53 protein-coding genes and 1 tRNA gene (2 of these 54 only partly in view) are annotated in these 57,671 nt (G+C 48.7%); 26 read left to right on the top strand and 28 right to left on the bottom strand.

The genetic code is table 11. The features are described from left to right. A protein-coding gene (rpoB, locus tag V4534_01585) for a DNA-directed RNA polymerase subunit beta (GenBank protein ID MES2503547.1) crosses the window boundary here: on the bottom strand, positions 1 to 3,959 show its 5' portion. Its footprint begins 166 nt before the window's first position; only the first 3,959 of its 4,125 coding nucleotides appear in the window; it begins with the start codon at positions 3,957 to 3,959; its stop codon lies off the left edge, out of view. 190 nt (positions 3,960 to 4,149) lie between these two features. Further along, on the bottom strand, positions 4,150 to 5,049 hold the full coding sequence (truB, locus tag V4534_01590; GenBank protein ID MES2503548.1) for a tRNA pseudouridine(55) synthase TruB: 900 nt from the start codon (positions 5,047 to 5,049) through the stop codon (positions 4,150 to 4,152). A 39-nt stretch (positions 5,050 to 5,088) separates the two neighbouring features. On the opposite strand from truB, the gene recR reads away from it, so the two are divergent. From recR to V4534_01655, 13 genes are all read left to right on the top strand, one after another. Further along, entirely contained in the window at positions 5,089 to 5,685 is a 597-nt protein-coding gene (gene recR, locus V4534_01595) for a recombination mediator RecR (GenBank protein MES2503549.1), read from the top strand. Positions 5,686 to 5,739: 54 nt separating this feature from the next. Beyond that, positions 5,740 to 6,675 carry a hypothetical protein gene (locus V4534_01600; protein ID MES2503550.1) on the top strand — a complete coding sequence of 312 codons (936 nt, stop codon included), beginning with the start codon at positions 5,740 to 5,742 and terminating at the stop codon, positions 6,673 to 6,675. Next, the gene (locus V4534_01605; protein MES2503551.1) at positions 6,672 to 8,531 is read left to right on the top strand and encodes a tetratricopeptide repeat protein; all 1,860 of its coding nucleotides are present in this window, start codon (positions 6,672 to 6,674) and stop codon (positions 8,529 to 8,531) included. Before V4534_01600 ends, V4534_01605 begins: the two co-directional genes overlap by 4 nt. Next, on the top strand, positions 8,528 to 11,968 hold the full coding sequence (locus tag V4534_01610) for a tetratricopeptide repeat protein (GenBank protein MES2503552.1): 3,441 nt from the start codon (positions 8,528 to 8,530) through the stop codon (positions 11,966 to 11,968). Before V4534_01605 ends, V4534_01610 begins: the two co-directional genes overlap by 4 nt. Next, on the top strand, positions 11,961 to 12,221 hold the full coding sequence (locus tag V4534_01615; protein ID MES2503553.1) for a hypothetical protein: 261 nt from the start codon (positions 11,961 to 11,963) through the stop codon (positions 12,219 to 12,221). The genes V4534_01610 and V4534_01615 overlap by 8 nt, the downstream gene beginning before the upstream one ends. A gap of 19 nt (positions 12,222 to 12,240) precedes the next feature. Continuing rightward, positions 12,241 to 12,873, top strand: coding sequence for a MotA/TolQ/ExbB proton channel family protein (locus V4534_01620; GenBank protein MES2503554.1), 633 nt, complete (start codon positions 12,241 to 12,243; stop codon positions 12,871 to 12,873). Further along, positions 12,870 to 13,370: a biopolymer transporter ExbD gene (locus V4534_01625; protein MES2503555.1), complete on the top strand. Its 501-nt coding sequence runs from the start codon at positions 12,870 to 12,872 to the stop codon at positions 13,368 to 13,370. Before V4534_01620 ends, V4534_01625 begins: the two co-directional genes overlap by 4 nt. Then, entirely contained in the window at positions 13,367 to 13,924 is a 558-nt protein-coding gene (locus tag V4534_01630) for a biopolymer transporter ExbD (protein ID MES2503556.1), read from the top strand. Before V4534_01625 ends, V4534_01630 begins: the two co-directional genes overlap by 4 nt. Before the next feature lie 3 nt (positions 13,925 to 13,927). Further along, positions 13,928 to 14,932: an AgmX/PglI C-terminal domain-containing protein gene (locus tag V4534_01635; GenBank protein ID MES2503557.1), complete on the top strand. Its 1,005-nt coding sequence runs from the start codon at positions 13,928 to 13,930 to the stop codon at positions 14,930 to 14,932. Continuing rightward, positions 14,919 to 16,028: a DNA polymerase A family protein gene (locus tag V4534_01640; GenBank protein ID MES2503558.1), complete on the top strand. Its 1,110-nt coding sequence runs from the start codon at positions 14,919 to 14,921 to the stop codon at positions 16,026 to 16,028. Before V4534_01635 ends, V4534_01640 begins: the two co-directional genes overlap by 14 nt. Before the next feature lie 55 nt (positions 16,029 to 16,083). Next, positions 16,084 to 16,881, top strand: a complete 798-nt coding sequence (locus V4534_01645) for a dual specificity protein phosphatase family protein (protein ID MES2503559.1) — start codon at positions 16,084 to 16,086, stop codon at positions 16,879 to 16,881. 35 nt (positions 16,882 to 16,916) lie between these two features. Further along, positions 16,917 to 17,285 (top strand): hypothetical protein, encoded by a 369-nt coding sequence (locus V4534_01650; protein ID MES2503560.1) that lies wholly within the window; start codon positions 16,917 to 16,919, stop codon positions 17,283 to 17,285. A gap of 84 nt (positions 17,286 to 17,369) precedes the next feature. Beyond that, positions 17,370 to 18,389, top strand: coding sequence for a hypothetical protein (locus V4534_01655; protein ID MES2503561.1), 1,020 nt, complete (start codon positions 17,370 to 17,372; stop codon positions 18,387 to 18,389). On the opposite strand, the gene sufT is transcribed toward V4534_01655, so the two are convergent. From sufT to sufB, 6 genes are read right to left on the bottom strand one after another with little or no spacing between them, the layout of a single operon-like run. After that, positions 18,364 to 18,900, bottom strand: a complete 537-nt coding sequence (sufT, locus tag V4534_01660; protein ID MES2503562.1) for a putative Fe-S cluster assembly protein SufT — start codon at positions 18,898 to 18,900, stop codon at positions 18,364 to 18,366. The two genes, V4534_01655 and sufT, sit on opposite strands and share 26 nt — an antisense overlap. Before the next feature lie 11 nt (positions 18,901 to 18,911). Next, entirely contained in the window at positions 18,912 to 19,322 is a 411-nt protein-coding gene (locus V4534_01665) for an SUF system NifU family Fe-S cluster assembly protein (GenBank protein ID MES2503563.1), read from the bottom strand. Then, positions 19,316 to 20,503, bottom strand: coding sequence for a SufS family cysteine desulfurase (locus V4534_01670; protein ID MES2503564.1), 1,188 nt, complete (start codon positions 20,501 to 20,503; stop codon positions 19,316 to 19,318). The genes V4534_01665 and V4534_01670 overlap by 7 nt, the downstream gene beginning before the upstream one ends. Beyond that, a complete protein-coding gene (locus tag V4534_01675) occupies positions 20,494 to 21,126 on the bottom strand; it encodes a SufD family Fe-S cluster assembly protein (GenBank protein ID MES2503565.1) in 633 nt (210 codons plus the stop codon). The genes V4534_01670 and V4534_01675 overlap by 10 nt, the downstream gene beginning before the upstream one ends. Continuing rightward, complete coding sequence (gene sufC / locus V4534_01680) at positions 21,110 to 21,847, bottom strand: Fe-S cluster assembly ATPase SufC (protein MES2503566.1); 738 nt, start codon at positions 21,845 to 21,847, stop codon at positions 21,110 to 21,112. The genes V4534_01675 and sufC overlap by 17 nt, the downstream gene beginning before the upstream one ends. 2 nt (positions 21,848 to 21,849) lie before the next feature. Further along, positions 21,850 to 23,280 carry a Fe-S cluster assembly protein SufB gene (gene sufB, locus V4534_01685; GenBank protein ID MES2503567.1) on the bottom strand — a complete coding sequence of 477 codons (1,431 nt, stop codon included), beginning with the start codon at positions 23,278 to 23,280 and terminating at the stop codon, positions 21,850 to 21,852. A gap of 1,653 nt (positions 23,281 to 24,933) precedes the next feature. On the opposite strand from sufB, the gene V4534_01690 reads away from it, so the two are divergent. Then, entirely contained in the window at positions 24,934 to 33,576 is an 8,643-nt protein-coding gene (locus V4534_01690; protein ID MES2503568.1) for a hypothetical protein, read from the top strand. A gap of 204 nt (positions 33,577 to 33,780) precedes the next feature. After that, positions 33,781 to 34,851 carry a hypothetical protein gene (locus V4534_01695; protein MES2503569.1) on the top strand — a complete coding sequence of 357 codons (1,071 nt, stop codon included), beginning with the start codon at positions 33,781 to 33,783 and terminating at the stop codon, positions 34,849 to 34,851. A 45-nt stretch (positions 34,852 to 34,896) separates the two neighbouring features. On the opposite strand, the gene V4534_01700 is transcribed toward V4534_01695, so the two are convergent. The 7 genes from V4534_01700 to V4534_01730 are packed head-to-tail and all read right to left on the bottom strand — an operon-like array spanning position 34,897 to position 39,377. Continuing rightward, positions 34,897 to 35,112, bottom strand: a complete 216-nt coding sequence (locus V4534_01700) for an AtpZ/AtpI family protein (GenBank protein ID MES2503570.1) — start codon at positions 35,110 to 35,112, stop codon at positions 34,897 to 34,899. After that, positions 35,109 to 35,558, bottom strand: coding sequence for a thioesterase family protein (locus V4534_01705; protein MES2503571.1), 450 nt, complete (start codon positions 35,556 to 35,558; stop codon positions 35,109 to 35,111). Before V4534_01705 ends, V4534_01700 begins: the two co-directional genes overlap by 4 nt. Then, positions 35,512 to 36,384 (bottom strand): ATP synthase F1 subunit gamma, encoded by an 873-nt coding sequence (gene atpG, locus V4534_01710; GenBank protein MES2503572.1) that lies wholly within the window; start codon positions 36,382 to 36,384, stop codon positions 35,512 to 35,514. Before atpG ends, V4534_01705 begins: the two co-directional genes overlap by 47 nt. A gap of 3 nt (positions 36,385 to 36,387) precedes the next feature. Further along, a complete protein-coding gene (gene atpA / locus V4534_01715; protein ID MES2503573.1) occupies positions 36,388 to 37,926 on the bottom strand; it encodes a F0F1 ATP synthase subunit alpha in 1,539 nt (512 codons plus the stop codon). Then, positions 37,917 to 38,420 carry an ATP synthase F1 subunit delta gene (gene atpH, locus V4534_01720; protein MES2503574.1) on the bottom strand — a complete coding sequence of 168 codons (504 nt, stop codon included), beginning with the start codon at positions 38,418 to 38,420 and terminating at the stop codon, positions 37,917 to 37,919. Before atpH ends, atpA begins: the two co-directional genes overlap by 10 nt. After that, positions 38,417 to 38,932 (bottom strand): ATP synthase F0 subunit B, encoded by a 516-nt coding sequence (locus tag V4534_01725; protein ID MES2503575.1) that lies wholly within the window; start codon positions 38,930 to 38,932, stop codon positions 38,417 to 38,419. Before V4534_01725 ends, atpH begins: the two co-directional genes overlap by 4 nt. Beyond that, positions 38,925 to 39,377 carry an ATP synthase F0 subunit B gene (locus V4534_01730; protein MES2503576.1) on the bottom strand — a complete coding sequence of 151 codons (453 nt, stop codon included), beginning with the start codon at positions 39,375 to 39,377 and terminating at the stop codon, positions 38,925 to 38,927. Before V4534_01730 ends, V4534_01725 begins: the two co-directional genes overlap by 8 nt. A gap of 57 nt (positions 39,378 to 39,434) precedes the next feature. On the opposite strand from V4534_01730, the gene menB reads away from it, so the two are divergent. The 3 genes from menB (at position 39,435) to V4534_01745 (ending at position 40,784) form a co-directional block, all read left to right on the top strand. Further along, positions 39,435 to 40,232: a 1,4-dihydroxy-2-naphthoyl-CoA synthase gene (gene menB / locus V4534_01735; protein ID MES2503577.1), complete on the top strand. Its 798-nt coding sequence runs from the start codon at positions 39,435 to 39,437 to the stop codon at positions 40,230 to 40,232. Beyond that, entirely contained in the window at positions 40,232 to 40,717 is a 486-nt protein-coding gene (gene tsaE / locus V4534_01740) for a tRNA (adenosine(37)-N6)-threonylcarbamoyltransferase complex ATPase subunit type 1 TsaE (protein MES2503578.1), read from the top strand. The genes menB and tsaE overlap by 1 nt, the downstream gene beginning before the upstream one ends. Further along, positions 40,708 to 40,784 (top strand) — tRNA-Met (locus tag V4534_01745). The genes tsaE and V4534_01745 overlap by 10 nt, the downstream gene beginning before the upstream one ends. Before the next feature lie 8 nt (positions 40,785 to 40,792). On the opposite strand, the gene V4534_01750 is transcribed toward V4534_01745, so the two are convergent. Continuing rightward, a complete protein-coding gene (locus tag V4534_01750) occupies positions 40,793 to 41,257 on the bottom strand; it encodes an SRPBCC family protein (protein ID MES2503579.1) in 465 nt (154 codons plus the stop codon). An 88-nt stretch (positions 41,258 to 41,345) separates the two neighbouring features. Here V4534_01750 and V4534_01755 point away from each other — a divergent pair, with 88 nt between their 5' ends. Both V4534_01755 and V4534_01760 read left to right on the top strand, forming a co-directional pair. After that, positions 41,346 to 41,729 carry a hypothetical protein gene (locus V4534_01755; GenBank protein ID MES2503580.1) on the top strand — a complete coding sequence of 128 codons (384 nt, stop codon included), beginning with the start codon at positions 41,346 to 41,348 and terminating at the stop codon, positions 41,727 to 41,729. Further along, entirely contained in the window at positions 41,726 to 41,992 is a 267-nt protein-coding gene (locus V4534_01760; protein MES2503581.1) for a hypothetical protein, read from the top strand. Before V4534_01755 ends, V4534_01760 begins: the two co-directional genes overlap by 4 nt. Here the strand turns inward: V4534_01760 and V4534_01765 are convergent. The 6 genes from V4534_01765 to prmC form a co-directional block, all read right to left on the bottom strand. After that, positions 41,989 to 42,375 (bottom strand): iron-sulfur cluster assembly accessory protein, encoded by a 387-nt coding sequence (locus V4534_01765; protein ID MES2503582.1) that lies wholly within the window; start codon positions 42,373 to 42,375, stop codon positions 41,989 to 41,991. The genes V4534_01760 and V4534_01765 overlap by 4 nt on opposite strands. A 2-nt stretch (positions 42,376 to 42,377) precedes the next feature. Next, positions 42,378 to 42,758, bottom strand: a complete 381-nt coding sequence (gene atpC, locus V4534_01770) for an ATP synthase F1 subunit epsilon (GenBank protein MES2503583.1) — start codon at positions 42,756 to 42,758, stop codon at positions 42,378 to 42,380. Then, a complete protein-coding gene (gene atpD, locus V4534_01775; GenBank protein MES2503584.1) occupies positions 42,755 to 44,191 on the bottom strand; it encodes a F0F1 ATP synthase subunit beta in 1,437 nt (478 codons plus the stop codon). The genes atpC and atpD overlap by 4 nt, the downstream gene beginning before the upstream one ends. Before the next feature lie 67 nt (positions 44,192 to 44,258). After that, positions 44,259 to 45,650, bottom strand: coding sequence for a class II fumarate hydratase (fumC, locus tag V4534_01780; protein MES2503585.1), 1,392 nt, complete (start codon positions 45,648 to 45,650; stop codon positions 44,259 to 44,261). A gap of 32 nt (positions 45,651 to 45,682) precedes the next feature. Next, positions 45,683 to 46,942 carry a UDP-N-acetylglucosamine 1-carboxyvinyltransferase gene (gene murA, locus V4534_01785; protein MES2503586.1) on the bottom strand — a complete coding sequence of 420 codons (1,260 nt, stop codon included), beginning with the start codon at positions 46,940 to 46,942 and terminating at the stop codon, positions 45,683 to 45,685. Then, positions 46,935 to 47,735 (bottom strand): peptide chain release factor N(5)-glutamine methyltransferase, encoded by an 801-nt coding sequence (gene prmC / locus V4534_01790; GenBank protein MES2503587.1) that lies wholly within the window; start codon positions 47,733 to 47,735, stop codon positions 46,935 to 46,937. Before prmC ends, murA begins: the two co-directional genes overlap by 8 nt. Here prmC and V4534_01795 point away from each other — a divergent pair. Further along, complete coding sequence (locus V4534_01795) at positions 47,722 to 47,874, top strand: twin-arginine translocase TatA/TatE family subunit (protein MES2503588.1); 153 nt, start codon at positions 47,722 to 47,724, stop codon at positions 47,872 to 47,874. The two genes, prmC and V4534_01795, sit on opposite strands and share 14 nt — an antisense overlap. Here the strand turns inward: V4534_01795 and V4534_01800 are convergent. After that, on the bottom strand, positions 47,840 to 48,337 hold the full coding sequence (locus V4534_01800) for a hypothetical protein (protein ID MES2503589.1): 498 nt from the start codon (positions 48,335 to 48,337) through the stop codon (positions 47,840 to 47,842). The two genes, V4534_01795 and V4534_01800, sit on opposite strands and share 35 nt — an antisense overlap. Beyond that, on the bottom strand, positions 48,294 to 48,782 hold the full coding sequence (locus tag V4534_01805) for a CarD family transcriptional regulator (protein ID MES2503590.1): 489 nt from the start codon (positions 48,780 to 48,782) through the stop codon (positions 48,294 to 48,296). Before V4534_01805 ends, V4534_01800 begins: the two co-directional genes overlap by 44 nt. Positions 48,783 to 48,913: 131 nt before the next feature. Between V4534_01805 and V4534_01810 the strand changes: the two genes are divergently transcribed. Both V4534_01810 and V4534_01815 read left to right on the top strand, forming a co-directional pair. Next, the gene (locus V4534_01810; protein MES2503591.1) at positions 48,914 to 50,791 is read left to right on the top strand and encodes a M3 family metallopeptidase; all 1,878 of its coding nucleotides are present in this window, start codon (positions 48,914 to 48,916) and stop codon (positions 50,789 to 50,791) included. A 13-nt stretch (positions 50,792 to 50,804) separates the two neighbouring features. Further along, the gene (locus tag V4534_01815) at positions 50,805 to 51,221 is read left to right on the top strand and encodes a hypothetical protein (protein MES2503592.1); all 417 of its coding nucleotides are present in this window, start codon (positions 50,805 to 50,807) and stop codon (positions 51,219 to 51,221) included. Between the two features lie 64 nt (positions 51,222 to 51,285). Here V4534_01815 and V4534_01820 read toward each other — a convergent pair whose 3' ends face one another. Genes V4534_01820 through V4534_01835 form a run of 4 tightly spaced genes read right to left on the bottom strand, consistent with a single transcriptional unit; the run spans position 51,286 to position 55,088 of the window. Further along, entirely contained in the window at positions 51,286 to 52,257 is a 972-nt protein-coding gene (locus V4534_01820) for a hypothetical protein (protein ID MES2503593.1), read from the bottom strand. 2 nt (positions 52,258 to 52,259) lie between these two features. Then, entirely contained in the window at positions 52,260 to 52,598 is a 339-nt protein-coding gene (locus tag V4534_01825) for a hypothetical protein (protein ID MES2503594.1), read from the bottom strand. Positions 52,599 to 52,629: 31 nt separating this feature from the next. Continuing rightward, positions 52,630 to 54,390 (bottom strand): ABC transporter ATP-binding protein, encoded by a 1,761-nt coding sequence (locus tag V4534_01830; protein ID MES2503595.1) that lies wholly within the window; start codon positions 54,388 to 54,390, stop codon positions 52,630 to 52,632. Further along, on the bottom strand, positions 54,387 to 55,088 hold the full coding sequence (locus V4534_01835) for an RsmE family RNA methyltransferase (GenBank protein ID MES2503596.1): 702 nt from the start codon (positions 55,086 to 55,088) through the stop codon (positions 54,387 to 54,389). Before V4534_01835 ends, V4534_01830 begins: the two co-directional genes overlap by 4 nt. 41 nt (positions 55,089 to 55,129) lie before the next feature. On the opposite strand from V4534_01835, the gene V4534_01840 reads away from it, so the two are divergent. The 3 genes in view from V4534_01840 to V4534_01850 are tightly spaced (each overlapping or abutting the next) and all read left to right on the top strand, a layout consistent with a single transcriptional unit that may run on beyond the window. Next, positions 55,130 to 56,728 (top strand): CTP synthase, encoded by a 1,599-nt coding sequence (locus tag V4534_01840; GenBank protein MES2503597.1) that lies wholly within the window; start codon positions 55,130 to 55,132, stop codon positions 56,726 to 56,728. Continuing rightward, the gene (locus V4534_01845; protein ID MES2503598.1) at positions 56,725 to 57,513 is read left to right on the top strand and encodes an RluA family pseudouridine synthase; all 789 of its coding nucleotides are present in this window, start codon (positions 56,725 to 56,727) and stop codon (positions 57,511 to 57,513) included. The genes V4534_01840 and V4534_01845 overlap by 4 nt, the downstream gene beginning before the upstream one ends. Then, positions 57,510 to 57,671: the 5' end (the start) of an AmpG family muropeptide MFS transporter gene (locus V4534_01850; protein MES2503599.1), read on the top strand. The gene runs 1,101 nt beyond the window's last position; only the first 162 of its 1,263 coding nucleotides appear in the window; the start codon lies at positions 57,510 to 57,512; its stop codon lies off the right edge, out of view. Before V4534_01845 ends, V4534_01850 begins: the two co-directional genes overlap by 4 nt.

Genomic DNA, 57,671 nt, shown 5'->3' on the forward strand with positions numbered 1-57,671 from the left:
TTGACTGTTAAGAATTCCTGAAGCGAATATGCCGCTCCATAAGCTTCCATCGCCCAGACTTCCATTTCCCCGAGTCTCTGACCACCGAATTGAGCTTTACCGCCCAATGGTTGCTGAGTGACCAAAGAATAAGGCCCAATAGAACGAGCGTGAATCTTATCATCAACCAAGTGATGCAACTTCAGCATGTACATCACGCCAACAGTTACGTCTTGATCGAACGGCTCACCCGTACGTCCATCAAACAAGATGGTCTGTCCGGTAATGTTCCTATCGCCCATCTCCAAAAGTGTTCCGATTTGAGACTCAAGCGCACCATCGAATACCGGAGTAGCCATGGAAACACCACGAGCAAGCTTCTTGACCAATTTCGGAATCTCTTTATCAGACAGGTCAGCTACCAAATCATCGTGTTTCTTATCCGCGAAGATTTGTTTGATTTCTGTCCGAACTTCAGAGACAGCGCGATGTTCGTCGAGCATGCGGTTCAGCTTTTGGCCCAGACCTTTAGCAGCCCAACCGAGGTGAGTCTCAAGAATCTGACCCACGTTCATACGGCTTGGCACACCTAAAGGATTCAGCACAAAGTCAACCGGCGTTCCATCTGGCAAGTACGGCATGTCTTCTTCAGGCAGCACGCGTGAGATAACACCTTTGTTACCGTGACGTCCGGCCATCTTATCGCCCGGCTGAAGCTTACGCTTCACGGCAACATAGACCTTAGCCATCTTGATAACGCCCGGTGGCAACTCATCGCCTTCTTTGAGGCGCTTAATACGCTCACCAAAGGCAGTGCGAACTTGCTCGGTTTGCTCCAGCACGTTTTTGACCATCTTTTGGATGCGGTCAGAAACCGGTGCGTCTGACAAAGCGATGTCACCAAAGTACTTCCAATCCACTTCGGAGAGGAGTGCCGGGGTAAGCTCATCGCCTTTCTTGATCAAAACTTTACCTTTTTCATCCACCAACTTGTTGAGCGTGACGCGGCCGGTTAACAGCTCGATCATGCGCTCCACAGAGGAGTTTCTGATGATTCGGATTTCATCGTTTTGGTCTTTGAGCAATTGCGCTTCGGACTCTTCTTCGTTGGCTCTGGCTCTGGAGTCTTTATCGATGCCTTTGCGAGTGAACACTTTGGCATCGATTACGGTTCCATTGGTACCTGGAGGCATGCGAAGACTGGTGTCGCGAACGTCACCTGCTTTTTCACCGAAGATGGCTCTTAAAAGCTTTTCTTCAGGAGATAGCTGAGACTCACCTTTTGGTGTAATCTTACCAACTAAGATATCGCCAGCTTTAACTTCAGCGCCGATGCGAACAATGCCCGCTTCGTCCAAGTCATGAAGGCTTTCTTCGCCAGCATTCGGGATATCTCTGGTGATTTCCTCAGGCCCAAGTTTGGTGTCTCGTGCAATACATTCATATTCTTCAATATGAATGGAAGTGTACAAGTCTTCTTTGAGCAAGCGTTCGGAAATCAAGATAGAATCTTCGAAGTTGTACCCATGCCATGGCATGAATGCGACCACCACGTTTCTACCCAAAGCCAATTCACCGCAGTCTGTTGAAGGACCGTCAGCAATCACGTCGCCAGCTTTAATCTTATCACCGAACGAAACGATCGGCTTTTGATTGAAGCAAGTGCTGTGGTTAGACCGTTGGAATTTGCTGAGCTTGTAGATATCGACTTGAGAGCCGGAATCATCCATTTCATTGGAATCAACCCGGACCACAATACGAGACGAGTCAACATAGTCGACAATACCGCCGCGTCTAGCAACTCTGCAAACACCGGAGTCCCGAGCAACCACGCCTTCCATGCCTGTTCCCACGAGTGGGGATTCAGAGCGAAGAAGCGGCACGGCCTGACGCTGCATGTTAGAACCCATCAAGGCTCTGTTCGCATCATCGTGCTCCAAGAATGGAATCAAACCTGCAGCGACCGACACCAGCTGATTTGGTGAAACGTCCATCAAGGTGATTTCTTCTGGTTTTTCAAGGGTCGTTTCGCCTGCCTTACGGACCTGCACGAAGGTATCCAAGAACGCACCAGACTTAGGATCAAGGCGCGAGTTAGCCTGAGCGATGATTTCGTTTTCTTCCTGCAAAGCAGATAGATAAACAATCTCATCAGATACATGGCCGTCTTTGACTTTTCGGTAAGGTGTTTCAACGAAACCGTAATCGTTCACGCGGGCATAAGTTGATAGAGACGCAATCAAACCAATGTTTTGGCCTTCAGGCGTTTCAATCGGACAGATACGACCGTAGTGAGTTGGATGCACGTCTCGAACTTCGAAACCTGCGCGCTCACGAGTCAAACCACCAGGTCCAAGGGCTGACAAACGACGCTTATGCGTGATTTCAGACAATGGGTTGGTTTGATCCATAAACTGCGAAAGCTGCGATGAACCAAAGAATTCTTTGATAACCGCTGCTACAGGCTTATTGTTCACCAAATCATGCGGCATGAGGGTTTCAACTTCTTGAACACTCATACGCTCTTTAATGGCGCGTTCCATACGAACCAGACCGATTCGATATTGGTTTTCAATCAATTCGCCTACAGCACGAACACGTCTGTTACCCAAGTGATCGATATCATCGAGCGAGCCATTGCCATTTCGAAGTTCGATTAAGTATTTAACCACTTCCAAGATGTCGCGTTTGGTCAACACACGGTTGGTCAAAGGCTCATCCAAAGTGAACTTATGATTAAACTTCAAACGACCGACTTCAGACAAGTCGTAGCGTTCTGGGTTGAAGAACAAGTTGTTAAACAAGTTTTCAGCCGTTTCCAATGTTGGTGGATCACCTGGACGCATGCGGCGATAAAGCTCTAAGAGAGCTTCTTCGCGGTTGGTCACTTTGTCACCAGCAATGGTATCGCGCAGGTAAGAACCGACGTTTAGGCCATCGATGAACAAGACTTCGATCTGCTTAAAGCCAGCTTCTTGCAAAGCTTCGAGCTTTTTCAAGGTCAAAACTTCGTTGCATTCAGCCAAAACTTCGCCAGAGTTGGTATTGATAACGTCTTTAGCCGAAATCAAACCAGCAACTTCTTCATCTTCCAGGTGCAAAGTCTTAATGCCGACTTCTTGCATCTTTTGGATGGAAAGCTTGGTGAATTTACGGTTTTTACGAACCAAAACTTCTTCTGTCTTAGGATTAACGATGTCTCTGGTAGCACGTTGACCCAGCAATAGTTCATAGTCCGCGACTTTAGAAAAGCCGTTCTTATGATCCAGCAAGAGCGTTTCTGTCTTATAGAAATAAGCCAGCAACTCCTCGGTCGAGTAACCCAAAGCTTTAAGCAAAATGGTCGCCAAGAACTTACGGCGGCGATCGATTCTGCAATAAATCAAGTCTTTATGGTCGAATTCGAAATCGAGCCATGATCCGCGGTATGGAATAATCCGCGCGCTGTACAAAAGCTTGCCAGAAGAGTGTGTTCGACCGCGATCGCTGTCAAAGAACACACCTGGGCTTCTGTGCAACTGAGAGACTACAACACGCTCAGTGCCGTTCACGATAAAAGTACCGAAGTCGGTCATCAACGGGATTTCACCGAAATAGACTTCTTGTTCTTTTACGTCACGAATCGACTGAGTGCCTAAAGCCTCATCCTTATCCCAAATCACCAATCGAACGATGACCCGGATAGGTGCAGCGAAAGTCATTCCTCTGGAGCGACATTCATCGACATCATATTTAGGATGGTCAAGATGATAGCCTACAAACTCCAACGAGGCAGTTTCGTTATAATCTTTAATAGGGAAAACAGATTGGAATACAGCTTGCAAACCGGTGTTTTCGCGTGCAGCCCAAGGAATATCTGCCTGCAGGAACTTTTCATAGCTCTTGCGTTGGATATCAATCAGACTTGGGATCTGTAACTTGGTATGGATTTTTGCGAAATTTTTACGGGTTGCGAAGTTTTGTTGAATTTCAGTCGCCATTGGGCCTCTTAATACTCCGCTTGTTTATTGCCAAAAACCAGACAAGAACCCCTGCTCCAAGCTAGGGGGGGCAAAGCTAAAAGCCCGGGATTCTTGTATAGTCCCCTGCCACCTATGTTGATCTAGGTGACCTGTCAAGGCAGGTTCGGGAAAAAAGTCTTTATCTATAATAGGTAAGCGTGGTGGTAAGCTAAAATCCACGAATTGTCACTAGGTGACCTTCTTCGATTTTGGCTATAGCAACAGGTTCGTTTTGCACATGCGCCAGTAAGGGGGATTGGTCTGCCAGGCCGGCTAACATTGGGCGTTTGCCTTGTTTTAAGGCTTCTGCGCTGGCAGTGTCTATTTCTAATAGAGGAATGCCGCGAATGGCGCTTAGGCCTGTTAATAAATCGCCGTTGACTTCAGAGACATCATAAGAGCCCGATTGGGTCCGCCTTAGGTTGGTTAGGTGGGCGGGGACGCCTAGTTTTGCGCCTAAATCTCTGGCGATGGCGCGGATATAGGTGCCTTTTGAGACTCGGAGGCGGATGTTGAGGGACCTCACCCCTAACCCCTCTCCACTAAGTGGAGAGGGGGAAAAGGCCGATTCAAGTCCCTCTCCAGATTCTGGAGAGGGATTTAGGGTGAGGTCATAAACCATCACCGGCCGGGGCTCATAGGCGACTTCTTCCCCTCGCCTGGCTTTTTTGTAGGCTCGTTCACCATTGATGGAGATGGCTGAATACTGCGGTGGAATTTGCATTTGCGCGCCCAAGAAGCTTTGCAGAGCTGCGTCTATAGCTTCAGATGTCAGATGCGATGCATCGGCCTGTGCTATAACCTGCCCTTCGCAGTCGTCTGTGTCTGTGCCTATGCCTAAACAAACTTCGGCTTCGTAGGTTTTGTCTTGGGAAGTTAGATAGGGGCTAAGTCTGGTATATCTACCTAATAGTAGGACCAAAAGCCCGGTGGCGAACGGGTCTAGCGTGCCAGTGTGGCCCACGGACTTCGTTTGAAAGAGGCGCCTGGTTTGGGCGACACAGTCAAAAGAGGTCAGGCCTTTGGGTTTGTCTACTAATAATATTCCGTCAGATATAGGTTTTGCCAAGATACAGCGGAAGTGCCATAAGCTAGGCCAGAGAGCAATATGTTTGATGCACCTATTCAAAACGCTGTAGAGCAACTCGCCAGGTTGCCTGGGATTGGACAACGAACCGCTATGCGGTTGGTGTTGCACCTCGTTGCCCAGGACCGTGCGTTGATGCCCGCGCTATCAGAGGCTTTGTCTGAACTTGAAAGCAAAGTTCGTGAATGTGAACGATGCCACATGATTACGGCTGAAGAAGCGACGTGTGCTATTTGCCGCTCTCGTAGCAGAGATGAGCGCGTTTTGTGTGTGGTGGCACGGGTGCAGGACTTGATGGCGCTGGAAGCCACTCACGAATTTACTGGTTATTACCATGTTTTGCATGGCGTGCTGGCGCCTATGGAAGGCATCGGGCCGAGTGAGCTTCGAATTCCAAGCTTGATGGTCAGACTTAAGGAAAGTGGCATCGAAGAGATTATCTTAGCTACGCCTCCTACAGTAGAAGGCGAAGCAACTGCGCTGTATTTATCTCAAGAATTGCACGGCATGAATGTTCGCATTACGCGCATTGCCTCAGGTGTCCCCGTGGGCGGGGATTTGCAGTTTGCGGACCGCTTGTCTCTGTCTAGAGCCATGGCTTTAAGAAGAAAATTTTAGTGATTATTGTTGGATTTTGAGACTGATAACTAATAGCCTATAGGTATGAATGCGATGAAGTGTCTTTTTTTGGTGATGTTTGCAAGCCTTTCTTTATTTGCAGATGACCCGCTCCTGATTCCCTCCAACCGAACCATTGTTTTGGACCGCATTCAAAGTCTAGAAGCAGAGCAAGCCGATTTGGTTAAGAAAATTGAAACGCAGCGAGCTCAATTGAAGTTGCTCAAAGACAGCGTGACTGGCAACTTTGATACGGACGCTAGACTGATAATCAATAATATTAATGATGTTTCCGGAAATTTCGCTTTGCAAGAGGCGCGTTATTTCATCGATGGCAAAGAAATCGCGCTACTTACGGATGATAAAACGAAAAAGCCGATTTTTGATGATTTCTACCCAGAAGGCAAACATCGCATTAAAATCGAAAAAAAATACCTGCCTAACTATAAAATCTTCACCTATATGAATGCTCAAGTCTATACGCTGACAGGGACTGTCGAGGCTGTTTTAAGACCGGGCAATACAACCTACGTCGATGTCACTTCTTTCGAAAGCAAAAAGAAAGATCCGCTGGATTTGAAATATGAAGTTAAGATTATTCCGAACGGACAATCGGGGCGTTCTATTTTGCCGGTGTCCGATATGCCTCATTTGGTGCCAGGCTCGCGTTCGGCCGAAACCAGTTTAACAGTGTATTTAAGCAAAGAACTAGACGCCAATTTTTCGATTTCGACCCAGGAGCTGCATTTGGATGGCAAAAAACTCAAAGCATCGAAGGCCGGAACTGAGGGAAGGCTCGGATGGGTATTGTTTGAAGGCTCCGTAACGCCAGGAAGCCATGAACTGGTGGCTAATATCGCTTTTAAAGGGACAGGGAAACCTAGCTTTACGTCTAAGTTTAAAAAGAAGTTTAACGTCCAGCCAGGATTTAAAACTTCGTTGGTGTTGAGCAATAACCAGAAAGTGAAGGTTGACCAAGAGAGTCTATGAGTATCTTTTTGTTTAGACACCGCCAATTTGCATGCTTGCTAGCCGCAGCACTCGCCGGCTTGCCCGCCTACGCTTATAACTTGGATCCGTTGGAGGCTCGTCTAAACAGTTTGGAAAAGCAGGTGAAAGACTTATCTTTGCCCTACTCGGAGCGAAGTTTAGAAGGCCGTTTAAACCAGGCTCGTTTCTGGTTTGAGCGCCATGAATACGGTAAGACTTTGGCCATCTTGCAGCCTATTTTGAGGGGAAACGCGAAGCTCTCCCCCGTCCAACAGCAAGATATTTTTGCCATGACCGCTCATAGTAGTTTTGAGCTGGGAAGTTATCTGGAAGCACGCGGTGGCTTTCTAAAGTTAAACGATAAAACCAGCGCCATTCGATTGGTTCAGATTGCCGACCAACTGGGTGATTTAAACGGCCTAAAAGCCGCTTACAGCAAGATTAACGAGCCACCTGAATTCGTTCGCTATATCTATGCCAGACGTCTGTTTATCAACCACCAAGATCTAGAGGCCCGCTTAGAGTTAGAAAAGCTTGAAAACTCGGCTGAGTATGCTGATAGAGCGAAGTTTATTTTGGGCGCATCGTGGGCACGTTCAGGTAATCTGCCCAAAGCGCGGGCGCTGTTTTCAGATTTACTCAAAAGCACCAACTTGAAAATTGCTAGCTTAGCCAAACTGGCACTAGCGCGTACTTTGTATGAAGAAGACAAACCAAAGCAGGCGATTGAAATCTACGAAGAAGTCCATGCACCTGATGAGTTGGCGCTTGCGCAAATGCGCGCCGGCGATTTGTCGCGTGATTTGAACGAGGCCCAGAAATATTACCGTCAAGCTGAAAAAAGCGCCGTGGATCAAAAGATTTTGGGCCAGGTGCTGACGAGGCAGGACGATACTCAGAATTCGAGAAAAATTACGGCCGCCTTGCTCGCCAATGTTACCGATATGAAGAAGATGATTGCGGCGGGTGATACTTATGTTTTGGAAACGCCGTGGATGCAAACTAAGCCGGAAATCCAGCGCCTAGCGAAGATTCACGTACAACTTAAAAACATGGAAGGCGAAATCGCCGCCCTGCAGACGGCTTATGACGCTTTCGATGTAGACAGCGTTGACCAGCTTAAATCTGAATCTGCCTTACTGGAAAGATTGACCAGTGAACTTGCGCCCATCCGGGAAGAACTTACCCGCTATGCCGGCAGCGAGATGGCCATCAAGTTTGAGTCAAACAAACAAGCGAATTATACGGTGAAAAGCATAAGCTACGAGCTGGACGGTGAAACGCTGCCGAACTTAGACTTGCGCCAAATCGATGTGGGTGAGCATCAGTTAAAAGTGGCTCTCGTATATAGACACGCTGGGGGAGACGCCCCTTCGATGGTGGACTATCGGTTGAATCATACTTACACCGTCCAGGCCGGCGTTGGCGAAGTGATTGAGCTAACCTTAAGTTTTGGCCCTGAACTCTCGCTCAAGACCAAAGTTGTCGGAACCAATTTGGCGCAGTTGCGAAAGCTTGAAGAAGAAGCATCTTTGCTGAGTTCTCAGCTTATCCTAAGACGGGCGGAAGAGCCCTTTAAGTTAAAAGACGCCTTAGTTGAAGCTGCCGGCGAAGTGGAAAGCCTTCGATCCTCGCTCATCCGCCAGAGCGCCAGATATGAAGAAGTTCGCACAAAACTGCTTACCGATAATGCCGCGGTCTGGACGGCCGAGTTAGACGAGCGAATCCGAGATAGTGATGAAAGTTTGGTGCACAGTGGCATTCAAAAACGTCAAAGCTTGCAAAACCGTTTGTCGCAAATTGAGCAGACTAAAGCCGCCGAGTTAAAACGCTCGAGCGATGGTGAAAGCCAATGAAAGTTCTTTTAACAGCCACCATGCTCGGATTTGCGCTTTCTGCTTTGGCCAGTGAAGACTACCTTGTCTTAAAGCAGCGAACTCGTGCTTATCAAAATGAGCTGTTTTCAATCGAAGAAGCCATTCGGGCCATCAAGAAAGACTTAAACGATGAGCGAAAAAACAGCATCGAGCGATACTACGACCGAGCACTTGACCCGCTGAAGAAGGAAGAAGCTCAGGAGCGTGAATCCGCCATTCGCAGCCTAGAGCTATTCCTCAAGGAACACCCGCAATCTCGCCAACGCGCAACGGTCATGCTGACATTGGCAGACCTATATTTTGATGTCGATTTGGGCAAAACTGTCGCTGTTTTAACAAGCTTTACCCGGGAGTTCCCGGATAATCCTCACCTAGATGCCGCCTACTATCTCCAGGGCTTATGCTACTTTTTTGAAAGCGAAAGTGAAAAAGCCAAGAACTCGTTTCAGTATTTTGTAAAGCATTTTGACCATAGCGCATACTTAGACGAAGTTCGATTTCGTCTAGGCGAAATCTATTTTGACGAGCGCCAGTATGCCACCGCTCTGGCCTACTTCAAGGAAATCGTTGCCAATAAAAGCAGCTCGTTTTACAGCAAGGCATTGTATAAAATGTCCTGGATCTCCTATTTGGAGAATAATTATTCGGAAGCGATTAAACTTTATACTGTGCTGCTTAATTCAGAGATGGGAACCAGCGAAATCTTAAATCGCGAAGCTTCCAGATATATCGCCATTTCGTTCGCGGATGGATATCCCAATCCCGTTCAGGCGGCTGAAGGCTATTTTGCGACATTGACGCGAAAGCCTTGGGAAGCCGAAGTTTGGGTGCATATGGGCAATGTGCTGGCGAAGGCGGAAAAGAACGCTTTAGCTGCCAAAGCCCTGCAAAAAGCGGTCGATTTAAGGCCAGGTAGCGCGGACAATCAGCAACTCGAGCTTCGAATCCTTGATTTGTCCCCGAGTGATGAAGTCAAAAGTCGGTTGATCGCGCAGTATATTGAAAATCCCGTAGATAGCGCCATTGTCAAACCCATATTGCTGGATTGGGCGCTCGAAACCCATAATGCGGCCAAGAAAGCTAAAAACCCTGCACTATATGAAACGGCGGCCAAGTATTACGCTCAGTTTATTAGGCATTTCCAAGACGATGACACGCTGGACCAAACCATTTTCTATTATGCGGAAGCCTGTTTCGATGCGGAGCGCTTTGAATATGCCGTGCATGGTTTTGAACAGGTAAGAGATTGGCCTTGGGGAACGCAGTTTAGGCCTAAGGCCGCCTTAAATACCGTCTACGCGTATGCACAGGAAGTTGCCAAGGCGATGCCTGAGTATAACTTGACCGAAATTAACGCAGAGAAAAAAGGCCAATTTAAGGGCAAAATGCCTGTGGTACTGGCGAGCTATATCCAAGCGGTCGATGTGCTTTCGGCGAGGTTTCCCGAAACGCCTGAGCTGCAGTCATTTTTGCTTCAAGCGGCTGGTGCTGAGCTCGCATATGGTGAAATGGATAAAGCGAAGAGCCGACTGGAATTAATCGTAGAGCGCTATCCGAAGCAAGAAGTGGCCCGCTCTGCCGCTAATATTCTGTTGAGTGACTCGCTCGCTTCAGAGAACTGGCTGCAAGCGGCTGACGATGCTTCTAGATTTAAGCATTTAGGCCCTGAGTTTGCTGGCCTGGAAAGAGACTCGCGCTTTAAATATGCGAACAATCAGTTTGCTCAGGCAAAAACTCCGGCTGAATTTCATGAAGTCGCGGAGCTCTATTTGGGCATTCTCAAAAATCACCCGAACAGTGACATAGGCGACAAGATTCTGTTCAACGCTGGCATGTCACTGGAAAGAGCCCAGCGTTATACGGAAGCCGAGCATCTATTTGACTTAATGGCCAAAGCGCACCCAAATAGTCCACTCGTTCAAGAAGCAACGGCGCAGCGCGCGAACTATTTTGAACAACGGCTGCTTTTTGACAAAGCCGCGTCTTTGTATTTGAGCATGGCTAAAAACCCCAACGCCGTGTTAAGCGCTGCCTTGGATTTAGAGGCGGGCCAAAAACCGGCGCAGGCTGCTTTATTGTTCGAGAGATTTATTCGTGAAAACCCCGAAGCGCCTCAAGTGACCGATGCTTATGCCAGGGCTGCAGCTGCCTATGCGGCGGCGGGACGGCAAAGTGACTACCGCCGCGTGATGGCGGATTTTGAAAAGCGGTATAAAGGCAAGCTGGCCCGGGCAGATTTCTACGCCCTGTCAGGTGCATTTGAAAGCTACAAGGCGCTTCGAATCAACAGCGATTCCAGTAAAAAGCAAGAACACCAGTTAATCGAAAAGACTAAAAAACTGGCTGAGCTGCAAAAGCTCTATGAACAAATTGTTAAAGAGTACGAGCTATCATCTTGGACTTTGGCATCACTGAACCGCATTGGTGAGCTTTATGAAGACCTGTTTCAGGCCATGGTGAAAGCACCCTGCCCTAAAAATGTCTCTAAGATTGATGAAGGTGCTTGTGATGAGTACGCGAGCTTACTGGAAGACCAGGCGTTCGTACTGGAAAAGAAAGCCATTGATGCATACCAGCTGGCTATCGATAAATCCCAAAATGTTCCAGGCGGCAGCGAGTGGACCCTGAAGTCTAAGGGCGCTTTGTATCGGATGAAGCCAAGCGATTATTTGCCTGCAGAAGCGCTGCTACAAGAGCCGATTATTGGTCTTAACTATACTTACTCGGACTCTGAGGAATCAAACGCTGAGTATCAGTTGCTGGTGGGCAAGATCAAAGAAGCTGAAGCGTTGGCCATGAGCAGTTTGGGCCTGAATCCTTTTAATATGCAGGCAAGGCTACAAATGGCGCGCATTTTCTACGCGAAGCATAATTTTGCTGCGGCAGAGCTGGTCTTGGAAGACTCCATTCAGCACGATGCTACTTCGGCCATGTCGCATTTATGGTTAGGACATGTCTACGGGGCCAAAGGTGAAATCTCCAAAGCGATTGCGTCTTTCGAAAAGGCAGCTGAATTGCAGCCGGACTTGGCTGAGGCATTTGATAATTTAGGTCTGGCTTATTTGGAACAAGGTGATTTGCAAAACGCCCAGAAAAATCTTGTTAAAGCAGGACAGCTGTTGCCTGGGTACGCGCCCGTGGAGCTGCATTTAGCTAATTACTATGTCATGGCAAAAGAGCCTGAGAATGCACAAAAGGCTTATGACGCGGCGCTCAAACTCGATCCGAAACTGTGGGCAGTTAAGCTGAATGAAGGCCTGCTCGCGCTTTCGCAAAAGAACTTTTTAAAAGCTGAGCAAGATTTCAAAACTTATTTGGCGCAGGCTAAGCCCGATGCGGCATTAAGAAGCAGAGTGGAGAGCTATCTGAAACTGGCTAGCCAAAAAGTTCAACTGGAGAAGCAACGCCATGAATAGCGCTATCTTAAGATTTGTGCAGTTATGCTTGGTGGCTAACATAGGGCTTGCCCAATCAGCACCCAAAGCACCTCCTAAAGTGATATCGCTGGGTGAAATCCGCATCCAGGGTGATGTCGATAGACCGACGATAAACTTTTTGATCCCAAGGGCCAAATTCGATTTTTTAGATATGAGTGACTTTTTGGTAAAAGAAAACCTGGTACAAAAGATTTCGGAAGCTGTTAATGAAGACGTTTTTGTCGTAAAGTAATTTTACGTGAGGAGAATATATGGAAGGGATAGCGCGCTTTTTTGTTGAAGGTGGGATTTGGATGGCGCCCATCGCATTTTGTTCAATGCTGGTCGTAGCCGTTGTGATTGAACGCTGTTACAGCTTAATGGTTGTTCACAAAATGGACGCCGCTGATTTTTTTCTTAAAATCAAAAAATTGGTTTTGGCTGGCGAAGTGGACAAAGCGGTTAAGCTCACCGAACAAAAGCCAAATGCTGGCCTTTCGGTTATGGTAAGACGCGGCCTTCAGCAGGCTGGTGCTTCAGACGATGATATTAAGCTGGGCGTAGAAGAAGGCGTTATGGAAGCCGTTCCTGCGGTTCAAAAACGGGGCCATACGCTTTCCGGTCTCGCGTCGCTTGCGACTTTGCTTGGACTACTTGGAACGGTTATGGGTTTGATTGAAGCGTTTACGGTTGTGGCGGACGCCCCGCCGGATCAAAAATCGGTGCTTTTGACCCGCGCTATTTCGGTGGCTATGAACTGTACGGCTTTTGGTTTGATGGTGGCGATTCCAGCCATGTTTTTCCAACTGTTGCTATCAGGCTCGATTAAGAAGTTAACAGATGACATCGATGTTACTTCGATGAAGCTTGAAAACTTGCTTATTTCCGCTCGAGTTCGAAAATGAGCCGACTTACAAGACGCAGAGAATCAGAGGAGCTTGGAGAACCCGAAATCCTACCCATGATGAACGTCTTGTTCATGTTGGTCATGGTTTTGATGGGAATGTCTGCGTTTTTGCCCATTGGTGTGATTGAAGTTCAGGCCCCTCAGCTCGGTGGTTCGGGCGGTGCTGCCTCAGCAAAACCTGACCTTAATTTGACCATTATGATTTTGAAATCGGGCATTAACTTGTCTGTTGGGGGCGCCATGCTTCGGGGCGAGGCCGGTCCTTTGTTCCCAGCGATTGAAAAAGGCGGCAGGCAGACTTATGATTTTGACGCGTTGGCCGCGAAGCTGGAGCAAATTAAGCTGCAGTACCCTGGCGAAAAACGCGTGATTATCATGGCTGACCCAGACACCATTTATGACGACATCACCCATGTGATGGATGCGGCGCGTATCTCAAGAACTGGACAAATTATGTTTGACGAAGTGGCCTTTGTGCCAGGGATTATGGAATGAGGAAAGCACGATTAAGAAGAGCTGAGGATAAGCCTTATGCCGTTTCTTTAACTTCGCTGATGGATGTTGTGACCAATATCTTGGTGTACACGATTAAAATCTTTGCAGTGAGCCCCATTGTTGTCCAAGACCCTTCAGTGGATCTGCCTCATTCAACCACGCGAGCAAACGCTGAAGAATCGATTGTCGTCATGGTCACCGGCGCCAGACAAGCTGAAGCCAACGACAGCGATGAAGTCAAAATGTTGAAAGAAATTCCTACCATTGTGGTGGATGGCAAAGTCGTTAATAAAATTGACGTCAAAACCTACCGCGTCCCAGAAAACGCTAAAAATAATGGTTTTATAATCCGAAATCTCAAAGCTGAACTTTTAAGCATTAAGAAAAACCAAGTGGAATCAGCTGGCATTATTAAAAATTCAGGTTTTACGGGTCGTGTGGTGATTGTTGCAGATAAATATACACCCTATCGCGTGCTGGTTGATGTTTTGGCGACCTGCGGGGACGCTGGTTTTGGCAGCTTTGAATTTGCTGTTGTGAAACAAGAGGCTTAAATTATGGCGGTAGCAGAAAAAACAAGTAATTCACTGCTCATCTGGGCCCTTGGGTTCTCCCTTTTAGTTCATATAGCCATGGTCATTTCGGTCATGAACATCAAAATACCGGAGCAAAGATCAAGCAGAGAAGATTTCGAGCAATGGGTCAAACAGATTGCACCTCCTAAAAGAGAAGCCATCTTGCTTCCTGAAGCGCCTTTACCTGTCACCAAATCGACCACCGGCCCTAAATCTGACGTTGGCAGCGCCACTGGATCGGGTGAGCCTGCTGCTGCTGCGTCGGAAAAACAAGCGACTCGTGACAGCGGCGGTGGTGGTGCGAGCGAATCTGGTAGCGGTAGCGGCTCTCCGAATGCAGCAAAAGCTGCCCGAACCAAGGCGCTCAGATCCTCCGGCGTTTTAGGCGTAATTGGTGTTGCCTCCAGTGGCGGCGGCGGCAGTGCATTGGCTGATGTATTCTCATCGAATTCAGGCAAAGTCAGCGATAATCTAAACGGCGTGATGGAAGGCAAACAGCGCGTTGAGTTGCCAAACAGCTCCAATATTTCCAGGCAAGCGCTGAAAGGCCCTGGCGGCGGTGGCCCAGGTGGCAAAGGCCCCGCGGATATCGGCGGCATTGCCTCCGAATCTTCAGCCAAAGTCAACGCAGGCTCACGTCAAGGCTCTGACATTCCGATGCCAAGGGTAAGTTCTTCCGCCGGTACTTTGGTGGCAGGTAGCGTTGATGCAAACTCAGTTATCAGCGTTATTTCTCGTAAAAATAGCAGCTTCACCAGATGCTATGAACGGGCGCTTAGAACGAATCCTGATTTAGCCGGTCGTATCGCTTATGAAATCAGCGTCGGCGAAGAAGGCAGCGTGTTGGATGTCAAATTCACCGAAGATACCTTGAGAGCGCGTGATGTGCTGGATTGTATCAAAGGCATCTTGATGCGATTGCAGTTCCCGCAGCCTAAAGGAGGCCCTGCTATTTTCAGCAGTGTGTTGGTCTTTGGAACGACTTGATCTAGACAGTCTCAATGAAGCTGTTTTACCCGTGTTTGCAAGCATGCAGACACGGGGTTTGTACATTGACAGACAGCGCTGGCACCAGACGATTGCCGATATTAAAATAGAGATGGCAAAGGCACGTCAGGTTGCCTTGCAACAGCTATCAGGCCCTGAGCATTTGGACCTATTCGGCGAATCAACGCTGAATTTGGATAGCCCTCTAGAAGTCACCAAGGCCATGAGCCGCGTGCGTGTGCAATCAGAAGCGGAAGTTGCGCTGAAGCACTATCGAGAATGTGCCAAACTTGTGCAAACCTATGGGGATTCGTTTTTAGAAACGATTGACCCAAGCACTTGGCGCATTCATACCACTTTTGAGCCACATGGCACGTCAACTGGCCGTGTTTCGTCTCACAATCCTAATATCCAAAATCTGCCGTCTGATGAGCGCTTTCAAGCCTGTCTGATTGCACCGCCAGGCAAAACCATTGTTCAAGGCGATTACGCTACCTGCGAGCTGCGAATACTGGCTGATTTTTCTCAAGATCCGATTTTTTTAAAAGCCTTTGACGAAGACCAAGATCTGCACGCGCAGGTAGCACGGGAACTCTTTGGCGATGCGTCCCATCGAGACCAAGCGAAGGCCATCAACTTCGGCATTGTTTACGGTATGGGCGCAAAGTCTTTGGCAGCGAAGCTTCATATGTCCGTGCACGAGGCTGAGCAGCTTTTGGCCAAATACTTTCAAAAACATGCCCGCATTGCAGGGTTTTTAAAATATTGCGTCGATTCGGCGTATCAAAAAGGCTACGCCGAAACCAAGCTAGGCCACCGGCTTTATCTAGACCCTAAGCAAGATATCTCCCGAATCGCTAAAAATATGCCTATTCAAGGCACGGCCGCCGAAATTGCGAAATTGGCATTGGTCAAAATCCACGCCCGATTGGCAGAGTTTAAGGACGCCTATTTGGTGAACATGATTCACGATGAGCTTGTAATCGAATGCCTATCGTCAGATGCTGATGCGATTAGAGATCTACTCAAAGTAGAAATGGAGTCGGCTCAAAGGCAAATCACCCCCAGGGTTAAACCCAAAGCGGAAGTATCCTGACGAGTGATATTCGGGTAATTTGACCTCACAAGTTAAAATGCTAAACTTTAAAGCAATGTTTGTTTTGAAACTAATATTTGCTCTAGCGTCCATTCTGCAGGTCTGCTCTGTATATGCCTTGAACATGCCTATTATTTCTAAAGAAAGCCCGGATATTTCGTCGGAATTTTATTTTGTGCAGCCGGAGGATATCTTGCCAGGCTGCGTGCCATCCAAAGCTTATACAGACAACTATGTCGGGACGGTTCAAACGATGAAACATGATGCACCTAGAACGCCCACTGTGACGCAAAAAACCTATTATTCGGTGATATCCACTCTCAATAACTGGCGCGCTCATGACTGGATGCCAGGGCCGCTTCATTTCAACTCCTTCAACACCATTCCCTTGCCGCCCGGGGTTTGGGCCAACGGCTGCAGCTTTCAACTCGGTATGCAGCCTGAAGACTGGTTGGCAAAGAGAATAAATGCCAGTGCGGCTGAAAAAAAACAGGAAGTGTTTGTGGTCAGTGTGCTCGAGCCATTCGAGGCGGTGCATACAAGCAGGAAGCTCAAAAACATCCATCGAGTAGATTCCCAGGATAATCGGCCAATGTCTCCTGATGAGATAGATGTCGGTGTTAAACTCTTGGAGCGTGCTGTCGCAAAGGGCAATCAATACGTCTATGTCCATTGCAAAAGCGGTGCCGGGCGCAGTGCGACGGTGATTGCTGCGTTTTTGGTTAAACACGCAGGCATGACACCTGAGGCTGCTGGGCAATATTTGTATAGCATGCGCAAGGAAACGGTTTTGGCCCGGATACCGGAACATTATCATTTAACAGCGCTCAAAAGCTGGGCTGTTAATCAGTAGGGAATAAGCATAGCCCTGTAAAGTTTAGGGCTATTGTGACAGTGATCAGGTTATTCTTGCTGCTGCATTTGAGCTTTCCTGCATCAACTCAAGGAAACCAAACTGCGGTTATCTACACCAAACCAGTGGGTGGAATATACTCAGCGCTGGAAATTGGTTCCGTATATTTCGCGGTGGGCTTAATCCTAACAGCGCCCGCGTTAACGCTCGCCGGTAGGCACCATGCCGCTGCAAAAGGGGAAACGGCGGCCGCCACCATGGCCGATAATCCCTTCACGCTTGCCATTGCTGCGATGACCACGCCCATGTCGGTTTTTATGTTTAATCAATGGATTGTTAATTGGATTAGCGCCTATTCAGCGTGGCGCTTTGCGCCTCCAGATCTCAAGAGCGTCAAAGTGTAGGGTTTAGATGAAGTGGAATATAGGTCTTTTGGTAGAAATGAAGTTAAGAAAGCAGCTATGATCCTTCCATAGAGAGAATTTTTTATGGATAAGCTAATTCCAAGAACGGTATCAACTCAATCTGAACCTGCATCTGAAAGCGATGAAGCGAAATCGCCAAGGACTTCCGAGGAATATTTCACAGATGCTTTTGAAGGGTCAAGTTCCTCCGAAGAATTGGAACATCAACTTCCACCTTCCATGGAGGCAGGTTTTGAAAGAGTCAGCGCTCTATGGGATAAGGAATTCCCCCAATTTCCAAAGCCAGATCCAGCGCTGGCTCACGCAGGATTAATGAAGGCAGATATAATCTCACCTGGAAAATTTTTGACACCTCCGGAATATGAATACGATGCCGAGTCGAGTTTTAATCATGGCATGGGTCAAGAAGCGGCAGAACTTGCTCACGCACCAATCTTAAAACCAACGCCAGCGGTATTAAAAGCGCGTTTAGATGAGATCGCAAAAACCCGACGTTATCTCGCCTATGCCGCGGAGGGCAATGAATATGTTTTGCATGGTCAGCCCATAGAGGAAGCGTCAAAGGAATGGGGCGCCCACGTTATGGATGATATGTCTGAAGGTTCGCGCCATGGCTATTTGGCACAGGCTGCGCGTGAACGTATCAGTACGAGATATCAAGTATTCGGACATGTCGAAGTTGGAAATGAGACGATAGAGCTTTCCAGTATTGATATGTTACCTGGTGTACTCGATGGCCTTGCGATGCATCATCCATTTAATGCTGATGCTATAAAAATTAAAAATCATGCTTTAGAAATGCTAGCTGCGGCGTTCTGTGTGGAGCCTTGGGATTTAGATCAAATCGCGGCCAGCTATCGTTTGCTATGTCACGGAACACCCTATGTGAATGGAACACCGTCGATTATAGAAACTTTTATCGACGGGATGCTTCGGTCTAGGGGTTGGGCATTGCCGTCCAAAAAATCTGAGCCATTTTGGAATGCAGTGATGCACGATGATGAAGATGGGCCGTATACTTGGCAGCATTTCATGCGCAATTTTGAGAGTCCTGAAACTACATCATCCCCAATTGCAACCTAGCGGCATCGGACATCATTTCGCTGCTCCAGGCAGGATCGAAAACCAAGTCGATGGTGACCGTTTCAATGCCAGGGATGGCCATCATTTTGGTTTCGATGTCGGTTCTCAGCACTTCGCCCATGCCGCAGCCCGGCGCCGTGAGCGTCATTTGGACCTGCAAGTGACTGTCAACCAGCTCGAGCTTATAAATCAGCCCAAGCTCAACGATGTTGACGGGGATTTCTGGGTCGTAGCAGGTTTTCAGCTGCGACCAGGCGGCTTCTTCTAGATTGCTGAACTTAGACCAGTCAGGCTTTTGGCTTTCTTTCGGTATTTCTTGGCCTAAAGCGTCGGCATCCGTGCCGTCAATGCGAACGAGATAGCCCCATTCGGTCTCGACCGTGAACATGCCTCCGAGCACTTGGGTAATATAGACTTCGTGCCCTGCTTCCAGGGTCATCATTTCGCCGTTGGGGATTTGGATGGCTTTACAATCCCGGCTTAGTTTGACGCTTAACCCACCGCCATACATATGCATTTGATTTACTCCAGTGCCGATTTAAAAGTATGCCAGGCCAATGTTGCGCATTTAACGCGGGCGGGAAATTCTCGTACTCCAGAAAAAACCTGCGCCTTGCCGAGCTTCGCGCCTGTTCCTGTCTCGCTGGTTAACAGCTCATGAAAATCCTCGAATAGCACACTCGCTTCATCCAGCGTCTTGCCGATAAGTTCATCGGTCATGATGGATGCCGAAGATTTGGAGATGGCGCAGCCCTGCCCCGTGAAACGAATATCGGCAATGCGGCCCTCTTCAATGCGCAAATAGACATCAAATTCATCGCCGCATAATGGATTGTATCCGTGCGCATGATGCGTGGCCGCTTCGAGCACGCCATAATGATGCGGATGCTGGTTATGATCCAAAATCATTTCTTGGTACAAATCTTCTAGCATTTGAAAACCTGCTTCACGCGTTTAAGCCCAAAAGTCAGGGCATCAATGTCTGCCAGCGTGTTGTAAACCCCAAGCGAAGCACGCGCCAAAGCTGGCACACCCAAAAGCCGCATTAGAGGCTGAGCGCACAAATGCCCTGCCCTGATTGCGATGCCTTCTTGGTCTAAAATCGACGCAATGTCATGCGGGTGAATATCACCCAAGCTGAACGATATAATCGGAATGGGACTATGCAGTTGGCTGCGCACCGAACCCGGAAATACCTTCTCAACTTCCGCAAAACCATAACGCATCAATTCAGATTCATGGGCCTGCATCTTCTCGAAGCCAAGGCTTAAGACAAAATCAATGGCAGCACCAAGGCCAATAACACCGGCAATGTTCGGCGTGCCAGCTTCAAACTTCATCGGCAACTTGGCATAAGTGGTTTTTTCGAAAGCGACATGCTCAATCATGTCGCCGCCTGTTTGATAAGGCGGCATCTTTTCGAGCAGTTCTTCGCGTCCATAGAGCACGCCCGTGCCGGTCGGCCCGTAGAGTTTATGGCCCGAAAACACTAAAAAATCACAATCTAAATCTTTGACGTCAATCGGCAGATGGGTCGCTGCCTGAGCGGCGTCAACGAGCACGGTCATACCTCGCGCTTTAGCGAATGCAGTCCATTCTTTCACCGGGTTAACAACGCCCAACGCATTCGAAGCATAGCTCATCGCCAACAGTTTAGCGCTCGGACCAAATGGCAACGGCCCTTGATGCCCCAGCGGAATCACCTTGAGCACGCAACCAATCTGCTGGCATACCATTTGCCAGGGAACGATATTGGAATGGTGCTCTAAGCTTGAAATCCAGATTTCGTCGCCCGCTTTCAAAAAGTGCTTGGCAAAGCTATTCGCCACCAGATTGATGCCGCCCGTCGTACCGCTGGTAAAGATGATTTCTCTGCCTGAGCGTGCGCCGATAAATTTTTGCACCCGAACACGCACTTGCTCGAACGCGTCCGTGGCTTGCTCACTCAAATAATGCACACCGCGGTGGATGTTGGCGCAGTATTTCAGTTCATAAGCCCGCTCAGCCTCAATGACGCTGAGCGGCTTTAAAGCGGTGGCCGCGCTGTCTAAATAAACCAGCTTTTTGCCGCGAGCGGTCTGCTCCAAAATCGGAAACTGGCTTTTTAGATCCACGCAAACACCTGTTGGGTGAGTTCATCGCGCATGGCAGTGTCGTCAATGCTTTGTAGGACTTCACCAGCAAACGCTTGAATTAACAATCGTTTGGCCATAACTTCGTTTAAGCCTCTCGCTTTCATATAAAACAGCGCGCTGGCGTCTAATTGCCCGATACTTGCGCCATGACGACACTGAACCGCATCGGCGTTGATTTCTAAATGTGGCTCAGCGTGAACCCTGGCATTTGGAGACAGCAATAAACTGCGATGCAACTGACCAGCATCCGTACCCAATGCGCCAAAGGGCACAGCGACATAAGCTTTCAAAAATCCTTGCGCATCGTCTGCGTAAAGACCTTTGTGAAGCTGCCTGCTTTTGCAATTTGGTACGTTGTGAAACACTTCAACACTCGTTCGTAAGTGACCGGATTGTTTAACTAAATCGAGGAAATTTAAATTACAAGAAGCATGCTCGCCAAGAAAAGTAACGCGCCAGTTCTGTGCCTGCTCCCCTTCGCAAAACGTAACCTGAGTCAGCGACAAATGGGCCCGCGCCTCAAGCTCGATTTCAAGTCCCTCTCCAGTTGCTGGAGAGGGATTTAGGGTGAGGCTCTCCCCTGCCTTAACGCGGATTTGCATAGCCACTTTGCTCCAACTCCAGCGCCAACTCTTTACCGCCCGAGCGTGTTATCTGACCATTTTGCAGCACATGCACAAAATCCGGCACGATATAATCGAGCAGCCTTTGATAATGCGTCACCACGATAAAACTTCTGCCAGCGTCCCGAAGCGCGTTAATGCTGTCAGCGACAATGCGCAAAGCATCAATATCAAGCCCCGAATCCGTCTCGTCTAAAATAACCAGCTTCGGCTCAAGCAAAGCAATCTGCAGCGCTTCATTGCGTTTCTTCTCGCCGCCCGAAAAACCTTCGTTGACGCTGCGTTGCAAAAACGCTTCGTCCATTTTCAAAAGCGCCATCTTCTCTTTAATTAGCTTTAGAAAATCAACCGCGTCGACTTCGTCCAGGCCTTGTGATTTGCGTTTGGCATTGAGCGCTGCTTTCAAAAAATAAGTATTATTAACGCCAGGGATTTCCACTGGGTATTGAAACGCCAGAAACAAGCCATTTAACGCCCGCTCTTCCGGAGCATCGTCAAACAGGTTCCTACCGTCGAAATTAACCGTTCCAGACGTCACGGTATAGGCAGGGTTTCCAGCCAAAACGCCAGCGAAAGTGCTCTTGCCAGACCCGTTTGGACCCATGATGGCATGGATTTCACCAGGGCCTACGTTGAGTGAGATACCTTTTAAAATTGGCTTGTCTTGCACTTTAACGTGCAAATTTTCTACATTTAACATGACTAACCTACCGCCCCTTCTAAACTAATTCCTAATAATTTCTGCGCTTCAACCGCAAACTCCATGGGGAGTTTTCTAAAGACGCTTTTACAAAAGCCATTCACAATCATATTCACAGCGTCTTCACTCGAAATGCCACGCTGCTTGCAGTAGAAAAGCTGGTCATCGCTAATCTTGGATGTGGTTGCCTCATGCTCCAGCTGCGCCGTGTTATTGCGTAGGTCCATATAAGGAAAAGTATTGGCTCCGCATTCCTGGCCGAACAACAACGAATCACATTGAGAATAGTTACGCGCTTTGTCTGCGCCCTTTTGGATGCGCACCAGCCCTCGATAAGAGTTTTGCGACTTCCCGGCTGAAATGCCCTTGGAAATAATCGTGCTGCTGGTGTTTTTACCAATGTGAATCATCTTGGTGCCGGTATCAGCCTGTTGATGATGGTTGGTCACGGCCACCGAGTAGAATTCACCAACCGAATCGTCACCCTGCAAAATCACGCTAGGATACTTCCAAGTGATGGCGGAGCCGGTTTCGACTTGAGTCCAAGAAATCTTTGAACGCTTGCCTCTGCAGGCGCCCCGTTTGGTCACAAAGTTATAGACACCGCCCTTGCCATTTTCATCGCCTGGGTACCAGTTTTGAACGGTAGAATACTTAATCTCTGCATTGTCGAGTGCCACCAGCTCAACCACAGCCGCATGCAGCTGATTTTCATCCCGCATAGGCGCCGTGCAGCCTTCCAAATAGCTCACGTAAGCGCCTTCTTCGGCAACAATTAGCGTTCTTTCGAACTGGCCGGTATTAGCAGAGTTGATTCTAAAATAAGTCGACAGCTCCATCGGGCAGCGCACGCCTTTAGGCACGTAGCAGAACGAGCCGTCGCTAAACACCGCTGAGTTCAGCGTTGCAAAGTAGTTATCGCTAATAGGCACCACGGATCCCAAATATTTTTGAACGAGCTCAGGGTGATTTTTAACCGCATCGGAGAACGAGCCGAAAATAACGCCAGCTTTAGACAACCGGTCTTTAAAAGTGGTCGCAACCGATACGCTATCAAAAACCGCATCTACCGCTACATTCGCTAGCTTTTCCTGCTCTCTAATGGGAATGCCAAGCTTTTGGTAAGTTTTTAGAATTTCGGGATCGAGCTCATCTAGGCTTTTAAGCTGCTTTTTCTGCTTAGGCGCCGAATAGTAGATAATGCTCTGATAGTCGATTTTAGGGTAGGAAATATGAGCCCAAGTAGGCTCGTCCTTCAAAGTTAACCAGTGCCGGTAGGCTTTGAGCCGCCACTCTAAAAGCCACTCTGGCTCCTCTTTTTTTGCCGAAATAAAACGAACCACATCTTCGTTTAACCCTGGTGGCAAGGTATCAGACTCAATATCGGTCACGAAGCCGTATTTGTAGCTATTTTCGGTAAATTCTTTAATCATGGCTGCTTTAAGCCGAGCTATATCGGTTCAAAAAGCATCCGACAAGGGATTAGGGAGTGTTCTTTCCCTCGGAAAGGCATGGAATTCTTGAAGAGCTATATACTAATATGGATTCATGAGAGTTTTATGGCTGTCGGCATTTATCACCTTGATTCAGTGCGCCGGAAGTAAACCTGGCGCAGACCAGCCACCTTCGGTCCCCCCCCCACAACCAATTCCAAATACTTCTGTCATTCATTGCGCCCAAGTAACCACGCAGGCGCAATGCAACTATCACGCCTACCCTGCTTCAAATCCGAAAGAATATTGTGCATGGCAAAATAATCAATGCTCGATGGTTCAAACGTGTGCAGAGATTACCCTTCGAGATCTATGTGATAGTAACTGGCCCGCCAGTTTCGGTGGGTGTATTTGGCTGCCAAATAGTGTTGGGGATGGTGGCACGTGCTTTAAAAACACGAGCAACTTATGTTCAGCGCTTACCGCGGAAGGCACTTGTAAAGGCAACCCTTCTTGCCTTTGGACTGTACCAGAAGGAGAGCCTGGCGTTTGCCAACCGTTATGCTTAGCCCTGACTCCAAGCGGACAAGATACTTGCGATGATCAAGGCTTCTGTTATTGGAATGGTCAAGCGTGCACCGAGGTCTCGAGCTGCAACAATATAGACACAAATGATGGCAATAAATGCGACAATTTCAATAATGAATCAGGGTCTTGCTTTTGGCAAACGGACCCTGGCCCCGCTAGTTGCCAGCTAGTAACCCAATGCAGCGATATACCGGCAGATAAAGTAGATGCAGAGTGCAGCCATGCCTTTAACAATCAGGGTGTGACCAGTTATTGTGCGCCAGTAGCTGGTCAGTGCACAGGCTTGGACAAGTGCTCCGCTGCTACCACTTCAGGTACTTGCAGCGCTTTTGAACAGGTTTCGCCCCTCAATTGCCAGTGGGACGTTGCACTCTCAGATTGTGACCCCAAAAATACAACCTGCGGTCAAAACATAACCCAGGCTGAATGCGCCGAACCTGCCAATACTGCCCTAGATTGCTATTGGTCCGCTGATAATTCAAAATGTTTGGTTGAAACAACGTGCTCTCAAAACCCGGATTCAGCTACCTGTGAGCATTCCCAACTTCAATGTGCTTGGAATCCCGTTTCTAGCCCGGCTCAATGCGCGCCCATCAATACACAGTGTGGCCAAAACGCAACTTCCGCAACTTGTACATCAACGAGTTTGCATTCCGAAACCTGCCAATGGGACAGCGCAACAAACCAATGCGTACGCCTCTGCTCGGGTTACATAACCAAATCAACCTGCAATCAATTCCCTACCCTCTGTGGCTGGGATTACGATAACGGCATATGCGAGCCCGCATTTAAATTTTGTGGTCAGAATCCTGATGAGGCAACTTGTGACGCATCCAAGTTAATTTGTCGTTGGAATGGTTCAGGCCCGTGCGTGCAAGATAACCGCAGTTGTCAATTCGTAGAAGGTTATTGCAGCCAATTTAAAGGTGCAGGTTGTTACGATCAGCATGGCGGTATTTGTAAAGGCGGCGCTCTCGGCGTGCCCTGCACTCATACAGATAGTAATCCTTGTTCGCAGCAGTCAAGACAAGACTGTAACCAGCCTTATTGTCAGTGGGAGTAAATATGACGGATAGATTAGGACCAACGCGTGGCTCACCGGTTGCGGATAATTTAGCAGAAATAGACCCCGTCATACGAAGGCTCCCCAGCGAATCTGTTTCTGATAGTTTTACCTTGTCCAATGTTGGGCGCCTGTCTGCTGAACAGTCTATTTCTCTGCTCCAACCACCAGCCCCTGTTTCTTTAGGAAAAAGGCTAATTGGCTATATAAAAAGCAATCTACCTGATTTATCTTTTCGGACGTTGGGCTTGGGTGCTGGGATTGGCGTAGGCGTATCACAGGTATACAGCGCTGTAGCAACGGGTGCCACATTGGCTGGCGGCATGACCAGTATACTTGGGCCCTTGAGCGGTATTCATGCGATTACGGAATCCCTTGCTACCTGGCGCCGACTTTCGACTCTGAAAAACGCGGCTGGCGAACCAATCAAGGTGCCAGTTCGTGAAAAAGTAGCACGTGTATTTTTTGAAAATTTGGCTCCATGCGTAATTGGTGCGGCTGTAACCACCTTAATGCTAGGAGGAGCCATTGTATCGGCTTTTATTACCGGTGGTGCTGCCTCGCCGCTATTGGGTCTAGCCGTTTTAAAGTCGGCTCCTGTTTACCTTGCGACTCAAAGAGTTTGTTCCAAGCTCGGCCAATTTGCTTGCAACAGAATGTTTGAGGCTAGAGAGCCCTCAGTTTTGGAGAGAACATACCAATCTGTTAAACAGAGGATGTTTCCCAAAGTGCGCCCAGAATCCGATATTGGTCTCAATGAAGCTGATACCGATTCGATATCCGTTTCTGATTTGGGCTCCGTTGAAGAAAATGTGCGTTCAGGCGTCAGCAAAGTTTTTGTTGAATCCTTACATCGCCCCGCCGGAATTCCAGATCCGGGCTCGCGTGTTAATAATGCTTGGTATCGCCAAATGCTTGCGGAAGATGAAAAGGGCGATCCGAATTCTAAAGAAGATGGACAAGATGCATTCAGAGCGATGCCTAGTCATGAACCTTTGCAGTTGCCTTCGAGAGGACTGATGTACCGGAATGTGGTGGGTGACGGCAATTGTTGGATCACAGCAGCTAACTACGCATTTTTAAGTCATTTTGTGAACAATGCAGACTATCGCGCTGATTTTTTAAGGGCGCATAGCACCCCAAGCGATCCTAAAGAAATTAGGTTTTTGAATCTTCTGAAAGAAATGGATGCATATGTCGCTAAAATTGGTGACATTTCTGACAATCAACTGATGAGTTTAATTACCTCTCCTGCTTACGTAGGAGTTATTAGAGACTTTACCCGCGACTTGTGCAAGCAACCGCAGCAGGACGCCTATGGAGGTGCAGACGAACTTGAGAAATTCTCGGAATATATAAAATTACAACTGCCACACCTTGTTCTTAAGGCAGATAGGCAAAGAGGAGAGGAAAGAATCCTGCCTCAATTACCTGGAAGTGAACCGCTCGATTGGCCCGTGGCAGAAAAGCAGTTGGTGCTAGTAAGCTCCAGTGGCTCAAACCACCATTATGTCATCTTAGAAACCGAAGAAAACAATGAATCCGAATTTAAATCAGCGTTTTCGGGGCGCTCAGCCACGGCTCGATCTTTGGGATCTGACGAAGACTCTGAATCGGCGGTTTCGGGAAGTTCAGTAACAGCGCGCTCGTCGCAGTCCTCAGGTCGTTTATCCACCTATGACCCAGATGACGACGATGATTCGGAGTCGGCCCTGTCTGAGGGCTTGGAGCCGGAGCATTATATACAGGTAATAGCCGAGCTTGATGAAGATACCTCCAACGAGATGTGGCATGACACCTATATGGGCCTTGTCTCGAGCTTAGCCGCCGAAGATTTAGACCCGCAGACAAAAAGCAAGCTGGCGCAATTGCTTGGTGAATTTAGGGCAAAAAGCGAAAAAATTCATGCCAACAGGGGCAGGAAGCCAATCGTACCGCTGAACGAGTTGTTGGACGGCATCAATAGCTATCGTGAATACCTGGAAAGCGATGCTGGCCAAGCAGAAACTCTAGACACATTGCGTAGAAAACGTAGAGCGATGGCATTTAACCTCGATCAACTTAGACGAGCTCACGCCCAAGTTGAAGGCGTCCATGAAAATGTAGCCGACTTTCAAAAGTTAATCGATTTGCTGAACACCCGAATTGCGGCTCACACGCGGGCTGAAACCATTGGCTTAGAGGCTGATTTGGAAGATCCGCGTGTAAGGCAGCTGCAGGATTCGGTTGAGGTCTTAGGAGCTAAATTGAATGCGGCCAAAGATGAGGCCGCAGCTGCAACGCGTAGAGTTTCAGAAGTTCAAGAAGAGCTTTCTAAACAAGCGGCTGCAAATGTAGACAATATTCAGGCAGGTGCGCTGTTTGCTGCAACGGCAGTTGCAGCACAGTTTGAGGCAGAGCAGGAAAGACAGCAAGGCTTACTGAGAACAGCCAAAGAGGCCGAAAGAAATGCGCTGGCGAAAGCAGCTGATTTAACGAAAGAATTACGTGGCGAGATTGGTGAATTACAACAACAGAATGCCCGGCTGGTTACACACTATAGGTCTCGCCTCTCTCAATTAGAAAATAAAAATCAGCAAATATTAAGCGAGAAGCAAAGACAAGTTGAGCGTTTAAAACGAGAGGTTACGGATTCAAACACACGAGGCGCAAAGGCCAAACGACGCGCCGATGAAGCGCTCACCCAAGCGCAACAGCAGCATCAGCGACTAAATCGTCAAAGCGCACGAGCGGAAGCAGTGTTGCGCCAGCAAATCGAAACGCTCGAAGCCAACAGCAGGGAAGCGACTTCTCGTTACGACGCTGCGATTTTTCAAAGAGACCAGGCATTTAACTTTGCCTCTCAGACGGTGAGCGATTCAGAAACGCGGTTGCGTTATGACATCGGAGGGCAAGAACTGGCAATGAGAGAAATGTTCGCGAAGTTAGAAGTAGGCGCACGAACTGCCATCGAAGCGGATGCGAAAAAAACGCTTTCCGATTTAGCTTCAACAAAGACTGAAATGGAACAGCTGCGTGCCGATTTAGCTAAAGAGCAGCAGAGCATGCAACAGATGGCGGCCGATAAATTCCAGTTAGGCCTTGCGATGGGCGTTACTATAGCGGTTGGCAGCCAAACCAGAAAAACTCCCGAAGAAACGATTGAAAGAAATAAGCGTCTTCAAGCGGCTCATGCCCGAATATCAGAATTGGAGATGCAGATACGTCAATTAAGCGATACAAAGTACATGCCGGCATTGGAAGCGCTTTCTGACGAATACGAAGCGAAGCTGACCACAATGCGAAAACAGCTTCAGAAAGCAGGCGCCGAAATAGATAAAGCAAAAGGACGTGCCGCTGAACAAGCTACGAAATCAACACTGGCGACTTTAAGAGCACAAGCCCAAAAGAGCGAGGCGGAATTTGCCCGTCTTACCCAGGAATCTGAATCCATTCAAAGCTTAATACGGCAGGAAGCAGATACAAAAATTTCCGCCTTGGAAAGCACCATTGACGAACAGTCTCGAACGATAGCCGATTTGCAGCAAGGTTTAGCTGATGCCCAAAAGGCCGCACCAGCCTTATTCGCCGCTGGCCATGCGTCTGGCGCGACCTCTGCGGCGGTGGAATTCAGCCGGACTGCTCAAGCAGATATTGTTAGATCGGTTAATGAAACAGAGCGAGTCGCGCAGAGAATGGCTGCTGCAAGGACACAAGAAATAGAATCCCAGTTGAAAGCGGTGCTGGCTAATCGGGCCGCTGACAGAGCTCAGCTTGAAACGCAATATAGCGCAAAACTAAGCAATTCCCTTGCTCGGCTAGAGGCAGCTAACAAACAGAAATCGGCAGAATTAGCTAATCTTCAAGCGCGCTTAGAACAAGCCCAGAAATCCTCCAATAAAGCAGCATTGAAAGATGCCCAAAATGCGGTTGTAGCCGCTGAAGGTAGGCAGCGTAGCTTGCAGTCGCAAATGCAAAGCGAGATTAATCAGCTTAAGATTAAACTTAGCGATCTGGAAAAACAACGTAATGAAATGGCCGATGCTCTTGAAAAAGCAGGGAACGATTTAATCGCCAGTAAAGCGTTCTTCAAATGGAAAAACGTTGTTGAAAAGAGAAAATTGGAAACCGCAAAAAAAACGCATGAAGCTGAGATCGCGCGATTAAATGCAGAGTTAGCAACGGTTCGTAGCGCTGGATCAAGCCTAGAAACAAACCTTGAGAACCAAATTAGAGAACAACGTGAAGAAACTATGGCGGCCTACGCGTCAGGCTTGGCACACGCTGCCACTTTTGTTGACGGCCTGGAAAATGAAACCAGGCAGACCTTAGAAGTCTTGGAAGCCGAAACCCGATCGGCGCTGGTGGCAACACGAAATCGCGCTTCGCATAACGTCAGAACTCTGGACTTCTATCGAGATAGTATTCGCCTTCTTCGAATTGATCTTGATAGCGGTGAGTCAAGACAGCGTTTAGTCACAAATGAATTTATAGAACGTGAAAAAAGTTTTAGAGCCGCCATTCACGAGTTGGCTGAGCGAATAACCCAACTGGAACTCCAACTGAAAAACAGCACAGGAAACAACAAGGCTCTTAGCGAGCAATTAGCTCAGTCTAAAACGATTGCTGCGGCCGTATTCAGTGAGCTAGAGGGTTTGGCAAGATCGCATGCACAGAGCAGCTTATTCGCAGAGATGGGCGCAAAGCTTGAAGTTGTGCTTAAGGCTACCGAAGGCGCAGCAAGAGATGCCTTGGTTCTGGAAGAACAGACAGCGAGCCAGAGCCTATCAACCCAGGCACAGCTGCTATCAGCCACCGCCTCAGAAGAACGATCCCGTCAGGGTATCGAAAACAGCTTTAACGGGCTGATGATAACGGCCGCTGAAGGATTAGCTAGAGCCCAGAACGTTGAACAAATGACCGCAAGCCTGCAAATGTACGCTGCTCCTCTAGTTCTTCAGTTACAGGAATTAGCAGCTAGACAGAGAGGCACGGCTTCGGAAATGGAAGCATTCAATCAGCTCAAAACAGCTTGGGATATGTCTATGTCCGATGCCCTCGTGAATATGCAATCCCGGGCCGTTGAAGCCGAAGGACCTCAGCGAGCCGAAATCATTGCCGAGGAAATTGCCGTTTTTCAGACCCAGATTGCGGCGGCATTTGAAGAAGGTGCATCGAGGCAGCAGGTTATCGAAAGCCGACAGCAATTCATTAAGCAGAGCATAGTTGAAGCCACCGAGTCTCTTAATCGGGTCAAAACCATGCATGAAGCAGAAAGCGCTCTGAAAAAGTTGGCACAAACAAACCTCCTCCAACTTGGAGAGCAGGAGCGACGGGCCGCAATTGGGAGTGCAGCGCAAGTTAAATTGGACGCCGAATATGCAAACATGCAAGCAGCTATGCAGGCAATGAAATCTAGACTTAATTTGAGCGAACTAGATGCCAATTTAAGAAATCATATGGACAGCTTGAAGGAAGCATTTCTCGAGAGCCACGCAGGTAAGGAGCGAGTCGTGACGGAAGATACGGAAGCTGCTCTGGCGCAACTGCAAAAAATAAAAGAAGAAGCGATCGACCTGGCCATTCAGGAGCTTGCGGATGAAGAAGGAACCAATGCCAGTCATGTGAGCGATGACGAAATGGAGTCCCCCAGGATCGAGGCGCCAAAGGAGGATGACGCCAAGTGGATGCCATATGTGGAAGCCGGTGCGGCTTTGCCTCAGTATTTGTTGGCAGAGGCAAAAGCACGATTTTTAGCTTTGGCAGAAAGAGTTGATATAGATGATACAAAAAAAGCAGAAATCTCAAAGATTGCTGCTGAAAATACTCCCGAATATAGAGATTTGGTTGGTCAGGCTCTGGAAAATCAAATGCTGTTTGCAGCTGCATTGGGTAAGTTAATACTCAGAACACCTTCCGGTCGTAGTGACGAAATTGATACCGCGGGCCAAATTCTTCTTCAAAACTATTTGATGCAACCAAAACTTAAAAAGCCCACTCGAAGGATTGTTATCTCAGCCGCGACTAAACAACTTGAAAGAGTAAGAACGAGCACGTCATCTCCACAACTGATCAATGCACGAATTTCAAAAATGGTGTTGCCAGGCTCAATGTTTGGGATGATGCACTCCCTCGAAACGGTAGATTTGGGAAGAATCCTCAATACTCGCTTTGAAAGAAAGTATAATATTCCAACATATCCAACGCCAGAAGAGGTTCAGTCTGCTCAATCAAGAGTCATCGAGGCGCCTAAGTTAGAAGTTGTAGCAATGGCCCTTCCCGATGTAGTCGCGGCACAAGCTTTACAGCGAAAACTCATGCAAAGCCTAGAGGGCACCAGTCTACCCCCGCTCCCAATCCTGGTGCAAATGTTGGAGGAAGGAAGTCTCGATCCGGCCTATTTCAAGAGATTTGCAGATGGTGGTTTGTCAATTTTACAAAATGCCATCTATCCTTATTATGTTGCCGAGCTAAGAATTAGAAAAGGCGCTGAAACCACCACATTCTTTGACAAACCAGCTACCGCAAACGACCTTACATCCATTTTGCCTGTACATGCGTCTCCGGAGGAGCAAGTTTCATTGATTCTCCGTGCAATTGCTATCATGGGCAGACCCTTAAATAAAAATGGCCTAGGAGGCAGTCCGTTTTCTGAACAACAAATTCAGCAATTCCGCCGAATGTCTTCTGTTGGAATGCAGGCAACGCCGTTTCAGGGAGCAGCGGGTTCTGGAAAAAGTAAGTCCATTGGCTTATATCCTGAACTGACTGGCACAGATTTGCCGTTTATATTACATATCTCGCCTTTCCCTGAGAGAAATACACATAACTGGAGCTTGGCAAACTTACCGACACCAGACACCAAAGGAACACCTGTAATTCACGCGACAATAGATGAACTAACTAGGTGGCTTGGTGTCAATCCAAAAGAAACATTTGGAAATGGGCTGGTGGTACTCGATGAATACGATAGCGCCAGATATATTCCTGTCAGGAAAATGTTGCTGGAGCGCGGAAAGCCTGCTTTTGAAATGTCGGCCACACGCAATAAAAATGATATCGAATCGGTCCGAGCTAGGAATGATTATAAACTACGATTGCTTGATGCCTTACCCGGGCCAACAAGATCTGATTTAGCCGCCCTGACCAACCCCGCAAACCGCGCAGACCCGAATTATTTAAACACATATAAACGGGAAGCCTTCATTAAATGGTTCGATGAAAAGTATAAGGGACAAACTTCAGTTGATGCAAATGTGGCAGTAGAACAGTTTATCACTCAGTTGACGGAAAAACGGAGGGCAAAAGTTGCCAAAGCCAAACTTGCATTGAAGGATTTGAGCGAGATGCAGGACCTCCAATTCAAACGCTCCATGACCATTGAACAAGGTAGTTCCAATCAGCTAATTCAGAAAGCGGTCCAATTTCAGGTTGCCATTCCAGATAAAAATTGTGTTCTCGTAGAGTTACCTGAAGAGGAAACCCCTATTGAGCAGCAAGCTGATAATGCCGCCCTGCGATTAATGGCTGCAATTGAAACGAACCCAGATGAAAAGAACCCAGACTCACCAGTTGGGATCGCTTATCGAGATAGTTCAGGTCGGCTTCTTTATAAAATATGGCGAAATAGAAGTTGGACTACTGTGCCTGAGAAGCAATTTAGTGAAGAACCCTTGGCCAAAGTTTACTGCCTCTACACAAAGGATTCTCGTGGAGGAGACTTTAGGCAGTATAGTCGCGAACGCGTAGGTGGTGTATTTATGCATTACAATTCGGTTCCATTGAGTGATGAGCTGTATCAGAATTTAGGTAGAGACCGAAATAAAGTGACCGTTAGCTCAGCGCCAGTAACCATCTACCTCACAAATCGCAAGATGAACCAAGCAAGCCTCGTATCCGAAGCGAAAGAAGCTCAACAAAGTAGCGATGCAGATGTCATTGAGCTTAGAGCTAAAGAGCGGGTCATCAAAGCAATGAAACAAGACTTGTTAAACAGAGCCGTCAAAATCCTGGGCAAAGATCCGCTCGTAGGCGAAGTTCGTAAGGCCCTAGAGAACTTGAACCTTACCCCTGAAGATTTTGACAAACCGGAAGGACAACCGGCTGCATTGTTGCGCAAAGTATATCAAGATATCGTTCAAAGTAGACAAGCAAAATTGGGCGGAGAATTAATTGGCGGCGCTGCGTTAGATGCTGCGCTCTTAGCGGGACCTCAATATAGCCCAGGCAAAACCATTCGTGAAATGCTTAAGCTAACAAATATACCATTAGATTCTGGCGACATTAATTCGTTAGAGTTGCAAAGAATTGAGCTTGTGCTAAAGAAAACGCCCGCGAATATGGACTTTTTTAAAAAGGACATGCTTGGGCTCCAGCAACTTAGGAATGTTAACCCTGCTGTCTTAATGCGTTTCGAAAAAGGAATTATTGAAACAACCGCTCAATGGGGAGAGCGCGCCGCATACTACGCTGGAGAGATTAAAAAACTCAGAGATCAGGAAGCGAAGAGGAAAGAACAGGAGGCCTCAGCCTTTGCGAGACAAGCTTCGAGAGCCACCTCCCGCGGCCGACCAACAACTCCTGGAGGACGCGGGATGTCCCGAAATAACTCTTTGGCGGGGCAAACAACGTTACCTTCACCCCGAGTAACGCCTCGCAAGCCATGAGAAATCTGAAGAGATTATGAAACTTCGCTGAAGGGAAGCCGCAGCGGCTAGGGTCCAAAAAGAGCAGGCTCGCCAGAGAGCTCATCAAATTGGAGCCCTTGTGAGGCCTTTTATCGGGCTTCTAAGTAGAACTAGTGCATCCTATTGATAAGTTTCGCGCGCCTGTTATAATTGTTGCTAATATTTATTTAAATAGGCGCAATTATGAATACGAATTTAAAAACATTAAGTTTGGCTTTAATGCTGGTAACTTTTATCGTTTCTCCTGCTAGTGCTCTTAGACGTGAAACTGTGGTTGTTGACATAGACCAGGATGACGAGCTTCAATTGGAAACAATGCGGCAAGAAGGCGATATCGCAGGCGCAATGCTGATGGCGAATATGCTCCTTGAGCTCGGGGACCCATGGTACGGCGAATATATCGAACTATTAAACATCTATTCTGCTTACGTCCGAAACTCGGCAAATGGCGAGTTCGGCTTAGCAGCCGCAGATGCGCTTGGCATGGTTGGGCACTTTGAAAGATGGAATTGGAGCGAGCATGTCACTTATTATTCGGACAAAATTAAAATTCTTAAAAAATGGGATGCTTCGAATGAGCTAATTCGAGCTTTAGAACAGGATTTAAGTGCTCCCAATTTTCGCTCTGTAGCATCAAAGGCCGTTAAGAATTTTGTGGCATCACGGGAAGCTCTTAATACACGCTCATATTATAAATCACTCCACCAAGGCTTAGAAGAAGCTTTTTCGGTTGTGGATTGCGCCAAACGGCTGGTGGGATTTTGGAGTGATGCTTCCAGGCATTGTTCGTCTGATACGCGAATTGATGATGCCATTGTTAAAATAAATGGAAAAATAGCTGCTTTTGAGGCCGAAGAGCGTAGGCGGGATATTTTGGTTAACTTCGATAAGAAAGTGGGGCATTTGGTTGACTTTGAGCGAGGTAATCGGGGATCGGTAGTGAAGGCTGAAGCGAAGGCTTTTGCGGATATTCTTGCTCAAGTGCCAAAACCATTGCAAACCCAGAAACCAAATCGACGACCGGCCAAAAAATCGGCAAAGAAGAAAGCTTCAAACGAGAGCGTGCAGGCTTTTGAATTGCGCGTATTGGCTGAAAATCGCGACAATAGGCTGCTCAATCTCGCGGCTGCCTATGAAGAGAGCGAACGCCGTGCTTGGGAAGCTGCACAGGCTGCGGCGCAAAGAAAGAGTGAACGTATTTTGAAGCTGGCTCGGCCTCATGTGGGTGGAGTGGGGACAGTGTCTGTTCAGTAGAGAGCGTGGATTGCCGCGTCGCTTTGCTCCTCGCAATGACGGTGGTCACTGCGGGTTTTCTTTTAGATAGTCTTTTGAAAAGCGATATAAGGTTCGGCCTGCGGCGGCGATGCCTAAGCAGGCGCCTGTGATGAGGCCCCAGGGGGAGATGTCGAAGTAGCGTTCGGCGACGTAGCCCAGGGCGCCGCCTACGATGACGCAGAGGCCTATTTCTAGGCCGATGACGCTCGCTTTGATGTAGGATCGGTAGAAATCGCTCATGATTGGGTCAAGAAGGCGCGCATATTGGCGGGAATGGGCATTGACTTGCCCAGGTCTAGATTCACGCAGACGGTGGTAATTTCAGCTTTGAAAGAAGGGGTTTGGTCATGCTTTCGAATGATTTCAAAGCCTGTTTTTAACGAGCTATTACCCACGTTTAAAATGCGAATGGAAACTTGAGCGATATCGCCGTGTTTTAAGGGGGCCAAATATTCGCCCGAAGCTTTAACAGCGGGAAAGCCCCAACGTTGTTTGTCGATCGCTTCAGGGTAGCCCACCGGGGCCTTTGTGTTGATCCAGTCTTCGAAAGCGTTGTGGCAGTACTCAAAAAATCTCGGGTAGTACAGCCAGCCGGCGGCATCGATATCAGCGAAACGCACCGGGCGTTCGATGGTGAAGTTAGCCTGCAAGTGCTTCTGCTCCGGAGATGATTTCAACCAACTCACTGGTAATCGCAGCTTGTCTGGCCCTGTTGTATTTGAGGGTCAACGAGCTGATGACTTCCTTCGCATTTCTCGTGGCTGAGTCCATGGCACTCATGCGGGCGCCATGTTCGGATGCAACGGATTCTAAAAATGACTGGTAAAGCTGCGTGGCTAAATGCATTGGCAATAGTTGTTCTAAGAGCTCACTCTTGGAGGGCTCGTAAATGTAGTCTACCGGGTCATTGAGCACTTCCACCGGCTGAATGGGCAGCAGGCGCTTGACCACCACCTCTTGAGAAATGGCACTTTTGAACTTGTTGTACACCAAATAGAGGGCGTCTACGTGGTCGGTGACATAGGACTCACTCAGCTCGTCAGCGATCTGAGTCGCTTTCAAATAGCTCGGGTGTTCTAAAACGCCGGCGTAGTTGGTGCGGATGTTGACCCCTTCCCTTTTCATGGCTTCAAAGCCTTTTCGGCCTAAAGTGGAAACACGGATCTCATCGTGGACCTCGCCCATTTCTTTGAGAAAGCGAGACGCCCTTCTGATGACGTTGGAGTTAAAGGCACCGCAGAGGCCTCGCTCTGAGGTTAGTACCAACAGCTCTACCCGTTTGAGGACTGGGTGAACTTCTAATAGAGGGTGTGGCAAAGCACCTTGGTTTTCGAGCCTTTTGGCGATTCGGCCAACGACTTCGTCAACCTCTTGCGCATAAGGCCTGGCATTTTTCACTTCTTCTTGAGCGCGCCTCAGTTTGGATGCCGCCACCATTTTCATGGCTTTGGTGATCTTCTCTGAGCTTTTGACGCTCTTGATGCGGGTGCGGATGTCTCTTAAAGATGCCATCTTTTATGCCTCGAATATTTGTTCAAACGCCAGCAAAGCTTGATTTAAACGTTCTTTGAGCTCTCCCTCGATTTTCTTTTTAGGATTATCGCGGATGCTGCTCAAGATATCGCCATGTTGGGCTCTCATGTAGGCGATCATTTCATCGGCATAACGCGAGATATCTTTAGGCTCGATATGACGAACGAAAGTCGCATTTGAGTCAGCGCCTTTGTTTTGAGTGGCTGCATAAATCTGAACGATTTGCTCTTCCACGGCTAACGGGCTGTATTGCTTTTGCTTTAGCAATTCGAACATTCGTTGCCCTCTGGCAATCTGCTCCGTGGTCGCTTTGTCCAAATCTGAGCCGAACTGGGCGAAGGCCGCAAGTTCGCGGTACTGTGCCAAGTTTAGACGCATGGTACCAGCGAGTTGTTTCATCGAAGCAATTTGTGCTGCCCCGCCCACGCGAGATACAGACAAGCCAACGTTTACCGCAGGGCGCTGACCTGAGAAGAATAAGTCGGACTCTAAGTAAATCTGACCGTCGGTAATCGAAATTACGTTGGTTGGAATGTACGCTGAAACGTCGCCCGCTTGGGTTTCTACGATGGGCAAGGCCGTTAAGCTACCGCCGCCTTTTGCTTTGGACATTTTTGCGGCGCGTTCTAAAAGACGGCTGTGGAGATAAAACACGTCGCCGGGGAACGCTTCACGTCCCGGTGGTCTGCGCAATAGCAAGGACATCTGGCGGTACGCCACAGCTTGTTTGGATAAATCGTCGTAGACAATCAAGGCATGCTGGCCGTTGTCGCGCCAGTATTCACCGATCGCAGCACCCGTGTATGGGGCTAAAAACTGTAGGGGTGCTGGATCTGCTGCAGTTGCCGAGATCACCACGGTGTAGTCCATGGCGCCATGTTTACGCAACTTGTCTACGACCTGAGCAACGGTTGATTGCTTTTGACCGATGGCCACATAGATGCATTTTACGCCAGTGTTCTTCTGGTTCAAAATGGTGTCGAGCGCGATGGCGGTTTTACCAGTCTGGCGATCGCCAATGATAAGCTCGCGTTGTCCCCTGCCCACTGGGATCATGGCATCGATGGCTTTAATGCCAGTCTGCATTGGCTCGGAAACGGGCTCGCGGGCAATAATGCCGGGTGCTTTGGTTTCAATCAAGCGCCGCTCGGTAGCAATAATTGGTCCGCGTTCGTCGATTGGCTCGCCCAAGCCGTTTAATACACGGCCCAAAACGGCATCGCCCACACCAACATCGGCGATATTGCCGGTGCGGCGAACGGTGTCACCTTCACGGATGCCGGCATCGGAGCCCATGATGGCTATACCAACGTTATGCTCTTCAAGGTTTAAAATCAGGCCTTTGACGTTGTTGGCAAACTCGACCAACTCGCCCGCTTTGGCTTTTTCTAGGCCATAAACACGGGCCACGCCGTCGCCTACTTTGAGGACCGTACCGGTTTCAGCCACCTGAGTGCGGGTGTCAAAGTTCTTAATTTGATCTTCGATAACGCGAGATACTTCTTCTGCTCTTAGTTGCATAAAACCCTTCTTAATTGAGAAAGTTGTGTCTCCAAAGTGGAGTCAAATACCAAACCGCCAATTTGTGCTCGAACGCCTCCGAGCACACTGGGGTCGACTTTAGATTCTGGAACGACGGGCCTGCCCAAACGTCCAATCAAACTTTGGGTAATTTCGTCTAACTGATTTGGTGTTAACGCGTGGGCGCTGGTGATTTCAGCGCGCAGGCGGCCGAGCTTCATATCCAATTCACGGCCATAAGCGGTGCGAAGTTCGGGGATAATTTCGGTTCGATTGCTTTCGATGAGCATCTCCAAACAACGCGTCAGGATTGGGCTTAGTTCCAGTTTGTGGACAAGCTGCAGGCGTTCAGTGTTGCTGAATGCTGGGTTTTCCAAAAGCTTTTTAAGGGCTGTGTGCTCATAGCAGTTTGCAAGCGAGTCTAGCTCAAACTCGAGTTCGGTGGATAAGGCGATGAGAGCTCTTGCGTACCGTTTGGCAATGGCTGGATTCATGCGTGTCCCTCCGTCGTATCTCTGACGAAATTGGCGTAGAGTTTTGTGTCTAAGGCTTCACCCAAAGGCAGATTGCTTTCTGCGGCGGTAAGGATTTTGGCAGCGATCTCTTGTTTAAGCTCGTGAAGTGCTCTGGTGACTTCGGCTTTTAGAGTTTGCTGAGAATCTTTTTGAATTTGGAGGGCGATTTGCTCGGCTTCTAGTTTGAGGCGATTGCGCTCCAGTTCACCTTGGGTCAAAAAGTCTGATTTCATGCGGGCGATTTCGTTGTCTAGTTCCAGCAGGCGCCTCTCGCATTCTTGCAATTTGGCTTCGGCATCAAGACGGGCGCGCCTGCCTTCTTCAATGGCTAGGCGGATTTCGTCAGAGCGATTTTGCAAATAGGTAGCCACAGGCTTTTTGGCGAAGTGCCATAGAAAACCTAGGAAGATGAAGAAAGTGACCAGCATCCAACCGATGGCTGGATTGTCTTGATATGCACTGCCGAGTCCCCACCAGTTGATACTATGCATGTGAATGCTCCATCTTCGTGCCTTTGACGGGATTTCCAATCAGTTGATTAATGACCTGTTTAGACAAATCCGCCTGAAGTGGCATGAGCTCGCCTCTGAGGCGATCGATTTGCTCAGCGAGTTCTGCTCGGGCGGTGGCTTGTTGCTTGTGCGCTTCTGCTTTCGCGGCGTCTAGCACTTGGCGGTGAAAGCGAGCGCCTTCAGCTTGAAGTTCAGCAAGAACCTTTTTAGCTTCGCGTTGAGCGGCAGCAATGCGGGTCTCTACTTCCAATAATTTTTCGTGGGCTCTTCTTTGTAATTCAGCCGCTTCAAGCCTTGCGCCGCTGATTCTGCGCTCTCTTTCTTCAAAAAGTTTTAACACCGGAGCGAATAGGAACTTCGACAAGAAGCCTAAAAGGCTTAGGAAAAGTACCAGTTGGATGAGAAGCGTGCCGTTAACTTCCATGACGACGGTCTAGCTACGTTCTTGGCGGGTGTCAATGGACGTGCTACGCGAAAGCGCATGCACACCTACACGGAAATCTTATTTGAGAAGGCAGAAGGCATCGCCACCATCACCATTAATCGGCCCGAAGTTCGAAACGCATTTACGCCGCTTACAGTGCAGGAAATGTCTCATGCGCTGAATGACGCGCGAGATGATGAACGCATTGGCGTCGTGGTGTTAACTGGCGCTGGCGATTTGGCATTCTGCTCAGGTGGAGACCAACGCGTGCGTAAAGATGCAGGTTATGAAGATGACCAAGGGGTTCACCGCCTAAACGTTCTGGATTTTCAGAGACAAATTAGAACCTGCCCTAAACCAGTTATCGCCCGCGTGGCAGGCTATGCGATCGGTGGGGGTCATGTATTACATATGATGTGCGATATCACGATTGCGGCAGATAACGCGATTTTCGGCCAAACCGGCCCTAAGGTAGGCTCCTTCGATGGCGGCTACGGCGCCAGCTATATGGCGCGCATCGTCGGTCAGAAAAAAGCGCGCGAAATCTGGTTCATGTGCCGGCAGTATAACGCCCAACAAGCCCTAGATATGGGCCTGGTCAACACAGTGGTACCCCTCGAACAACTGGACGCCGAAGTCAAAAAATGGGCCAACGAAATGCTGGCCAACTCCCCCATGGCCATCCGCTGCCTAAAAGCCGCCTTAAACGCCGACTGTGACGGCCAAGCAGGCCTCCAGGAGCTGGCAGGTTGCGCTACCATGTTGTTCTATATGTCCGAAGAAGGTCAAGAAGGGAAAAACGCCTATTTGGAAAGGCGTAAACCCAACTTCGATCAATTCCCAAGGCGGCCTTGATGTTAATCATTGTCAGCGACTCGTCAGATCAGACTGAGGCTATCGGAGCTTGTCTGGCTAAGCATTTGGCGGCTCCGGTGGTCATCACTTTGGAAGGCGATTTGGGTGCTGGCAAAACTTGCTTCGTTCGGGGGCTTGTTTGGCATTTCGATCCTAAGGCGCCGGTATCTAGCCCCACTTATGCCTTAGCGCAGACCTATGAAACGCTGCCGCCGGTTCATCATATTGATTTGTATCGGGTGCCTAAGCAAGATTTAGAAGACTTGGGTATCTTGCACATGATCGAGGATCCAGGGGCCATTGTTTGTATTGAGTGGCCGACGAAAATGCTCGATTTGGGCGAGCGACATATTAGCATAAATTTTAGTAGTGACGGCATATCTCAGCGGCAGCTGGATTTTAAATTTTGTGCCGGTTTTTCTAAAGAGTGGCTCTTGACACTGGAGCGTGATCTGCTATCAATAGATGCACGGACCGCGGGGTAGAGCAGTCCGGTAGCTCGTCGGGCTCATAACCCGGAGGTCGTAGGTTCAAATCCTGCCCCCGCAACCAACTTCATCTCATTTGCTTAAATCTTCGTTAACATCTGGTTCTACAACCAGGGCTAACTGAGTCATGCATTCTTGCCAGCCTAAATAACACATCTCTACTGGAATCGCTTCGGGGATATTTTCCTGCGTCAGGTGCATTTCAGTTCCGCAGATGACTTCTTTGAAAGCGACCGTTACAGGCATTTCCCCGGGCAAGCTTGGATCTTCGAACTTATCGGTGTAGCGAATTTTTTGACCGGGCACGAGTTCTTGATAGCTGCCTCCAAAGGCGTGGCTCTTGCCCGTGGAAAAATTGGTGAACGACATGCGATAAGTGCCGCCGACGTTAGGGTCCATTTGATGGACTTTGCAGGTAAAGCCATGGGGCGGGAACCATTTTACAATGGCATCTGGATCCAAAAAGGCCCGATAGACGCGCTCTGGGGGCGCACTGAAGACACGATGCAGGGTTACTGTATTTTTTGGATTGCTCATAAGGGCAATATAATTTAGCTGGAGCGCTAAAATCAACCACTTGACGACGAATTTGATTAATTTACAAGATGTGCTGAGGTGATATGCCATGCGACCCAAAGCGCTTTTTCTGATTCTTGCTCTTTTTTTTCAAACGACACTGGCGCATGCCCCCTCGCCTACGCAGGAAGTATCATCGTCTAGTTCTTATTTTTGGATACCCGCAGGAATTATGGCGGGTTCTGCTGTGGTATTAAGCTATCTTCTGGGAGATAGATTTAAGCGGGGGGCTCAAAATGTGATGCCAGCGCTTTTAGGCTCGAGCATCGGCATCGGGGCCATCGCCATGGGTTTTGTTTTACATAAGTTGCAACAGCCGGCTTTTTCAATGTTGCTGCCTGGGCTCTTGATGGTGTCTGTTCTCGTTTATAAATCCATGGTGGTTTGTCCGCAGAAAGGAACGCAAGGGTGCACTTGCGGGCTTAATCAATGAAAGTCTTTGTTTTAATTGGCGTTATTAGTTTTTCATCGCTTGGATTTACCAATCGGATTGCGCCACTCGATGATAAACCTATCCCCGTGATGGAAATGATCCTGATTTGTTTGACGCCAGCGATTTTGTATAAGGGCTATTTTCCGACCAAAGAATCCCAAGGCGAGCCTTGGGGGCTTGTCAGAAACGCAGCTGTGTTAACTGTGTTTTATGGTGTGTGGACCTTTGTGAACTGGCAGATCGACAGTTATTTTGGCGCTTAGGCGATAGAAAAAGATTCGCCACAAGAGCAGGATTTTTTGAGGTTTTGGCTTTTGATTTTAAAGCCGTTGTCGAAATCGAGCCAGGAGCCGCCGATGACGGCTAAAGACCTTGGGTCAACGCAGACGTTTACACCCATGCTGCTGAAGACGCGGTCGTTTTCGCCAGCTTCTTCTTCGAAAGCAAAAAATGGTTTAAGTCCGGAGCACCCTCCACCCTGCATGCCGACTCTAAGGAGCGAGCCGGGTTTTTCGCCGGCCAGAAGCATGAGCAGTCTGGCAGCCGCTTCACCGCTGATGCCGATTTGATCAGGCGCTAGCTCACCCATCGATGTATCTGGGCGGATGGTTTGTTCTTTTTTGCTTTTGATTGAAAGTAGAGCCATGGTTACACAATCCTAATGCGGGCGGTCACGCTTGCGATTTGCGCTTCCACTGCTTTTAAGGTTTTCTCATCTTCCATGGAAATTTGCAATAACTGGGCTTCGAGCTGCTCCAGCAAGGTGCGTTCTGAAGCCAGATCGATTTCGGATGGCCAGGCGGCGCCTTCGCAGATAACGCTCACGCGAGAGGCGTCAACTTCGGCATAACCCGCTGCGACCATGAGTTTTTGATCACCGTAAGTCAGCGTGCCCGGCTTTAACGCAGCAAGCAAAGGCACGTGGCCCGGTAGAACTTGAAACTCCCCCTGCTCGCCTGGCAAGGTGACCGATTCACATTGCGTCTTCAGCAGAGGCCGTTGAGGGGTTACAACTTCTAGCTCGATCATAGGGTTTTAGCCTTTTCGATAACTTCTTCGATGGTTCCGACCATATAGAAAGCCTGCTCAGGGATATCATCGTGTTTGCCTTCGACGATTTCCTTAAAGCCCCGAACGGTATCTTCGAGCTTGACGTATTTGCCTGGTGTTCCGGTAAAGACTTCAGCCACATGGAACGGCTGAGATAGGAATTTTTGGATCTTACGCGCTCTGGATACCACTTGGCGGTCTTCCTGAGATAATTCGTCCATACCCAAAATGGCAATAATGTCTTGCAAGTCTTTGTAGCGCTGCAAGGTTGACTGCACTTTTCGAGCGACATCGTAGTGCTCAGCACCTAAAGTATCTGGCGATAGAATGCGGCTGGTTGAATCCAAGGGATCCACGGCAGGGTAAATTCCTAAGTCGGCGATGGACCGGCTTAATACCGTGGTCGCGTCCAAATGCGCGAAAGTCGTTGCGGGCGCCGGATCGGTCAAATCGTCTGCTGGCACGTAAATGGCCTGCACAGAGGTAATCGAACCATTTTTCGTGGTCGTAATTCGTTCTTGCAACATACCCATTTCGTTGGCCAGGGTTGGCTGATAACCTACTGCTGAAGGAATACGGCCTAATAGTGCGGAGATTTCAGAGCCTGCTTGAGTGAATCTGAAAATGTTATCAATAAAGAGCAACACGTCTTGGCCGAATTCGTCTCTGAAGTTTTCGGCAACGGTAAGACCTGAAAGCGCCACACGCGCACGAGCGCCTGGTGGCTCGTTCATCTGGCCATAGACCAGGGCCACTTTGCTGTCTGCGCTGTTTACCTTGCCGGTGTGTTCATCTATTTTAATAACGCCGGATTCACACATTTCATTATACAAATCGCGTCCTTCACGGGTTCGCTCACCTACACCAGCAAACACGGAAAGACCACCGTGGCCTTTACCGATGTTGTTGATAAGTTCCATAATCAAAACGGTTTTGCCAACGCCGGCGCCACCGAAAAGTCCAATTTTCCCGCCTCTGGAGTATGGCGCAAGCAAATCGACGACTTTAATACCGGTTTCAAGGACGCTCACTTCGGTGTCTTGTTCTGTAAATCCGGGCGGCTCTCTATGGATGGAGCGATAGGTATCGGTTTGCACCGGGCCTTGCTCGTCTACGGGCTCACCAATAACGTTAAGAATGCGGCCGAGGGTGGCTTTGCCTACCGGCATCATGATGGGTGCACCGCTGTTTCGCACGCGCATGCCCCTAGTCAAGCCGTCGGTTGAATCCATAGCAATGCAGCGCACGGCATTTTCGCCAAGATGCTGCGATACTTCGAGCACCAAGTTGCTGCTATTGTTATCAATAGAAAGGGCGGTAAAAATTTTCGGCAAGGCCTCACTCGGAAACTCGACGTCTACGACGGGACCGATAACCTGCGTGATTCTGCCATCCATCAATGCTTCTGCCATGTGTGTCATTCTCCGAATCTCTCTTACGGGAGGCTATAGGAGAAACACGTCGCGATGGCAACCCTACTCAGACCATTTTCCGAGGGTCAATCAGTCGGTCATAAGTTTCAGATGAGATAAAGCCTAATTTCATGGCCGCATCTTTCAGATTTAAGTCGTTGTCTAAGGCGTAATGCGCAATTTGGGAAGCTTTGTCATAACCAATTTCTGGCGACAACGCTGTGACCAACATCAAGGAACGCTCCAGATAAAAAGCGATCTGTTTGTGGTTGATATCCAGGTCAGCCACCAGAAACTTTTGAAAGTTCGTCATGCTGTCACTTAAGATGCGAATCGACTTCATGACATTCAGGATAATTAGCGGCTTATAGACGTTCATTTCCAAATAGCCGCTGGCGCCACCAAAGCTCACGGCCACATCGTTGGCCATAACTTGAGCTGATACCATTGCCAAAGCTTCGCATTGAGTTGGATTAACTTTACCCGGCATGATGGAAGAGCCTGGCTCATTCGCTGGTATGACAAACTCTGCAAACCCTGCCCTGGGTCCGCACGATAACAGCCGAATGTCATTGGCGATTTTAAATAGAGAAACCGCCAGGGTTTTAACCGACCCATGCAATTGCACCAGCGCATCATGTGCGCCCTGCACGGTAAATTTGTTCGGAGCTGATATAAAAGGCAGCCTAGAAAGTTTAGCAATTTGAGCGGCAGCTTGTTCTGCAAAGCCAGGAGGCGAGTTCAGACCCGTACCAACAGCGGTACCGCCCAGTGCCAGGTGGTATATTTGCTCCATAGATTGCTGGATGCGGCCTTCGTTTGCTTCCAGCATCCCGACGTAGCCGGAAAGTTCTTGTCCAACAGTTAAAGGCGTCGCATCTTGCATGTGAGTTCGGCCGATCTTAATCACGTCTTTCCAGAGGGTCGCTTTTTCGCTAAGCCCTTGTTTTAGGCTTGCAAGTGCAGGTAAGAGCTCCGAAACCACACCCAAGGCAGCCGTTATATACATGGCCGACGGAAAAGAATCGTTGGACGATTGGCACATGTTGACGTGATCGTTCGGATGAACAGGCTTTTTGCTGCCTAAAGCCTCGCCGGCAAGCTGAGCGCAGCGATTTGAAATTACTTCGTTCACATTCATGTTGAACTGCGTGCCGCTGCCCGTCATCCATACATGGAGGGGGAACATGTCTTGATGCTGGCCGGCCAAAATCTCGTCGCATGTCTGGATAATTAGGTCAGCCTTTTGACTGTCCAACCGGCCGCTCTTTTGATTAACCTGCGCCACCGCTTTTTTTAAAATGGCGTAAGCGGGAATCATTTCCCGCGGAATTAGATCGTCGCCGATACTGAAATGCTTTAGAGAGCGCTGAGTTTGAGCGCCCCATAGCTTTTCTGCTGGAACTAATACTTCTCCAAGACTATCTGTCTCGGTTCGAAAGCCAGGCTGGTCGGTCATGTAATCAGCGTAGCACCGCCGAGAGTTCAGATTCAAGCCTGCAATCTTGATACTTTCGCGCCTAAAGACGTCAGTTTCTTCTCAAGTGCCACGTAGCCACGATCTAAGTGGTATATGCGCGAGATTTCACTCTGACCTTCCGCCGCTAAAGCCGCAATAATCAGACTTGCCGAAGCTCTTAAATCAGTCGCCATCACCGGCGCACCGCTGAGCATCTCCACGCCCTTAACCACTGCCACATTGCCGTTCATGGAAATGTCGGCGCCCATACGCATGAGCTCTAGGGTGTGCATGAAGCGGTTTTCCCAAATGTCTTCTTCAATATGACTGCTGCCATTCGCAAGCGCCATGCAGGCCATAAATTGAGCCTGCATATCTGTCGGAAAGCCAGGGTATGGTGCGGTTCTGATATCCACGCTTTGAAGTCTCTGCGGCGCAATCACACGAAGCCCAGGGCCGTCTGTGACAAATTGGCAACCAGCTTGCTTAAAATGAGACAAAACAGAATCCAAATGTTGAATTTGGACATTCTTAATGAACAGCTCGCTTTTGGTGGCGGCTGCAACGGCAATAAATGTGCCAGTTTCAATGCGGTCAGGTCCAACTTTATGCTGCATGCCTTTCATTGCCTGCACGCCTTCGATTTGAATGACGCTTGAGCCCGCACCTGAGATTTTAGCCCCCATTGTGCGCAGAGCAGTGGCAAGTTCTTCGATTTCAGGCTCGCGCGCGGCGTTTTCAAGCACCGTCGTGCCGTTTGCCAAGCAGGCAGCCATCATCAGATTCTCGGTCGCGCCAACGCTTGGAATATCAAAAACGATGCGTGTGCCTTTTAGACCGCCAGCAGGTGCCGTTGCTTCCACATAACCATGTTCAAGCTTAATCTCAGCGCCCATTTGCTCCAGACCGCGCAAATGCATGTCGATGGGCCGTGCACCAATGGCGCAGCCGCCTGGCAAGGAGACGCGCGCTCTACCAAAGCGGGTGAGCAATGGGCCAAGGACCAAGACTGACGCGCGCATTTTGCGAACAATTTCATAGGTTGCTTCAACGCTATGAATGTTGCGGGTATCCAAAATCATTTCGCCGCCGGCTTCAGCCAGCTTGACGCCTAATTTTTCGAAAAGTTCGGTTAAAGTTTTGATGTCGTCCAAATGCGGAACGTTTTCGACCAGGCTTTCGTCAGAAGCCAGCAAAGTAGCAGCTAAGACTGGCAAGGCAGCATTTTTGGAACCGGAAATTTCGACAGAACCTTCTAGAGGGCGTCCACCTTCGACAATAAATTTATACACAATGAATCTCCACGACGCGGTCGTTGCCGGCATCATCTTGATACACAGTGGCACGGCCTATAAACGATGAGCCTTGATCATATCCGATTTCCAGCAAAACAAAAGCACCTGATTTAAGTATATGAGGGGCTTCACGCAAAAGTTCCTCATGAAGGCCAATGCCTTCGTCCCCGATGCCCACCAGAGCAAGCGTGGGTTCAAAGTCCCGCACATCTCGCATGAGCCCCGCTATGTCTGCAGGCTTAATATAAGGCGGATTGGAAACGAGGAGGTCGAACCTCACCCCCGGCCCCTCTCCACCAAGTGGAGAGGGGGGAGAAACCATTGGGGTAAGCAAGTGGCCTATTCTAACTTCTACTCGGTCCTGGACACCATGTCTGGCGATATTGCGCCTGGCGACTTCAGCGGCCGCTGGACTAAGTTCAGTTGCAATTACCCTGATTTTCGGCCGCTCAAGCGCCAGCGTGATCCCAATACATCCAGACCCCGTGCAGGCATCCACCACCCATAGCGCTTCATCTTCCGGCAATCTTTTTAGTGCCAGCTCGATCAACTTTTCCGTATCTGGCCTTGGAATCAGCACATCAGGGGTTACTTCGAAATCTCTTCCATAGAATTCCTTCACGCCTAAAATATAGGCCATAGGCTCGCCGCGCTCTCGTCGCTTGACGAATTTCCTGTAATCTGCGACAGCCAGATGGGCAGTCAATTGGTCGCATCGAAAGGCATGCGCCAGCAAAGGAATATCTATGTTTGGAATTGGTCCTTGGGAACTCATGATGGTATTTGGCATACTCCTTCTCTTATTTGGAGGGAAACGTCTACCAGGGTTGGCGTCTGGTCTGGGTGGTGCCATTAAAAACTTTAAAACGGCTATGAAAGAAACCGAGCCTGAAGTTAAGCTTTTGGACGATTCATCCAAACACTCATAAATAGTACCAGCAGCGACAAAATGAAAAGCAGCGGGTAGCGCCAAAGTTTAAAAGGCTCTTCTCCAACAATCAGCAGCTGCGCATCTGCTGGCAAGTTCATCGCCAAACGTTTTTCAAAGAACTGGCGGATACTTTTGTATTGAGAGCCAAACTTAACCAGCCGGCCTTTGACTTTAATTTCTGTAAAGGCTTCGTACTTCTTTTCGAAAAGATTTTCATCAAAGGCAATGAAATAGGGCTGGCCGAGCATATTTCGGACTTGTGTTGGGCCTAAAATAAAAGTGCCTGGCAAAAAACCGGTAACGGTCCCTGCCCGATTGCCTAGCACACCTTCGATTTGAACGGGCGTACCAGCGAAAAAATAAATGAGTGCGGGGATGCGGTCGGCCCATATCCAGGCCAGGCCTATGGCCAGCAAACTAACAGCGAAAAATCGTCCTAAACTTGCTTTCCACTTCTTCATGAGAGATACCTTTTGACAAGCTTAGCTCGCGAACCAGTAAAGAGCGAGCGGTATCTAGCATCTTGCGCTCACCAAAGCTAAGCTCTTTATCGCCTTTGAGGACGTAGAGATCTCTAAGCACTTTGGCTACTTCAAATACCGAACCCGATTTTATCTTTTCCAGATATTCTCGATGGCGCCGGTTCCAGGTGGTGGACTCGACAATTTTCTCGCGTTTTTTAAGCACTTCAAAAACTTTGTCGGCTTCTTCGCTGGAGACAATCTCCCGCATACCCACCTGATCCACGTTGGCCGTAGGCACCATCACGCGCATTGAGTTTTCCAAAATGCTCAAGACATAAAAAGTTTGGTCGTTGCCGCCGATATTTCGGACCTCAACGCTCATCACTTCCGCCACCCCATGCGCGGGGTAGACCACTTTATCCCCTACATTGAACTTGAACATAAGCAGGAAACCTGACACAAAAAACCAGGTTTGCCTAGGGGCTCCCCAGTTTAAGACCCTATCAGGAGGTGTGTGTGCTGTTTTTGTTGCCCATATTTTTTAGCCTTTCCCTTTTCGCAGGAGATAAAGTCATGTTTGACCGTATTTTAGAGCCATGCAAAGCTGAACTATCAGCTGCGCAAAAGCTTTTGGACCAGATTTTAAAGCCCCAAAAAGTCCGAACCGAGCAGAATACTTTAAAACCCTATAACGAGATGCAGATTCACTTGGATGCCGCCAACTCTCTGGCCGGGCTTATCTCTCAAGTACACCCAGACGCCAACATCCGAGAAGAAGCTGAGCAATGCGAGCAATTGGCACATCACTTCATGACCGACCTGTCTTTAAGCGAGCCGCTTTATAACGCTTTAAAAGGTCTTAATACGAAGAAGCTCTCAAAAGATGCGCAGCGCTTGGTAACTAATTCCCTCAGAGATTTTAAACGCTCTGGGATCGACAAGGATTTGGAGACACGCAATAAAATCAAAGCCTTGGAAGAAAAACTTGTAGTAGTAGGTCAAAGCTTCGGCCGCAATATTAGAGACGATAGACGCTTCGTTGAGATCGATGCCAGCAGCCTCAAAGGCATGCCGGCCGATTACATCGCTTCCCACCCGGTCCAAGAAAACGGCAAAGTCAAAATCTCAACAGACTACCCAGATTTCATTCCGTTCATGAGCTACGCTGATGATGCCAAAGCCCGCAAAGACATTTGGATGCAGTTTAATCAGCGCGGCTACCCCGCCAATGAAGCTGTGCTTAAAGACTTATTAACCAAGCGTTATGAGTTGGCTCAGCTTTTAGGCTATAGCAGCTTCGCTGACTATGTCGTTGAAGACAAGATGGTCAAATCCACGGTCCGCGCCAAGGACTTCATTGATCAAATCGCTGCCATATCCAAAGACGGCGCCAGACAAGAGTATGCCGTTATCCTGGCTGAGAAGCGAAAGACCGACCCCAAAGCCACCGAAGTTTACACTTTCGAGAGGGCCTACTTAGAAGAAAAGATCAAACAGCAGAAATACCAAGTAGACTCTCAAGTTGTCCGTTCACACTTTCACTACCCTAAAGTGAGAAACGGCTTGCTGGGTCTCACGAGCAATCTGTTTGACGTCCAGTTTAAGCGCGTGGACAAGCCAGCAGTCTGGGATCCATCGGTCGAAGTTTACGATGTCTATAACGGCAAAAAGCTCTCAGGCCGCGTGTACTTGGATATGCACCCAAGAGACAACAAGTTTAAGCATGCCGCGCAGTTCACCATTAGGAATGGCGTGAAAGGCAAGCAAATCCCAGAAGGCGCCTTGGTTTGTAACTTTAGTGAAGACTTAATGGATCATGATCAAGTGGTCACTTTCTTCCATGAATTCGGTCACTTGATGCACCATGTGCTGGGTGGAAACCAAAAATGGGTTCATTTCTCAGGCGTCTCCACGGAGTGGGACTTCGTTGAAGCGCCGTCGCAATTTTTCGAAGAATGGGCATGGGATCCGAAAGTCTTGCGTACTTTCTCGGATATCCCGCTTCCGCTAATTGCCAAGATGAAAGCAGCGGATGAGTTCGGGAAAGGCTTAGATGCGCGTCGCCAAATGTTTTTGGCCCAGTTGAGTCTGCAGTTTTATCTACAAGATCCTACGACTTTCGATCCATTGGCATTGATGAAAGAGCTCCAAGGTCAATACAGCGAATTCCCTTATGTTGACGGCACTTACCTGCATCTGAGTTTCGGCCATCTGCACGATTATTCTGCCATGTACTATACCTATATGTGGTCCAAAGTGATTGCCAAAGATCTAGCGAGCGCTTTTGAAAAGAAGGGCCTGATGGATAAAACACAGGCCAAACGGTATAAAAAGTTGATCCTTGAAAAAGGTGGCTCTAAAGACGCTGATGAGTTGGTAGAAGGGTTCCTTGGACGACCTTATCAGTTTGAAGCCTTCAAGAAGTGGATTGAACTACCCGCTCAAACGTGATGTAAGAAGGTCCATGAGTGCAGTGAAAATTGGTTCGAATGTCAATTGCTGGTGTACGCGCTGTAAGATGATTCTGGCGCATACCACCGAAGCGGTGGTGGGATCGGAAATCAAACGAGTTGCTTGTAACACCTGCCACGGTAAGCACACCTATCGACCCAACGCTCCCGGGACATCTACCGCTGCCACCAGGGCCTCAAAAGCCGGTGGCAGCAAGGTGTCCGCCAATCCAGGTCGCGGCTACGCGACTTTGATGGAAAACAAGGATTCTGCGAAAGCTGAGTCCTACCAATTTCAAACCCGCTATTTAGTTGGATCGATGCTAAAACACACCGATTTCGGCGTCGGCGTGGTTACCGCAGATAAAGGCGGCAACAAAATCGAAGTCATGTTCGAAACCGGCAGCAAAGTCCTAGTCCACGGCCGCTAGGATATTTTTACCCTCTCCATTTTCATGGAGAGGGAGATTTGGGCTAGCCAAAATCGGGAGAGGACTATTTCCTCTTACCCCCAGGCGTTTCCGCACTTCCCGGTGCACTTGGCGTTTCTGTCAGATTTTTACGATATTCTTCGCTGGTATTAACCACCGCCTGAGCTTGTTGGCGTTGCCTGTTGCTATCTTTGCTTCCTTCTTCGCCGCCTTTTGAGGTGGCCACACCTGCAACGGCTGGCTCGCCACTGTTGATTACTTCTGACGCAGCTGCCTGCTCTGCAGCTGTTTTAGCGGCTCTCATTGCGACCGTGGTAGCCGCGATCTGTCCTGCCCTGGCCTGAATGGCGGATTCGGTTGAATCTTCTGGGTTTGCATTTCGGACATCTCTTGCTCTGCTAGAAATGGTAGAACGCATATAGCCAGGGGTTTGATCATTAACCACCCTTGCCTGAGGCTGCGCCTTAGCGGCGACCACCGGTTTAGGTGGCGGTGGTGGCGGTGGGGCTTTAACCACTGGAATGGTGACGTCGCCCTTTTTGGCAACCGGTGTGCTGAAAGCTTGAGTGTGCATCTTCACCGACGTATAGTTCTCAGTGAGAGATTTTGGCCCGGTTTGAGCTGTGTTGACTGCTCGATTGCGTAAGGCGGCTTGTTCGCCTTTAGGATCCATCGCAAAAGTCTTGGGTGTATATGATATTTTTTGATTTCTAACCTGCAACGTATCAGGCAGCTCCCCGATCTTCTTGCCATCGGAAGTAATTTCGCGTGTTTTCGCGTCGATTTTAATTGTAGGCAGTGATGGGTCTTCCGCCTTTGCTGCTCTAAACTGTTGATGAAGGCTGGAAATGTCAACGCTGTCTTTTCCTTGAAAAGCATTTCGAAGGATATCGGCCACTTTTTCTTGAATCGGCGTGCCGAGTTTACTTTCATCGATTTCCGGGGCCTTTTCTGTCTGTGGCCCAATGGTAGGCCTGAAATCCGCCAAGGGCGGACGCGTAATCTCAGGTGGACGAAATTCGGGCATTCCTCTCATAACTACTCCATGTCGTCTAATTTTTTATTGACATTAATTGTCATAATTTGAACGTATTCAGCTTCAAGATTATCAGGTTTCTGAGGCTCGGTGTTTTCGGCGTCTTCTTTTTCTTTATCTTTGTTTTTCTTAGGCTTAAGGCCTGGGCTATTGCCTAAACGGCCTCTTAACAGAATTTCGTTCTCGAACTGAGGGCCGGGATCAGTCAAATTTTTGGACTCTGGCGCGGGTTTAGGCTGGTTTTGACCGTGCGGAGGACCATACTGGAATTTGTCTTCACCGGGCTTTGAAATGCTGCCCGAGCTAGATGAGCCTGAGAGTTTCTTGAAAAAGCCTTTCACTCATTAAATATATCATAATTCGCAGGCGGGGTTAAAATTGGACGCCGGTTTGGATGTTCCAGAGCTTTTGATATAGGCCACCCTGCCCGATTAAAGCATCATGGGTCCCCGATTGCACGACACGCCCGCTGTCTAGGACGAAGATGCGGTGAGCATGTCTGATGGTTGATAATCTGTGGGCGATCAAAATGGTGGTGCGGCCTTTGGCAATGCGGTTGATTGAGTTTTGGATGGCGCTTTCGGTTTCGTTATCTACTGCAGACGTTGCTTCATCAAAAATGAAAATAGGCGGGTCTTTTAAAATAGCCCTGGCAATGGAGATGCGTTGGCGCTGGCCGCCGGATAGTTTTTGGCCGCGCTCGCCGATGACTGTTTCATAGCCTTGGGGCAAGCTCATGATGAAATCGTGGGCTTCGGCCATTTTGGTGGCGCTTATCACTTGTTCTATAGATGCATCGAAGGAGCCATAAGCGATATTTTCTCTGACGGTTCCGTGAAAGAGAAAAACGTCTTGGCTGACTAAGCCAATGCTTTGACGCAAGCTTCTTAGGTCTATTTCGTCGATTTCTCTGCCGCTTAAAAGCAGGCGGCCTGAGCTGGGCTCGTAAAAGCGTAGTAGCAACTTGGTGATGGTGCTTTTGCCTGCGCCGGTCGCGCCTACAAATGCAACGGTTTCGCCAGCGGGGATGTCTAGATTGAGAGCCGAGAGCGCGCTAAAGCCGTTTGGGTATACCAAGGAGATGTCTTGAAACTGGATGGCGATGCCTTCCGAGGCTTTCGAAAGGACTGCGTGGTTGCCCGTTTTAGGAAGAGGCGTATCCAGAAGGTCCAAAACTCGTTTGGCCGATGCCATGGCCCGCTCGTACAGGTCCGTGATGTTTCCAAGGTCGGTAAATGGCCACAATAGGCGCTGGGTTAAGAATACCAGCACACTGTAGGAGCCGACCGCGAGCTGGCCTTCGAAGGCCATATAGCCACCTAAAATTAAAGTAGAGATAAAGCCCATCACAATGGCCATTCTAAGTAGAGGGATAAAGGCGGAACTCAGGGCGATCGCGCTGACGTTGGCTTCTTGGTACGCCCTGCTCTCTTTATCAAGCTTGGCTTGTTCGTAGGCTTCAGCCGTGTAGCTTTTAACAATGGCCATGCCACTGAGGCTGTTATTGAGCCGCTCGGAAATGAGCCCGGCTTTTTCGCGGACGCTGGCGTATTTTGGGCCTAGACGCACTTGGAACAAATAGGCGCCTAGTAAGATTAACGGGACTGGCAGGAGTGCTAACAGAGCCACCATGGGCGCTAGATAGAAGAAGATAATGCCGACAACGACCGTGCCGACCGAGATTTGTAGAAGCGAATTTGCACCGCCGTCTAAAAAGCGTTCGAGCTGATTGATGTCATCGTTCATGATGGACATTAACGATCCAGTATTTTTGTCTTCGAAATAGCTCATCGGCAGCTGTTGAACGTGGCTATAGGTATCCAAACGGAGGCGATGTTCCAGCTTTTGGGACAGGTTGCGCCATTCGATTGAATATAAATATTGAAACAACGATTCGAAGGCCCAAATTAGGAAGGTTACAAAACCTAAGACCAGCAACTGGTCCATCAAACCTGGTACGCCTAAGCGGGCGATGAGCGAGCTTTTTTGATTGACTACGGTATCAACGGCTACCCCAATTAGGACTTCAGGTAGAATATCGAATATTTTGTTAAGCGCCGAATAAGTAGATGCTTTTATGATTTTTGAGCGGTCTTCGCCAGCGTATTTGAAGAGGCGTTTTAGGGGGCTCATAGGAGGGATCCTTGGATTTGTGCCAGGGCGGTGAGGCCGGCGGTTTCGGTGCGTAGGACGTATTTGGCTAGGCGGATGGGTTTGGCACCCAGAGAAATAAACCGCTCGTTTTCTGCAGGAGAAAGGCCACCTTCTGGGCCGATGATGATTGAGACGCGGCCTTCTTTTGGGGACCTCTCCCCCAGCCCCTCTCCAGTACCTGGAGAGGGTAGCAAGAGGAGATCCCGTTCGGTCTCCCCTCTCCAGGTACTGGAGAGGGGGTTAGGGGGTGAGGTCACCACTGGCACAAATGCTCGCCCACATTGCCTGGCAGCATCTTGCGCAATGCGCGTCAGGCGCTCAAGCTTTGCTGGCATTTTATCCTTAAAATCAACCTGGCTTCGTTCAGATTTAAACAGCACGATTTCGTTTACGCCAAGTTCGGTGGCGTGTTGTGTAATGTATTCAAGCTTCTCCATGGGAACCAAGGCTTGTATTAAGCAGATATGCATTGCATCAGGCTGAACTTGGGTCAGTTGGGCATTTGCTAAAACAGTAGGCTCCGCTTGATTAAAGCTTCCGCGTAGCAAATTTCCCTGGCCGTCGAACAGCTCAACCAGCTCTTCGTTTTTCAGCCTCAGGACCTTCACGAAACGGTGAAGCGTTTGCGAATCTAAAGAAAAATCCGAGTTAATATGGTCTACAAACGCTCGATGCATGCCTTGCCAAATAGCGAAATTTCTGGAAAAGATATAGTCCCATGGCCCATCAAACTAAATATATTTTTGTTACTGGCGGCGTGGTGAGTTCCCTAGGTAAAGGCATTGCTTCAGCCTCGATTGGTGCTCTTTTAGAGAGCCGCGGCCTGGATATCAGCATGCTGAAGCTGGATCCTTATTTAAATGTCGATCCTGGAACGATGAACCCTTTTCAACATGGTGAAGTATTTGTTACCGATGACGGCGCTGAGACGGACCTCGATTTAGGTCATTATGAGCGATATATTTCTACTAGATTGAGTAAGCTCAATAGTAAAACAGCTGGCCAGATTTATTTGGAAGTTTTGGAAAAAGAGCGTCAGGGTAAATACTTGGGCGCGACCGTTCAAGTAATTCCACACATCACTGATGCCATAAAAAATGCCATTCGCGCCGCGGGTGCGGGTCATGATATTTTGATTTGCGAAGTGGGCGGTACGGTAGGCGATATTGAGTCCCTACCCTTTGTGGAAGCCATTCGGCAGATGTGCCAGGAAGAAGGCCATAAGGCGACCATCTTTATCCATGTGTCTTATCTGCCGCTGATTCATGCGGCTGGCGAAGTCAAGACCAAGCCTACGCAGCATTCTGTGAAGGAACTTTTGAGCTTTGGGGTGCAACCGGACATGTTGCTTCTAAGAGCTGAGCATGCGGTCACCCAAGACATCAAAGATAAAATCTCGCTATTTTGCAACGTGCCGGCAAAAGCCATCGCCAGTTGCCCAGATTTGCGTACCGTTTACGAAGTGCCGCTGGTTTTGCACCGCGAAGGTGTGGAAGAGGCCATTTTAGAGCATCTGGATATCAAGGCGCCTAAGGGCGATTTATCCGCCTGGGAAGAAGTCGTTCGCAGCTTTAAAAATCCGACTCGCGAAGTTCAGATTGGCATTGTCGGCAAATATGTCGAGCTGATTGAAAGCTATAAAAGTATCAACGAAGCACTGGTTCATGCGGGCATTGCCACTGGCGCTAAGGTCGTTTGCAAATATATTGATTCAGAAGAAATAGAGCGAGATGGACCAGGCAAACATCTGGCAAGCCTGGACGGTATCCTGGTGCCGGGTGGTTTCGGGGAAAGGGGTACGGCCGGCAAAATCGAGACCGTACGTTATGCACGCGAAAATAAGGTGCCTTTCTTTGGAATCTGCTTAGGATTACAAATCGCTGTTATCGAATACGCTCTACATTGCGCGGGCATTAAAGGTGCAACCTCTCAAGAGTTTAACCCTGAGGCACAGCATCAAGTCATTCACTTTATGGCTGACCAGCAAAATATCACCCGTAAAGGCGGCACCATGCGCCTCGGCAATTACCCATGCGTACTCGCAAAAGGCAGTTTGGCTGAGAAAGTCTACGATCTCACTGAAATTGTGGAACGCCATAGGCACCGTTATGAAGTTAACAATGCTTATCGCGGCCAGCTTGAATCGGCTGGGCTTAAATTCAGCGGCATGTCGCCTGATGGTTTGTTGGTGGAAATGATTGAGCTTGATGAGCATCCTTATTTTATTGCTTGTCAGTTTCATCCGGAATTTTTGTCTAAGCCCCTAAATCCACATCCATTGTTTAAAAGCTTTGTAGCTGCCAGTTTAAAATCATGACACTTTTAGAAACGGTGCATCGCAAATTTAAGATGGCATCAGTTACCAGAGCCCGTAAGTTGATTAAAAATGGCTTTGTGACGGTTAATAAAACCGTTGTGGCAAGGCCAGATACGGTCGTTTTATCATCGGATATCATCGAAATCGTTGAGCACGCAGCTCGGCATCGAAAGAAAGCTAATTTCGAAGTGCTGTTTGAAGATGATGCCATTTTGGTGGCGGTAAAACCTGCAGGTATTTTGGTCGAAGATTTCTTTAAGCAGGTTTGTGAGTATATCCCGTTGATTTTAACGCATCGTTTGGATCAGAAGGTGTCTGGCGTAATGATCTTTGCGAAGTCAGCTGAGATTGAGAGAAAGCTTGAAGCCAACTGGCATTTGAACGATAAGCTTTACATGGCTTTGGTGGAAGGCGTTATGCCTAAGCCTAAAGGTGTTATCGAAAGCTGGCTTTTGGAAAGCGCAGCGCTGAAAGTACATTCGGTGCCAGCGAATACGCCAGGTGCCCAAAAAGCTGTCACGCACTACCGCGTTATTCCCGCTGCACCCAGTAAAAAGCAGCAAAAAGGCGACCCGACCACTCGAGTTGAAGTGAGCCTCGAGACTGGGCGTAAAAACCAGATTCGCGTTCATTTGTCTGAGCTGGGCTGCCCTATTGTTGGGGATGAAAAGTATGGCGCTAAGACGGCTGTTCGTGGCCGGATTGCCTTGCATGCATTTCGCCTAACGTTCAACCACCCTCTGTCTGGCAGACGGATGACCTGTAGCAAAGAGACACCGTTTTGATTTATTTAGACATTCGAATATTTTTTATATTGCTTCTTGGATTCTCAAGCGGTTTGCCGTTAATGCTAACCGCGGGGACTCTGGGATTTTGGCTGGCTGAGTCTGGTAGTAGTAACACGGCGATTGGCCTGTTTGCTTTGGTCGGTGTGCCCTACACC

The sequence above is a fragment of the Myxococcota bacterium genome (assembly GCA_040387835.1).
GTDB lineage: Bacteria > Myxococcota > UBA727 > UBA727 > JABDBI01 > JAZKCZ01.

Bases quoted from the DNA above. Each gene is read 5' to 3' on its own strand.
- fumC (MES2503585.1), bottom strand. From the start codon at position 45,650: ATGACCGACCAGCCTGGCTTTCGAACCGAGACAGATAGTCTTGGAGAA.
- V4534_01830 (MES2503595.1), bottom strand. From the start codon at position 54,390: ATGAGCCCCCTAAAACGCCTCTTCAAATACGCTGGCGAAGACCGCTCA.
- V4534_01810 (MES2503591.1), top strand. From the start codon at position 48,914: ATGTTTGACCGTATTTTAGAGCCATGCAAAGCTGAACTATCAGCTGCG.
- V4534_01750 (MES2503579.1), bottom strand. From the start codon at position 41,257: ATGAGCAATCCAAAAAATACAGTAACCCTGCATCGTGTCTTCAGTGCG.
- menB (MES2503577.1), top strand. From the start codon at position 39,435: ATGCACACCTACACGGAAATCTTATTTGAGAAGGCAGAAGGCATCGCC.
- V4534_01645 (MES2503559.1), top strand. From the start codon at position 16,084: ATGTTTGTTTTGAAACTAATATTTGCTCTAGCGTCCATTCTGCAGGTC.
- sufT (MES2503562.1), bottom strand. From the start codon at position 18,900: ATGTATGGCGGTGGGTTAAGCGTCAAACTAAGCCGGGATTGTAAAGCC.
- V4534_01845 (MES2503598.1), top strand. From the start codon at position 56,725: ATGACACTTTTAGAAACGGTGCATCGCAAATTTAAGATGGCATCAGTT.
- V4534_01755 (MES2503580.1), top strand. From the start codon at position 41,346: ATGCGACCCAAAGCGCTTTTTCTGATTCTTGCTCTTTTTTTTCAAACG.
- atpC (MES2503583.1), bottom strand. From the start codon at position 42,758: ATGATCGAGCTAGAAGTTGTAACCCCTCAACGGCCTCTGCTGAAGACG.
- V4534_01700 (MES2503570.1), bottom strand. From the start codon at position 35,112: ATGAGCGATTTCTACCGATCCTACATCAAAGCGAGCGTCATCGGCCTA.
- V4534_01630 (MES2503556.1), top strand. From the start codon at position 13,367: ATGAGGAAAGCACGATTAAGAAGAGCTGAGGATAAGCCTTATGCCGTT.
- V4534_01610 (MES2503552.1), top strand. From the start codon at position 8,528: ATGAAAGTTCTTTTAACAGCCACCATGCTCGGATTTGCGCTTTCTGCT.
- V4534_01675 (MES2503565.1), bottom strand. From the start codon at position 21,126: ATGCAAATCCGCGTTAAGGCAGGGGAGAGCCTCACCCTAAATCCCTCT.
- V4534_01635 (MES2503557.1), top strand. From the start codon at position 13,928: ATGGCGGTAGCAGAAAAAACAAGTAATTCACTGCTCATCTGGGCCCTT.
- V4534_01795 (MES2503588.1), top strand. From the start codon at position 47,722: ATGGTATTTGGCATACTCCTTCTCTTATTTGGAGGGAAACGTCTACCA.
- V4534_01615 (MES2503553.1), top strand. From the start codon at position 11,961: ATGAATAGCGCTATCTTAAGATTTGTGCAGTTATGCTTGGTGGCTAAC.
- atpG (MES2503572.1), bottom strand. From the start codon at position 36,384: ATGGCATCTTTAAGAGACATCCGCACCCGCATCAAGAGCGTCAAAAGC.
- V4534_01620 (MES2503554.1), top strand. From the start codon at position 12,241: ATGGAAGGGATAGCGCGCTTTTTTGTTGAAGGTGGGATTTGGATGGCG.
- V4534_01840 (MES2503597.1), top strand. From the start codon at position 55,130: ATGGCCCATCAAACTAAATATATTTTTGTTACTGGCGGCGTGGTGAGT.
- V4534_01725 (MES2503575.1), bottom strand. From the start codon at position 38,932: ATGCATAGTATCAACTGGTGGGGACTCGGCAGTGCATATCAAGACAAT.
- tsaE (MES2503578.1), top strand. From the start codon at position 40,232: ATGTTAATCATTGTCAGCGACTCGTCAGATCAGACTGAGGCTATCGGA.
- prmC (MES2503587.1), bottom strand. From the start codon at position 47,735: ATGCCAAATACCATCATGAGTTCCCAAGGACCAATTCCAAACATAGAT.
- V4534_01625 (MES2503555.1), top strand. From the start codon at position 12,870: ATGAGCCGACTTACAAGACGCAGAGAATCAGAGGAGCTTGGAGAACCC.
- V4534_01815 (MES2503592.1), top strand. From the start codon at position 50,805: ATGAGTGCAGTGAAAATTGGTTCGAATGTCAATTGCTGGTGTACGCGC.
- V4534_01655 (MES2503561.1), top strand. From the start codon at position 17,370: ATGGATAAGCTAATTCCAAGAACGGTATCAACTCAATCTGAACCTGCA.
- V4534_01695 (MES2503569.1), top strand. From the start codon at position 33,781: ATGAATACGAATTTAAAAACATTAAGTTTGGCTTTAATGCTGGTAACT.
- V4534_01800 (MES2503589.1), bottom strand. From the start codon at position 48,337: ATGAAGAAGTGGAAAGCAAGTTTAGGACGATTTTTCGCTGTTAGTTTG.
- V4534_01665 (MES2503563.1), bottom strand. From the start codon at position 19,322: ATGCTAGAAGATTTGTACCAAGAAATGATTTTGGATCATAACCAGCAT.
- V4534_01605 (MES2503551.1), top strand. From the start codon at position 6,672: ATGAGTATCTTTTTGTTTAGACACCGCCAATTTGCATGCTTGCTAGCC.
- V4534_01835 (MES2503596.1), bottom strand. From the start codon at position 55,088: ATGCATCGAGCGTTTGTAGACCATATTAACTCGGATTTTTCTTTAGAT.
- sufB (MES2503567.1), bottom strand. From the start codon at position 23,280: ATGATTAAAGAATTTACCGAAAATAGCTACAAATACGGCTTCGTGACC.
- V4534_01765 (MES2503582.1), bottom strand. From the start codon at position 42,375: ATGGCTCTACTTTCAATCAAAAGCAAAAAAGAACAAACCATCCGCCCA.
- V4534_01805 (MES2503590.1), bottom strand. From the start codon at position 48,782: ATGTTCAAGTTCAATGTAGGGGATAAAGTGGTCTACCCCGCGCATGGG.
- recR (MES2503549.1), top strand. From the start codon at position 5,089: ATGTTTGATGCACCTATTCAAAACGCTGTAGAGCAACTCGCCAGGTTG.
- atpA (MES2503573.1), bottom strand. From the start codon at position 37,926: ATGCAACTAAGAGCAGAAGAAGTATCTCGCGTTATCGAAGATCAAATT.
- sufC (MES2503566.1), bottom strand. From the start codon at position 21,847: ATGTTAAATGTAGAAAATTTGCACGTTAAAGTGCAAGACAAGCCAATT.
- V4534_01730 (MES2503576.1), bottom strand. From the start codon at position 39,377: ATGGAAGTTAACGGCACGCTTCTCATCCAACTGGTACTTTTCCTAAGC.
- V4534_01820 (MES2503593.1), bottom strand. From the start codon at position 52,257: ATGAGAGGAATGCCCGAATTTCGTCCACCTGAGATTACGCGTCCGCCC.
- V4534_01760 (MES2503581.1), top strand. From the start codon at position 41,726: ATGAAAGTCTTTGTTTTAATTGGCGTTATTAGTTTTTCATCGCTTGGA.
- atpD (MES2503584.1), bottom strand. From the start codon at position 44,191: ATGGCAGAAGCATTGATGGATGGCAGAATCACGCAGGTTATCGGTCCC.
- atpH (MES2503574.1), bottom strand. From the start codon at position 38,420: ATGAATCCAGCCATTGCCAAACGGTACGCAAGAGCTCTCATCGCCTTA.
- V4534_01600 (MES2503550.1), top strand. From the start codon at position 5,740: ATGAAGTGTCTTTTTTTGGTGATGTTTGCAAGCCTTTCTTTATTTGCA.
- V4534_01690 (MES2503568.1), top strand. From the start codon at position 24,934: ATGACGGATAGATTAGGACCAACGCGTGGCTCACCGGTTGCGGATAAT.